This window comes from Phyllobacterium sp. 22229, from assembly GCF_052056495.1.
GTDB classification, from domain to species: Bacteria; Pseudomonadota; Alphaproteobacteria; order Rhizobiales; family Rhizobiaceae; genus Phyllobacterium; species Phyllobacterium myrsinacearum.
Window position 1 is genome coordinate 1 of record NZ_JBQEPA010000015.1, and the last position, 57671, is coordinate 57671.

At 60.5% G+C, this 57671-nt stretch carries 52 protein-coding genes and 1 pseudogene (1 of these 53 running past the window's edge); 26 read left to right on the top strand and 27 right to left on the bottom strand.

The window, feature by feature from the left end; genetic code table 11:
- A pseudogene (locus tag ACTJJ7_RS18175) lies at positions 1-98 on the bottom strand (30S ribosomal protein S6); the annotation flags it as partial.
- Between ACTJJ7_RS18175 and ACTJJ7_RS18180 the strand changes: the two are divergent.
- Positions 88-588 carry a hypothetical protein gene (locus tag ACTJJ7_RS18180; protein WP_440968390.1) on the top strand — a complete coding sequence of 167 codons (501 nt, stop codon included), beginning with the start codon at positions 88-90 and terminating at the stop codon, positions 586-588. The pseudogene ACTJJ7_RS18175 and the gene ACTJJ7_RS18180 overlap by 11 nt on opposite strands.
- 78 nt (positions 589-666) lie before the next feature.
- Here ACTJJ7_RS18180 and dksA read toward each other — a convergent pair whose 3' ends face one another.
- Positions 667-1083 carry an RNA polymerase-binding protein DksA gene (dksA, locus tag ACTJJ7_RS18185; protein ID WP_105732419.1) on the bottom strand — a complete coding sequence of 139 codons (417 nt, stop codon included), beginning with the start codon at positions 1081-1083 and terminating at the stop codon, positions 667-669.
- A gap of 372 nt (positions 1084-1455) precedes the next feature.
- Here dksA and ACTJJ7_RS18190 point away from each other — a divergent pair, with 372 nt between their 5' ends.
- The 4 genes from ACTJJ7_RS18190 to ACTJJ7_RS18205 all read left to right on the top strand — a co-directional run bounded on the left by ACTJJ7_RS18190 (position 1456) and on the right by ACTJJ7_RS18205 (position 5267).
- Positions 1456-1971 (top strand): SixA phosphatase family protein, encoded by a 516-nt coding sequence (locus ACTJJ7_RS18190; protein WP_105732418.1) that lies wholly within the window; start codon positions 1456-1458, stop codon positions 1969-1971.
- A gap of 101 nt (positions 1972-2072) precedes the next feature.
- Positions 2073-3536, top strand: a complete 1464-nt coding sequence (locus ACTJJ7_RS18195; RefSeq protein WP_440968391.1) for a YcjX family protein — start codon at positions 2073-2075, stop codon at positions 3534-3536.
- Positions 3533-4618, top strand: coding sequence for a YcjF family protein (locus ACTJJ7_RS18200; RefSeq protein WP_440968392.1), 1086 nt, complete (start codon positions 3533-3535; stop codon positions 4616-4618). Before ACTJJ7_RS18195 ends, ACTJJ7_RS18200 begins: the two co-directional genes overlap by 4 nt.
- A 106-nt stretch (positions 4619-4724) precedes the next feature.
- The gene (locus tag ACTJJ7_RS18205; protein ID WP_105732415.1) at positions 4725-5267 is read left to right on the top strand and encodes a hypothetical protein; all 543 of its coding nucleotides are present in this window, start codon (positions 4725-4727) and stop codon (positions 5265-5267) included.
- Here the strand turns inward: ACTJJ7_RS18205 and folK are convergent, their stop codons facing one another.
- Together folK and folP are read right to left on the bottom strand one after the other, a co-directional pair.
- Positions 5268-5792, bottom strand: a complete 525-nt coding sequence (gene folK / locus ACTJJ7_RS18210; protein WP_440968393.1) for a 2-amino-4-hydroxy-6-hydroxymethyldihydropteridine diphosphokinase — start codon at positions 5790-5792, stop codon at positions 5268-5270.
- A complete protein-coding gene (gene folP, locus ACTJJ7_RS18215; RefSeq protein WP_440968394.1) occupies positions 5789-6628 on the bottom strand; it encodes a dihydropteroate synthase in 840 nt (279 codons plus the stop codon). The genes folK and folP overlap by 4 nt, the downstream gene beginning before the upstream one ends.
- Positions 6629-6767: 139 nt before the next feature.
- On the opposite strand from folP, the gene ACTJJ7_RS18220 reads away from it, so the two are divergent.
- A complete protein-coding gene (locus tag ACTJJ7_RS18220) occupies positions 6768-7388 on the top strand; it encodes a DUF922 domain-containing Zn-dependent protease (RefSeq protein WP_105732412.1) in 621 nt (206 codons plus the stop codon).
- 39 nt (positions 7389-7427) lie between these two features.
- Here the strand turns inward: ACTJJ7_RS18220 and ACTJJ7_RS18225 are convergent, their stop codons facing one another.
- The 3 genes from ACTJJ7_RS18225 to ACTJJ7_RS18235 all read right to left on the bottom strand — a co-directional run bounded on the left by ACTJJ7_RS18225 (position 7428) and on the right by ACTJJ7_RS18235 (position 9501).
- Positions 7428-8453, bottom strand: coding sequence for an NAD(P)/FAD-dependent oxidoreductase (locus ACTJJ7_RS18225; RefSeq protein WP_440968395.1), 1026 nt, complete (start codon positions 8451-8453; stop codon positions 7428-7430).
- Positions 8454-8553: 100 nt separating this feature from the next.
- Positions 8554-8874, bottom strand: a complete 321-nt coding sequence (locus tag ACTJJ7_RS18230) for a 2Fe-2S iron-sulfur cluster-binding protein (RefSeq protein WP_105733090.1) — start codon at positions 8872-8874, stop codon at positions 8554-8556.
- A gap of 252 nt (positions 8875-9126) precedes the next feature.
- Positions 9127-9501: an Hpt domain-containing protein gene (locus ACTJJ7_RS18235; protein WP_245420961.1), complete on the bottom strand. Its 375-nt coding sequence runs from the start codon at positions 9499-9501 to the stop codon at positions 9127-9129.
- Between the two features lie 301 nt (positions 9502-9802).
- Between ACTJJ7_RS18235 and ACTJJ7_RS18240 the strand changes: the two genes are divergently transcribed.
- Both ACTJJ7_RS18240 and ACTJJ7_RS18245 read left to right on the top strand, forming a co-directional pair.
- Positions 9803-15031: a kinesin gene (locus ACTJJ7_RS18240; RefSeq protein ID WP_440968396.1), complete on the top strand. Its 5229-nt coding sequence runs from the start codon at positions 9803-9805 to the stop codon at positions 15029-15031.
- A gap of 318 nt (positions 15032-15349) precedes the next feature.
- Positions 15350-16882 (top strand): FAD-dependent monooxygenase, encoded by a 1533-nt coding sequence (locus ACTJJ7_RS18245; protein WP_440968397.1) that lies wholly within the window; start codon positions 15350-15352, stop codon positions 16880-16882.
- Positions 16883-16919: 37 nt separating this feature from the next.
- Here ACTJJ7_RS18245 and ftrA read toward each other — a convergent pair whose 3' ends face one another.
- Positions 16920-17921, bottom strand: coding sequence for a transcriptional regulator FtrA (gene ftrA / locus ACTJJ7_RS18250; RefSeq protein ID WP_440968398.1), 1002 nt, complete (start codon positions 17919-17921; stop codon positions 16920-16922).
- 85 nt (positions 17922-18006) lie between these two features.
- On the opposite strand from ftrA, the gene ACTJJ7_RS18255 reads away from it, so the two are divergent.
- Entirely contained in the window at positions 18007-18432 is a 426-nt protein-coding gene (locus tag ACTJJ7_RS18255; RefSeq protein ID WP_440968399.1) for a rhodanese-like domain-containing protein, read from the top strand.
- A 9-nt stretch (positions 18433-18441) separates the two neighbouring features.
- Here the strand turns inward: ACTJJ7_RS18255 and ACTJJ7_RS18260 are convergent, their stop codons facing one another.
- The 3 genes from ACTJJ7_RS18260 to ACTJJ7_RS18270 are packed head-to-tail and all read right to left on the bottom strand — an operon-like array spanning position 18442 to position 20977.
- Positions 18442-19041, bottom strand: a complete 600-nt coding sequence (locus ACTJJ7_RS18260; protein ID WP_440968469.1) for an ABC-type transport auxiliary lipoprotein family protein — start codon at positions 19039-19041, stop codon at positions 18442-18444.
- A 58-nt stretch (positions 19042-19099) separates the two neighbouring features.
- Positions 19100-20092 (bottom strand): MlaD family protein, encoded by a 993-nt coding sequence (locus ACTJJ7_RS18265; RefSeq protein ID WP_440968400.1) that lies wholly within the window; start codon positions 20090-20092, stop codon positions 19100-19102.
- A 12-nt stretch (positions 20093-20104) separates the two neighbouring features.
- Positions 20105-20977, bottom strand: a complete 873-nt coding sequence (locus ACTJJ7_RS18270; RefSeq protein WP_105732405.1) for an ABC transporter ATP-binding protein — start codon at positions 20975-20977, stop codon at positions 20105-20107.
- A gap of 459 nt (positions 20978-21436) precedes the next feature.
- Between ACTJJ7_RS18270 and dgcA the strand changes: the two genes are divergently transcribed.
- Positions 21437-22420 (top strand): N-acetyl-D-Glu racemase DgcA, encoded by a 984-nt coding sequence (dgcA, locus tag ACTJJ7_RS18275; RefSeq protein ID WP_440968401.1) that lies wholly within the window; start codon positions 21437-21439, stop codon positions 22418-22420.
- 2 nt (positions 22421-22422) lie between these two features.
- On the opposite strand, the gene ACTJJ7_RS18280 is transcribed toward dgcA, so the two are convergent.
- From ACTJJ7_RS18280 to ACTJJ7_RS18290, 3 genes are all read right to left on the bottom strand, one after another.
- Entirely contained in the window at positions 22423-23625 is a 1203-nt protein-coding gene (locus tag ACTJJ7_RS18280) for an MFS transporter (RefSeq protein WP_440968402.1), read from the bottom strand.
- A gap of 136 nt (positions 23626-23761) precedes the next feature.
- Positions 23762-24847, bottom strand: a complete 1086-nt coding sequence (locus tag ACTJJ7_RS18285) for a glycosyltransferase family 4 protein (protein ID WP_342588449.1) — start codon at positions 24845-24847, stop codon at positions 23762-23764.
- Positions 24848-25669: a UDP-2,3-diacylglucosamine diphosphatase gene (locus ACTJJ7_RS18290; RefSeq protein WP_105732402.1), complete on the bottom strand. Its 822-nt coding sequence runs from the start codon at positions 25667-25669 to the stop codon at positions 24848-24850.
- Between the two features lie 227 nt (positions 25670-25896).
- Between ACTJJ7_RS18290 and ACTJJ7_RS18295 the strand changes: the two genes are divergently transcribed.
- Together ACTJJ7_RS18295 and ACTJJ7_RS18300 are read left to right on the top strand one after the other, a co-directional pair.
- On the top strand, positions 25897-28194 hold the full coding sequence (locus tag ACTJJ7_RS18295) for an NADP-dependent malic enzyme (protein WP_130270272.1): 2298 nt from the start codon (positions 25897-25899) through the stop codon (positions 28192-28194).
- Positions 28195-28286: 92 nt separating this feature from the next.
- Positions 28287-29342 carry a DUF2865 domain-containing protein gene (locus tag ACTJJ7_RS18300; protein WP_440968403.1) on the top strand — a complete coding sequence of 352 codons (1056 nt, stop codon included), beginning with the start codon at positions 28287-28289 and terminating at the stop codon, positions 29340-29342.
- Here the strand turns inward: ACTJJ7_RS18300 and gltX are convergent.
- The 7 genes from gltX to ACTJJ7_RS18335 all read right to left on the bottom strand — a co-directional run bounded on the left by gltX (position 29260) and on the right by ACTJJ7_RS18335 (position 38333).
- Positions 29260-30633 (bottom strand): glutamate--tRNA ligase, encoded by a 1374-nt coding sequence (gltX, locus tag ACTJJ7_RS18305; protein ID WP_440968404.1) that lies wholly within the window; start codon positions 30631-30633, stop codon positions 29260-29262. The two genes, ACTJJ7_RS18300 and gltX, sit on opposite strands and share 83 nt — an antisense overlap.
- Positions 30634-30699: 66 nt before the next feature.
- Positions 30700-32514 carry an ABC transporter ATP-binding protein gene (locus ACTJJ7_RS18310; protein ID WP_440968405.1) on the bottom strand — a complete coding sequence of 605 codons (1815 nt, stop codon included), beginning with the start codon at positions 32512-32514 and terminating at the stop codon, positions 30700-30702.
- 447 nt (positions 32515-32961) lie between these two features.
- On the bottom strand, positions 32962-34635 hold the full coding sequence (locus tag ACTJJ7_RS18315; protein WP_440968406.1) for an NAD+ synthase: 1674 nt from the start codon (positions 34633-34635) through the stop codon (positions 32962-32964).
- 53 nt (positions 34636-34688) lie between these two features.
- Positions 34689-35039, bottom strand: coding sequence for a diacylglycerol kinase (locus ACTJJ7_RS18320; RefSeq protein ID WP_105732397.1), 351 nt, complete (start codon positions 35037-35039; stop codon positions 34689-34691).
- Positions 35040-35117: 78 nt separating this feature from the next.
- Positions 35118-35537, bottom strand: coding sequence for a GFA family protein (locus ACTJJ7_RS18325; protein WP_130270262.1), 420 nt, complete (start codon positions 35535-35537; stop codon positions 35118-35120).
- Positions 35538-35607: 70 nt separating this feature from the next.
- On the bottom strand, positions 35608-36795 hold the full coding sequence (gene nhaA, locus ACTJJ7_RS18330) for a Na+/H+ antiporter NhaA (RefSeq protein ID WP_440968407.1): 1188 nt from the start codon (positions 36793-36795) through the stop codon (positions 35608-35610).
- Positions 36796-36953: 158 nt separating this feature from the next.
- The gene (locus ACTJJ7_RS18335) at positions 36954-38333 is read right to left on the bottom strand and encodes a class II 3-deoxy-7-phosphoheptulonate synthase (protein WP_105732394.1); all 1380 of its coding nucleotides are present in this window, start codon (positions 38331-38333) and stop codon (positions 36954-36956) included.
- 196 nt (positions 38334-38529) lie between these two features.
- On the opposite strand from ACTJJ7_RS18335, the gene ACTJJ7_RS18340 reads away from it, so the two are divergent.
- Complete coding sequence (locus ACTJJ7_RS18340) at positions 38530-39414, top strand: alpha/beta hydrolase family protein (RefSeq protein ID WP_440968408.1); 885 nt, start codon at positions 38530-38532, stop codon at positions 39412-39414.
- Between the two features lie 18 nt (positions 39415-39432).
- On the opposite strand, the gene ACTJJ7_RS18345 is transcribed toward ACTJJ7_RS18340, so the two are convergent.
- Positions 39433-40071, bottom strand: coding sequence for a TetR/AcrR family transcriptional regulator (locus tag ACTJJ7_RS18345; protein ID WP_440968409.1), 639 nt, complete (start codon positions 40069-40071; stop codon positions 39433-39435).
- Between the two features lie 105 nt (positions 40072-40176).
- Here ACTJJ7_RS18345 and ACTJJ7_RS18350 point away from each other — a divergent pair, with 105 nt between their 5' ends.
- Positions 40177-41676, top strand: a complete 1500-nt coding sequence (locus ACTJJ7_RS18350) for an FAD-dependent monooxygenase (protein ID WP_440968410.1) — start codon at positions 40177-40179, stop codon at positions 41674-41676.
- 34 nt (positions 41677-41710) lie between these two features.
- On the opposite strand, the gene gor is transcribed toward ACTJJ7_RS18350, so the two are convergent.
- The 3 genes from gor to rpiA all read right to left on the bottom strand — a co-directional run bounded on the left by gor (position 41711) and on the right by rpiA (position 44571).
- Entirely contained in the window at positions 41711-43102 is a 1392-nt protein-coding gene (gene gor, locus ACTJJ7_RS18355; RefSeq protein WP_440968411.1) for a glutathione-disulfide reductase, read from the bottom strand.
- Positions 43103-43224: 122 nt separating this feature from the next.
- Complete coding sequence (locus ACTJJ7_RS18360; RefSeq protein WP_105732389.1) at positions 43225-43839, bottom strand: DUF2059 domain-containing protein; 615 nt, start codon at positions 43837-43839, stop codon at positions 43225-43227.
- A gap of 36 nt (positions 43840-43875) precedes the next feature.
- Complete coding sequence (rpiA, locus tag ACTJJ7_RS18365) at positions 43876-44571, bottom strand: ribose-5-phosphate isomerase RpiA (protein WP_105732388.1); 696 nt, start codon at positions 44569-44571, stop codon at positions 43876-43878.
- 244 nt (positions 44572-44815) lie between these two features.
- Here rpiA and ACTJJ7_RS18370 point away from each other — a divergent pair, with 244 nt between their 5' ends.
- The 7 genes from ACTJJ7_RS18370 (at position 44816) to ACTJJ7_RS18400 (ending at position 51030) form a co-directional block, all read left to right on the top strand.
- Entirely contained in the window at positions 44816-45499 is a 684-nt protein-coding gene (locus ACTJJ7_RS18370) for an HAD family hydrolase (protein WP_105732387.1), read from the top strand.
- A 183-nt stretch (positions 45500-45682) separates the two neighbouring features.
- Positions 45683-46189, top strand: a complete 507-nt coding sequence (locus tag ACTJJ7_RS18375) for a BA14K family protein (protein WP_105732386.1) — start codon at positions 45683-45685, stop codon at positions 46187-46189.
- A gap of 225 nt (positions 46190-46414) precedes the next feature.
- Positions 46415-47827, top strand: coding sequence for a circularly permuted type 2 ATP-grasp protein (locus ACTJJ7_RS18380; protein WP_440968412.1), 1413 nt, complete (start codon positions 46415-46417; stop codon positions 47825-47827).
- A gap of 82 nt (positions 47828-47909) precedes the next feature.
- Positions 47910-48851 carry an alpha-E domain-containing protein gene (locus ACTJJ7_RS18385; protein WP_440968413.1) on the top strand — a complete coding sequence of 314 codons (942 nt, stop codon included), beginning with the start codon at positions 47910-47912 and terminating at the stop codon, positions 48849-48851.
- Positions 48852-48856: 5 nt separating this feature from the next.
- Complete coding sequence (locus tag ACTJJ7_RS18390) at positions 48857-49654, top strand: transglutaminase family protein (RefSeq protein WP_440968414.1); 798 nt, start codon at positions 48857-48859, stop codon at positions 49652-49654.
- A 31-nt stretch (positions 49655-49685) separates the two neighbouring features.
- On the top strand, positions 49686-50417 hold the full coding sequence (locus tag ACTJJ7_RS18395) for a proteasome-type protease (protein ID WP_105732382.1): 732 nt from the start codon (positions 49686-49688) through the stop codon (positions 50415-50417).
- Positions 50418-50703: 286 nt separating this feature from the next.
- The gene (locus ACTJJ7_RS18400; RefSeq protein WP_440968415.1) at positions 50704-51030 is read left to right on the top strand and encodes a hypothetical protein; all 327 of its coding nucleotides are present in this window, start codon (positions 50704-50706) and stop codon (positions 51028-51030) included.
- A 1-nt stretch (position 51031) separates the two neighbouring features.
- Here ACTJJ7_RS18400 and ACTJJ7_RS18405 read toward each other — a convergent pair whose 3' ends face one another.
- Together ACTJJ7_RS18405 and ACTJJ7_RS18410 are read right to left on the bottom strand one after the other, a co-directional pair.
- On the bottom strand, positions 51032-52909 hold the full coding sequence (locus ACTJJ7_RS18405; RefSeq protein WP_440968416.1) for a L,D-transpeptidase family protein: 1878 nt from the start codon (positions 52907-52909) through the stop codon (positions 51032-51034).
- A gap of 490 nt (positions 52910-53399) precedes the next feature.
- Positions 53400-53777, bottom strand: a complete 378-nt coding sequence (locus ACTJJ7_RS18410) for a gamma-butyrobetaine hydroxylase-like domain-containing protein (protein WP_105732379.1) — start codon at positions 53775-53777, stop codon at positions 53400-53402.
- Between the two features lie 182 nt (positions 53778-53959).
- Between ACTJJ7_RS18410 and moaA the strand changes: the two genes are divergently transcribed.
- From moaA to ACTJJ7_RS18435, 5 genes are all read left to right on the top strand, one after another.
- Positions 53960-54949: a GTP 3',8-cyclase MoaA gene (gene moaA, locus ACTJJ7_RS18415; RefSeq protein WP_130270729.1), complete on the top strand. Its 990-nt coding sequence runs from the start codon at positions 53960-53962 to the stop codon at positions 54947-54949.
- A 273-nt stretch (positions 54950-55222) separates the two neighbouring features.
- Complete coding sequence (gene mobA, locus ACTJJ7_RS18420) at positions 55223-55870, top strand: molybdenum cofactor guanylyltransferase MobA (RefSeq protein WP_440968417.1); 648 nt, start codon at positions 55223-55225, stop codon at positions 55868-55870.
- Positions 55867-56376 (top strand): molybdopterin-guanine dinucleotide biosynthesis protein B, encoded by a 510-nt coding sequence (mobB, locus tag ACTJJ7_RS18425; RefSeq protein ID WP_440968418.1) that lies wholly within the window; start codon positions 55867-55869, stop codon positions 56374-56376. Before mobA ends, mobB begins: the two co-directional genes overlap by 4 nt.
- Positions 56377-56609: 233 nt before the next feature.
- Complete coding sequence (locus tag ACTJJ7_RS18430) at positions 56610-57398, top strand: ABC transporter substrate-binding protein (protein WP_105732375.1); 789 nt, start codon at positions 56610-56612, stop codon at positions 57396-57398.
- A 135-nt stretch (positions 57399-57533) separates the two neighbouring features.
- On the top strand, positions 57534-57671 hold the start of the coding sequence (locus ACTJJ7_RS18435; protein WP_105732374.1) for an ABC transporter permease. 573 nt of this gene lie beyond the right edge of the window; only the first 138 of its 711 coding nucleotides appear in the window; the start codon lies at positions 57534-57536; its stop codon lies beyond the right edge, outside the window.

Here is a 57671-nt window from a genome sequence, read left to right on the forward strand (position 1 = left end):
CGCAGGCCCCAGCTTTCAATACGCCCGACTTTGCCGCCATTGGCCTCGATGATACCCTTGTACTGTTCTACAAGCGCCATTCCGCCCATGGCACCCATCCCGCCGATTACCAGCACGCCCGATGCCGTTGCCACGCCGCCCGCCGCTGCGCAGCCGCAGGCCGAGGCACCCAATCTCGATGCGCCGCACCGCGACAATGGCTGGCAGCGGACAGCCTCTCCCTCCTTTGGCTCGACCCAGCGCAGTGAACCGCACATAGACGCCCTGCCCCACTTCGAGGACCCGCGCCCTGAAACCAGGGCGCCCGTGGAAACCAGAACCACGACGGCAGCGGCGTTCCCGTTCGCCGTACAGAGTGAAGGCCTAAAACCCGCTCACGAAGAATCCTCTCTGGACATACTCGGGCCAGCCAAGCCAGCCGAAGCGGAGATCAATCTGGCGGATCTTGATTTCGGCGATGCTTTCGAAACCGATCTGGAAGGCGAACTCCACATCACGCCCGATAAGGAAGTGCGCAAGGAGGCCGGCAGCATCGAGGATGAAATGGAGCGCCTGCTCGGCGATCTTTCAAAGCCGGAGAAACGCTGACCCCGCGGTCAATGCACCCTCAAACAAAAAAGCCCGGATTATTGATCCGGGCTTTTTATTGGTTTCATCAAGATCGCATCAATCGTCCTTATAGACTTTCTCGCGGCGCTCGTGACGTTCCTGCGCTTCGATGGAAAGTGTAGCAATCGGCCGTGCGTCCAGACGCTTCAAGCTGATCGGATCACCGGTCTCCTCGCAAAACCCGTATGTTCCGTCATCGATGCGCTGCAAGGCTGCATCGATCTTTGAAATCAGCTTGCGCTGCCGGTCACGCGCACGCAACTCGATCGCACGGTCCGTTTCCGACGATGCACGATCAGCGATATCTGGCAGGTTCGCATTCTCCTGCTGCAGGACTTCAAGCGTTTCACGCGCCTCCCGCAGAATGTCGTTCTTCCAGTTGATTAGTTTTTCACGAAAATAGGATTTCTGCCGATCACTCATGAAAGGCTCGTCATCCGTGGGCTTATAGTCAAGATCGATAAGTTTATTCATCTTTGAATCACCCTGCACCTAAGAGACGCGAGGAGGCCTATATAGGTCGTGTCACAAAGCCGCACAACTGCAAAACGACAGGCCATTCAGGGATTCGAACAAAGCGATTTTGCTTAAATAATCGGCAAACAATCCGTCAAATACCGGCCTGCATTCCACAAAATGCGATATTCCAGCCCAAAAAGCGGCAAAATTTCAGTTTTGGCCGCCCGTCCCCACGGAGGCTGTTTATCCAATGCCTCACAGAAATGCAGGCCGCTCATAAATCGGACAGGCCGGTTTTGCACAATTATTTGAGAATTGCGTCATTTGCTGCAGAGGTTTATCCATTCATTGTGTCCTGAAAGAACCAATACACCGTGGAGTTTAGATATGAGCCAGGTCTATTTACTCCGCCATGCCAAAGCAGTCTGGCCATCTCCGGGGCAGAAAGACTTTGACCGGACATTGGATTCCGCCGGGATTCAATCGGCAACCGTTCTGGGCGAGGAGATGAAGCGGTTCGGGCTGCGGCCGGACATCATCCTCTGTTCGACAGCGGTTCGGGCGCGCCAAACGCTGGAGCATATCGCCCTGCAGCCTCCCTTCATTCAGGAAGATCTGGAAAAACTCTATTCCGGCAGCGCCGACAACTATCTCACGGCCATCCGCATGGCGGGTCTTGAGCATGAAAATGCCCATTCTGTCATGCTGGTCGGCCACAACCCGATGATGGAGGATGTGGCCATTGCCCTCGCCGGGCGCGGCGACCCGCCCGCTCACCCCACCTTTGCAGCCGGTTTTCCCACCGCCGGGCTCGCCGTCATTGATTTTGCCGGCCCTCTGGCGGAAATCCGCCATGGAACCGGGACGCTGAGCACGTTCCTGTCGCCTTCCGAGCATCTCTGAAAAAAGCCAACTTCTTGTCATTAGACGTGTCACCCCTATATCCGGGCCAATATCCGGCTTGATTCAGGCCGTGAACGGGGCGAAAGCGCAGGACGATTGACTTGGGAACACTGACAACACTGACGGACGAAGCAAAGATCGCCCTCGATACCCTGGCGGATCGTACTGCAGGACTGGTCTCGCCCTCGCTCAGGCTCGGGGTGACCGGCCTTTCCCGGGCAGGCAAAACCGTTTTCATCACCGCGCTGGTGCACAACCTCATCCATGGCGGCAGACTGCCGATGTTCGAGGCGCAGAAATCAGGCCGCATCGCCAAGGCCTATCTGGAGGAACAGCCGGACGATGCCGTGCCGCGTTTCCAGTATGAGGATCACCTCAAGGCACTCATCGAGGAACGCATCTGGCCGGATTCCACCCGGGCCATTTCGGAGCTGCGGCTGACCATCGAGTACGAATCCGCGTCCATGTGGAACCGCATGTTTTCCGGCGGCAAGCTTTCCCTCGATATTGTCGACTATCCCGGCGAATGGCTGCTCGACCTGCCGCTCCTCAACAAATCCTATGCCGAATTCTCCAGCGATTCCTTCGAGCTGGCGCGCCTCGAGAGCCGCCGCGAGCTGGCTGGCGAATGGCTTGCCGCGGCCGATGGCATTGATGCCGATGTGCAGGCCGATGAGGTCACGGCGCAGCGGCTCGCCCGGATTTTCACCGGCTATCTCAGGGCCGGCAAGGCGGATGAACGGGCGCTCTCGACCCTGCCGCCGGGCCGTTTTCTCATGCCCGGCGACCTCGACGGCTCGCCCGCCCTCACCTTCGCGCCCCTGCCCAATCTCACATCCGGCAAATTCCGCCCCGGCTCGCTGGCCGCCATGATGGAGCGCCGCTACGAGGCCTACAAGACCCACGTGGTCAAACCGTTTTTCCGCGAGCACATCGCCCGGCTCGACCGGCAGATCGTGCTGGTCGACGCCATGCAGGCGATGAATGCCGGACCGTCCGCCATTGCCGATCTTGAGCGCGCCCTGACGGAAATCCTCTCCTGCTTTCGTCCCGGCAGCACCAATTTCCTCACCGGCCTCGTCCAGCGGCGCATCAGCCGCATCCTGATTGCCGCCACCAAGGCCGATCACCTGCACCATGAAAGTCATGACCGGCTGCAGGCCATCGTCCGCCGCCTGGTGGATCGCGCGGTGAGCCGCGCCGATTTTTCCGGCGCAAACGTGGACGTGCTGGCCATGGCGGCGGTGCGCACCACGCGCGAGGCAACCGTCACCCAGGGCAAGGAAGTCCTGCCCGTGATCGTCGGAACGCCGCTCAAGGGCGAAACGATCGATGGCGAACGCTTCGACGGCAAGACCGAAACAGCCATATTTCCCGGGGACTTGCCGGCAAAACCGGATTCAATTTTTGAAGGCCCGGAATCGGTTTCTGAGGATCCGGCCATTCGCTTCGTCCGCTTCCGCCCGCCCGCACTCGAAAAGACCGCGGAAGGGTTTACACTCTCGCTGCCGCATATCCGGCTTGACCGCGCGCTTCAGTTCCTGATCGGAGACCGCCTCGCATGACCGACAGCAACCCACGCAAACCCGCAGCCTTCCGCATGACCCCGCCCGAGACAGCCGTGCGCGCCGGGGCGGAAACGGCGCGCAAATCTGCCGAATCCCGCAGGCCCACGGCAATCAGGGATGCCGCGGTGATCACACCGGCACCGGTTGATGTGTTCGACCTTGATGCTTCAACGGCAGGCGAACTCGACGCCTTGACCCCGCCGCCCGCTCAACCGCGCAAAAAGCGCTTCTCCTTTGCGTCCGTGCTGACCGGCGCCCTCGGCGTACTGGTGTCGCTCGCCATCGGACTATGGGCCGACAATCTCATCCGCACCCTGTTCGAGCGTGCGCCCTGGCTTGGCTGGGTGGCACTCGCCGTCGGCATCGTTGCCGCTCTCTCGCTTCTGGCCATTATCATACGTGAAACTCTCGCCCTGCGCCGCCTCACATCGGTGCAATCGCTGCGCGATGCAGCGGCCAAGGCAGTGGCCGACAATGATGCGCGGCAGGCCAAGGCGGCCGTGGCGAGGCTCGTCACCATCGCCGAGACCATGCCGGCGACCGCCAAGGGCCGTGCCCTGCTGCATGATCTGCGCGACGACGTGATCGACGGGCGCGATCTCATCCGCCTGACCGAAACCGAATTGCTGCGCCCACTCGACCGGCAGGCGCGCGAGCTCATCCTTGCCGCTGCAAAGCGCGTTTCGGTCGTCACCGCCGTCAGTCCGCGTGCCCTTGTCGATATCGGCTACGTGATTTTCGAGTCGGCCCGGCTGATCCGCCGCCTGTCGGAGCTTTATGGCGGGCGGCCCGGCACATTGGGCTTCCTCAAACTGACCCGCAATGTGATCGCCCATCTCGCCGTCACCGGCACCGTCGCCATGGGCGACAGCATCGTCCAGCAGCTTGTCGGCCATGGGCTCGCGGCAAAACTCTCGGCGCGTCTGGGCGAAGGCGTCATCAACGGCCTGATGACCGCGCGCATCGGTATTTCCGCGATGGATCTGGTTCGCCCATTTCCCTTCAATGCGGAAAAACGGCCGGGCATCAGCGATTTTATTGGGGATCTTGCCCGTATCGGCGGCGGGAAAAAAGAATAATCCTGTGGACAGGGTTGCAATTTCGGCAGGAATGGCAACCATCCGTTAACCATTCCAACCGATGATCGGTCATCGTCATTTCAATGATTTGTGTTGAGTAATCCGAATGAAAACACGCGCAGCTGCCGCTACCATATCTTTGTTCGCCTGCGCGCTCTTCGCGTTTTCCGCACAAGCCAAGGATAAAGACAAGGACGCCGAGTTCTTTCAGACCGTCGAAGGCCAATGGGTTGGTCCCGGCGAGATTGTGGCCGGCAAGTACAAGGGTACGAAGTTCACCTGCACGCTTGACGGCTCAACCCCCGATGAAACCGCAGGGATGACACTGGACGGCAGTTGCCGCGTCGGTATTTTCAACCAGCCGATGAAGGCAACCATTGCCCGCAATGGCGGCACCTATAAGGGCACATTCCTCGACGGTGCTGCTGGCAAGGGTCTTGATATCACTGGCGGCAGCGTTGCCGGCGACCGGGTCGTCCTCAATATCACCCGCAAACAGCTGACCGGCGCAATGCTGGCCAAGTTCACCGGCGACAACACGCTGAACGTCACCATATCGGTGCGGCTGGAAGATACGCTGATTCCGGTTGTCGGCATGACCCTGAAGCGCGTGGACAACACCGCCGTCGGCAGCATCGCCAAGAACTGATCAATCCGGCCGGTTCTCGCGCCACCAGCCCGCCTCCGCGCGGGCTTTTTCTATGCCGGAACGGTCACACAAGGCAGCCCACCCGGCAACGCTTTTTCCGTTCACCAAAAGGTCCGGTGCGATATCGCTGAGCGGCACCAGCACAAAGGCCCGCTCCGTCATGCGCGGATGCGGCAATGTCAGCGTCTGGCTTTCAAACCGCTCCCTGCCCTCATAGGCCAAAAGGTCGATATCGATGATGCGCGGTCCCCAGCGTTCGATGCGCTCGCGTTTCATCTGTCGCTCGATATCCAGCGTGGCCGCCAGCAAAGCTTCCGGTTCGAGCGATGTTTCGACTTGCGCACAGGCATTGTGAAACCACGCCTGATCGGTTTTGCCCCAGGGCGGCGTCCGGTAAACCGGCGAAACGGCAATGACCTGCGTATCATCGCGGCGGCCGAGAGCCTGCAGGGCCTCCGCCATCGACTGCACGGGATCGCCGATATTGCCGCCGAGCCCGAGCCACGCTTTGTGCACGAGGCTCATGCCTTCGCACCCCGGGTTTCGAGCATGGCATCGGCAATGGCCAGCGCATCCCGGTTCATCCCGATGTCGTGCACGCGAAACACGTCCGCGCCGGCCAGCCGCAGGATCGCCGATGTTGCGGCCGTGACCACATCGCGCTGATCCGCATCGCGCCCTGTCACCGCGCCGAGGAACCGCTTGCGCGAGGTGCCCGCCAGGAAAGGATAGCCAAAGGCCTGCAACTCGGCGAACCGGCGCATCAGGGCTAGGTTTTCTTCGGTTTCCTTGGCAAAGCCGAATCCCGGATCGAGCACGATCTGCTCGCGCGCCACGCCCGCCAGCCTGGCGATCTCCAGTGAGCGGTTGAGGAAAGCAAATTGATCGACGATGACATCGGGATCGCGCTCACGCTCGCGGCCCGTGTGCATGATGACAAGCCCGGCCCCGGTCTGCGCCGCAAGATCGGCGATCGCCGGTTCGCGCTGCACACCCCAGACGTCATTGACGATATGCGCACCGGCGGCAACGGCGAGCCGCGCGGTTTCCTCGCGATAGGTATCGACGGAAATGAGCACATCGGTTTGCCCGGCCAGGGCTTCAATCACCGGAAGCACCCGCGCCTGTTCGGTCCTGGCATCGACCCGGGTTGCGCCGGGCCGGGTCGACTCGCCGCCGACATCGATGATGTGAGCCCCCTCGGCGATCATCGCCCGCGCCCCCTCGATTGCCTTGTCCGGCGCCAGATGTACGCCGCCATCGGAAAACGAATCCGGCGTGACGTTGAGGACACCCATGATGATGGCCTCCGGTCCGAGGATCAGGGATCGCCCATGCGCCAGACGCCACTCTCTTTGCATAGGGATGCTCCTTTCAATGCCGGAATGCTGCCGTTGTTTTTGAACAGAACGCTCGCCGCGTCAATTCATCCGCAACGTTTTTGGCGCTAGAGTGTTCGTACTGCAGGCAGGCTTTGGCCGAAATGAAGGATCAGTCCCCATGAAAACGATCGTCAGAACGGCGGCTCTCGCACTCGCATGTCTGCTCGCAACCGAAAGCGCCAATGCGGCCGTGGTCCTGCGCAATTATGAGTATTTCACCCTGAACGGCAGAACGGCCGCCGATCTTGATCGCGAATTGAGCCGGCGCGGGCCGCAGTTGCACAAGACTGGTCCCCGCCATCCCGGCGCAACGCAGATGCGGTTCAACACCAAGGTCAAATACGGGTCCGACGGCAAGAGCTGCCGGGTTGTCGAGGCAAATATCACCATTCACGCCCGGGTCCATCTGCCGCGCTGGAAACAGCGCGCGTCGGCCAAGCCCGATCTCGCCCTGATCTGGGACACGCTGTCGGCCGATATCAAACGTCATGAGGAAAGCCATATCGTCATTGCCCGCACCGCCGCATTCGAGATGGAGCGGGCGATGAAAGCCCTGCCCTGGCGCAGCAATTGCGAGGAAATGAAAGCCGATGCGGCCAAGCTCATGGTCAAGCTGATGAAAGAGCAGGACGCCGCGCAGATTCAGTTTGACCGCGTGGAGGGAAAGAATTTTGAGCGCCGCTTCGAACGGCTGCTCATATTCCGCATCCAGCGCGAGATGGAGAACAAAAAGGGATAGTGTGACCGGCGCGGATGCGCCGGTTCACCCATTCATTGTTCAAGCGACGCCCAGCTTCTTCTGCAGGCTGGTCGATGAGGTCGTATACTGGAACACCACCCGCTCGCCGGGGCTGATGATGCGCTTGGCCGCCTGGGTCATCAGCGCCGCCTCGTGGAAACCGGACAGGATCAGCTTGAGCTTGCCGGGATACCAGTTGATGTCGCCAATGGCGAAAATCCCCGGCTGTGACGTTTCGAAGGTCTCGACATTCACCGGTATGAGGTTTTCATGCAGGTTGAGCCCCCAATCGGCGATCGGGCCGAGTTTCATGGTCAAACCGAAGAATGGCAGCAGGCGGGTAACTGGAATCTCGGTCTCGCCCTCCGCCGCCTTGATCGTGGCGCTGGAAAGCTGCCCGTCCGCGCCCGTCAGGCCGGAAACCTGTCCTAGCTCGAAACGCACGCTGCCGCGCTCGACCAGTTCGAACATCTTCTTGACGCTGTCGGGCGCCGCGCGGAATTCGGCACGGCGGTGCACCACGGTCAAACTGCGGGCGATGGGCTGCAGGTTCAGCGCCCAGTCCAGGGCCGAATCACCACCCCCGACAATCAGCACGTCTTCGTCACGGAATTCTTCCATGCGGCGCACCGAATAAAAGACGCTCTTGCCCTCGAAGGCTTCGATGCCGGGAACCGGCGGACGTTTTGGCTGGAATGAGCCGCCACCGGCGGCAATCACCACCACCTTGGTCTCGAAAACCTCGCCTTCATCGGTTTCCACGTGGAACTGGCCATCGGGCTGGCGTTCCAGCCGGGTGACCATGCGGTTGAAATGAAACTGCGGCGCGAACGGCTTGATCTGCTCCATCAGCTTGTCCGTCAGCCCCTGCCCGCTGATTTCGGGCCAGGCCGGAATGTCATAGATGGGCTTTTCCGGGTAGAGTTCCGCACATTGGCCGCCGGGACGGTCGAGAATATCGATCAGATGGCATTTGAGATCGTAGAGGCCGAGCTCGAACACGGCGAAGAGGCCGACAGGCCCGGCGCCAATGATCACGACGTCCGTTTTGGTTATTTCACTCATCGATAATTCCTCATGACAAACCAATATACTATTTCACACCGGCAAGCGGTCTGGAATGGAGCATTTCTAATCGGTCGGTGAGAAAATATCAGGCTAAATCTTACGCCTGGCGCTCCGGAACATGGACGACAAGGCCGTCCAGCTCATCGGAAACGCGAATCTGGCAGGACAGGCGCGAGCTCGGACGCACGTCATAGGCGAAGTCGAGCATGTCTTCTTCCATGGCTTCCGGCTCGCCAGCCGCGTCCTTCCAGGCATCATCGACATAGACATGGCAGGTTGCGCAGGCACAGGCACCGCCGCATTCCGCGTCGATGCCCGGCACGGCATTGCGGATGGCGCTCTCCATCACGGTCGAGCCGTTCTCGGCTTCCGTATCCATCCGGACGCCATCGAAAGTGACAAACGTGATCTTTGCCATGAAAAAAGCCCCAAGCAGAAAAGTTACCGCTGAGATAGGGATTTGGACAGGGAAGTCAATTGCACTCCCTGACGCAGCCAGCGGGGACTAGTGGTCCGATTCTGACATTTGCATCCCTTTGATACAGGCCGTTCAGGCAAATGTCAGAATCAAGGGACCACTAGCAACGATAAGATTCCAGTGGAACTTTGAATTTGACATTCGCATGTTGCGGGTCATGTCAAATGGGGTGCGAATGTCAAATTCGTTCCACTAGCGCGTGATCGCCGCTATATAGTCACGCACGTCGTCGATTTCGGGATGAAGTTCGCTGAGCAGCTTCGTGTTGCCGGGCGACCGTTCGATCGATTCGGCCAGATCGGCGACGCGGAAGGCACCGACGGCGCGCGCCGAACCCTTGAGCGATTTGGCGAGACGGACCCGTTCATCGGCATTGGCCTGGCTCAGCCGGTTGACGATTCCCGAAATCTGGCGGGAGAACAGGCTGAGGATTTCGGTCTCGAGTGCGCGGTTGCCGAATGTCTCGCGGGTAAGATGCACAAGATCGATCGGCCGTTTGCGCGATGGTTTGGACGTTTCGCCGCCCGGCAGCGCAAAAGCCATTGACGCTTGTTGTGGCAGTGCCATGATACTCTCCTGAACTCAGACTCGAATGAATGCGCAAGTTTAATCAAATGCCGGGCATTCTGGGTTAAAGCATGGCCGCTACCCCCCGAATTGGCCGGATGTGGTGAACGAAGGGTTAATTCAGGCATTCCGGCAAAATTTGGTTCGAGCCAAAAAAATTAACCTTGTGTTTAAACTTTTAAGCATTTCCCGAATCCATTGTTTCTTTCCAATCCATGTGCCAGTACGATAGACTTAAGGCGTAAAGAGTATGGCGCGGTCGACTCCACATGTGGTCACTGCCCAATATTGCGAGGTAAACATGGCCACAGCCCCGAAGAACAAAGTAGCGAAAGCCGAGGACGAACTTGGTGAAGCTCTTGAAAAGGCTCTAGAAATTGATTTCGATGAGTCGACACTCGGCATGGATATGGATCTTTCGCCAGTCGATGACGATCTGATCTCTTTCAACGATCTCGAAGCGCAGATTTCCCAGGCAGCGCAGGAACTGGCGGCAGAAAAGCACAATGCGCCGGTTGTTCCGGAACCCGTAAAGCCCGTGGAAATCAAGGAAAGCCTTGCCGCGGAGAACACGATTCCGCTGCCGGCACCCAAGCCGCAGATTCAGGCTGCCAACCCGATTCCCGCCGCACCGCCCGCGCCGCCAAAGGCGCCCGCCGTGCCGCCGCAGACATTCAAGCCGGCAAATGACGATTTGCTGCAGAACACCAAATCGGCCCGCTCGACGGCTTCCAACCAGGCGCCGCGCTCCTACGGGCTGGTCACCGCCATTGTCAGCGTGCTCTGGGCCGCCGGTGTTCTTGCACTTGGTCAGGCACTCTACGGCTCGTCCCTGTGGTCGATTCGCTCGTTCGCCGATTTTGCCGCTGCGCCCTATGCGATTGCCCTCGCCGTGGCGATCATCGTTCCGGTCATGCTGTTCTGGGCCTTTGCCCTGATGGTACGCCGCGCGCAGGAAATGCAGTATGCCGCCCGCTCCATGGCTGAAGCCGCCATGCGCCTTTCCGAGCCGGAAATGCTGTCGTCCGACCGCGTGGCCTCGCTGGGCCAGGCCGTTCGCCGTGAAGTCGCCGCGATGAGCGAAGGTGTTGAACGCACCCTCGCCCGTGCCGTCGAACTGGAAACGCTTGTTCAGACCGAGGTCAATCAGCTCGAACGCGTCTATACGGACAATGAACACCGCATCCGCACGCTGGTCGACCGCCTCGGCGGCGAACGCGAATCGGTCATCGGCCATGCCGAACGGGTTCGCGCATCGATCTCCAGCGCGCATGAACAGCTGAAGGATGAATTGTCCCTGGCTGGCGATTCGCTGCGTGACAACCTGCTCAGCGCCTCGACCAACTTGACCATGTCAATCAGCCAGTCCGGCGATACACTCATCGATCGCCTGACCCAGAGCGGCCAGACCATCGCCGACTCGATCGGCTCGCGCTCCGACGACATCTCGGCCAAGATCACCACGTCGGGCGAAGCCTTTGCAAATCTTCTGGAAATGCGGATTGCAGCACTCTCGGAACAGACCGATTCGGTGACGATGAAGCTGGCCGATACGCTCGATGGCCGCACCAACAGCATGCTGTCGCTGCTGGGCAACGCCACCCAGACCCTGGTCGGCGAATTCGATACGCGTCTCGCCGGGCTCGACACGACAATCAACGAGCGCGGCCGTTCCCTGCTTGCTGAATTCGAAACCCGCGCCCAGTCGCTGGATGCCAGCACCGAACGCCTGAATTCGGCGCTTGAAGCCCGCGCCCGCCAGATCAATGAACAGTTGATCGAGCGTACCCGCGACATCGCCAAGACCTTCACGGACGGCCGCGCTTCGATTGACGGCATCGTCGACGAGACGAAGGCGAAGATCGGCAACGACCTGTCGAGCCTTTCCGAATCGGTCGGAAGCCTTCTGTCCACCAATACGGCGCTCTTTGCCGACAAGCTGGCCGAAAGCCGCGAAGCCCTCGCTGCAACCCTTTCCGGCGAAACGGAACGGGCCGCCTCGATCATTCGCGATCAGGCCGGACAGCTTGGCGATCATACATCAAACCTGCGCTCCGTTCTTGAAACGAGCACGGCAGCCATTGGCCAGATCATTGACGGTCATGCCGCATCGCTCGATGACCGCACCTCCGGTCTGCGTGTGGCATTGGCTGACAATGATGCCCGCATCGGCGCGACGCTCGATTCCCATGCCAAGGCCATCGAGGACCGTACATCGGGCATGCACGCCGCATTCTCCGATACGGATGAGAAGATCCGCCAGACCCTGGACGAACATGTGCGCAGCATCGATGCCCGCAGTGCCGGCGTCGAGGCGGCTATCCTGGCTGGCGATGCCCGCATCGGCCAGACACTCGAAGCCCATGCCAAGATCATGGATGACCGCACATCCGGTATGCGCGCCGCCTTTGTCGACACGCACGCCAAGATTGCCCAGACTCTGGACCATCATGCCAAGAGCCTCGATGAACGCAATCAGGACATCCAGCTGGCTCTGGCTGGCAGCGATGCCAAGCTTGGCGACACGCTGGCCGCCCACACCCAGGCTATCGACGCCCGCAACGCGGAAATCCAGTCAACGCTGCTCAACAGCGGTGCGCGCATCGACGGCACGCTCAGCGGCTTCATTGAATCCGTTGATGGCCGCACAAGCCGCATTGAAAGTGCCCTGACCAGCAGTGACGAGCGCATCAGCAATGTTCTGGCGTCCCATGCCAGCGCCATTGAGGACCGCACGGCCGGCATCGAACAGGCGCTTTCCAACAGCGATACACGCATCGGCAACACGCTTTCCTCCCATGCCTCGGCATTGGATGAACGCACGGCGGCCATCCAGGCAGCGCTTGAAAACACCCATGCGCAGATCGGCCGGACCCTCGCCGACCATGCAACGGTGATCGACGACCGCACCGCCGGCATCCGCTCCGTTCTCGACAGCAGCAATGCCCAGATCGGCAATGTGCTCACCTCGCATGTGACGGCCATCGACGAACGCGCTGCCGGAATCCGGGCAACGCTCAACGACAGCAACGCCCAGTTCGGCGATACGCTTGCCTCGCACGTCAATGCGATTGACGAACGGGCAGCCGCGATCACGGCGGCGCTTTCGAACAGCAATGCGCATATCGGTGACACACTCGCCTCGCATGCCGGCGCGATTGATGAACGGGCTGCGACGATCACATCGACGCTTGCCAACAGCACAGCCAAGATCGGCAGCACGCTTGCCTCGCATGTCAACACGCTCGACGAGCGCGCCGCAGCCATCCAGGCAACGCTTGCCAACAGCAATGCCGGCATCAGCGATACGCTCGCCGCCCATGTCAGCACCATTGACGAGCGAGCTGCGGCCATCGCAGCCAGCCTCGCCGACAGTGATGCCCGCATTGGCGAAACCCTCAACACCCATGCCAGCGTGCTCGACGACCGCATCAGCGGCATTCGGGCAGCGATGGAACATGGCAATGCAACGCTTGGCCAGACCCTTGACGGTCAGGCAAGTGCCATCAGCGACCGCACCGTCGCCCTGCAGGCCGTTCTGCAGGACAGCGCCGAAGTTCTCGCCAAGGCGTTTGAAACCCATGGCGGTACCATCGACGAACGCACGACCACCATGCAGAGCGCCCTTGCCATGGGTGTCGACAATGTCCGCAAGTCGCTTGAACAGAGCGCCTCGGTCGTTGCCCGCACCCTGCGCGACAAGATCACCGAGGCCGCTTCCACCCTTACCGGTGAAGCGCAGAAGGCCGGTGAAGCGCTCGACGGTCATGGCGAGGCATTCAGCCAGCGCATGAATGAAAGCCTGGCCGAAACCGAAAAGCGTCTTGGTCAGCGGGCAACGGAAGCTGCCGCCAATCTGGAAGCACTGGAAGCCCGCTTCACCGCGGCCACGGATTCCACCGCCTCCAAACTGGCCGAAAGCACCCGCGAACTCAACGAAGTGCTGGCAGCCCGCTCGCAGGAGATCATCAGCATTCTCGACAACACGGCGCAGCCGCTCGTCGAGAGCCTTGCCGATAATGGGCGTACGCTCGCCTCGCAGCTCGTCGAAGCCACCACGGCGGCGACGGAACGCCTGCGCGTTGAAAATGCGGCCCTGATCAATGCCATCGCCAGCCGCACCGCGGAAACCATCACCGCGGTTCAGGAAGCCAAGGCGGGCCTCACCGACGACGTCAGCAACCTGATCGACCGCCTCTCCTCTTCCAATGCGAAGCTGGGCGAGCTGATCGACATGGCCACCAAGAACCTTGGCGACATCGACGGCCGCCTGCTGGATACGACAACCGCCTTTGCCGAAAACGCGACGCGCGCTGCCGAATCCTTCGAGTCCTCCACGCGCCTGATCGACGGCAATATCGGCAAGCTCTCGCAGCTGTCGAACACGACACTTGTCGACATTGCCTCCATCGCCAAGCGTTTTGACGACCATGGCAAGATGCTGGGCGCTGCATCCGAACTGATCAACTCGTCGCAGTCGAACCTTGCTTCGACCTTCGATGAACGTCAGGCGGCCCTGCAGAACCTGGCAACCGGCCTGGTGGAGAAATCCGAAAACATCGAAAAGACCATGCGGTCGTTCGAGTCCCTCGTCTCCTCCGCCTTTGACCGGGCCGAAGGCCGTGCCACGCAGACAACCGAACAGATCCGCAATTCCATCGCGGAAGTTGTCGAACAGGCATCGCAGAAGTTCGCCAATGCGACGGACGAAATCCGCCGCTCCTCGGCTGCCATCCGCGCGGAACTCGAAGAGACCCGTTCGGAACTGCAGCGCGGCGTCATGGACATGCCGGAAGAAGCCAAGCAGTCGACTGCGCAGATGCGCAAGGCTGTCTCCGAGCAGATCAATGCGCTGAAGGAACTGTCTGAGATCGTGCAGAAATCCGGACGCCTGACCGACGTCGGCGAAGCCCGGGCAGCCCGCGCCCCTGCTCCTGCCCGTACGGCAGCAGCCGTTGCACAGGCCCCGCAGCCGCAGCGCAGCGAACCGGTTGCAGCACCACGCGCCGTTGCTGCGGCACCCGCTGCTCCGGCTCCGGCCATGCGCGGCAGCCTCGACGTGCGCGGCAACCCGGAACAGCCCAAGCAGGGCAATGGCTGGGTTTCCGACCTGCTCCGTCGTGCATCCAGCGACGAGACTCCAGCCGCCCCCAAGGCCAAGGCGCCGGAGGCCCGCTCGCCCGGTCAGGTGGTTGAATCGCTGAACTCGCTTTCGGTCGATATCACCCGTGCCATCGACCACGAGGCTTCGGTTGAACTGTGGCAGCGCTACCGCGCCGGCGAACGCAATGTGTTCACCCGCCGTCTCTACACGCTGAAGGGTCAGCAGACATTTGACGAGATCAAGCGCAAGTATCAGGCAGACAGCGAATTCCGCCGTGCCGTCGACCGCTACATGGACGACTTCGAACGCCTGCTGGAAGACGTTGCCCGCAATGATCGCGACAATGTCCTGACCCAGAATTACCTGACGTCGGATACCGGCAAGGTCTACACCATGCTGGCCCATGCGAGTAACCGCCTGCGCTAAGCTGGTGCCTTGTCAGAACTGAAAAACGCGGCCTCGGGCCGCGTTTTTTGTTGACGGTGCATCAGCGCCGGAGACAGGCCTGCAGCAAATGGAACATCGCCCGTTGCAGGCCGGTTGATCCAGCGCTATATATGCCGCGTCGGAAAAGGCAGACTTGGTTTGGTAAGCCCAAGTCCTTTCGGAAACGGAAGCTCTGTCCCTGCCTCGTGCATGTGTTCCCCTCGACGAACAGCCAACGCTGTCCAAGCGTTTATGTTCGTCCGTGTGGTTCGCAAAACGATGAACCGCTCCGGTCGAACGACCACAAAGGAGTAGTTCATGCCCCCCAGGATTTATGATGTTGTGATTGCCGGTGCAGGCCCTGTCGGCCTGTTTCTCGCCTGCGAGCTGCGCCTCGCCGGTCTCTCCGTGCTGGTGCTGGAGCAAGCCGAAAACCCGCACTCCCCCTTGAAGGGGCTGCCGTTCGGCATGCGCGGCCTTTCCGCCCCCACCGTCGACGCCTTCTATCGTCGCGGACTGCTGGATGATGTCTCGGTCCCGCGAAAAGAACCATCGGATGGCAACAGGACACCGGCTGCAGCGCATTGGATGCAACAGCCCCGCCGGCCGGGCGGCCATTTCGCCGGCATCCAGTTTTTCCAGGACGCTATCGATACCTCAAAATGGCCCTATCGCCTGCCCGGCCCAGCCGCCACCAATTTGGCCACCACCATGCAGCAGGTGGAATCCGTCCTTGCCGCCCGTGCTGACGCGATGGGCGTCGAGATCAGGCGCGGCCTCGGCGTGGAGCGTTTCGAGCAGTCGGATGATAGCGTGACCGTTCATGCCGGCGGTGCCGCCTTTCACGGACGCTGGCTCGTCGGCTGCGATGGCGGGCGCAGCACCGTGCGCAAGGCTGGAGGTTTTACATTTACCGGCACCGATCCGGAATTCACCGGCTATTCCGTTGAGGTCGAGCTGACCGATCCGGACATGCTCAGCCCCGGCCGGCACTATACGCCGGCGGGCATGTACACCTACCAGAAGCCCGGAACCATCGCGATGGTCGATTTCGACGGCGGCGCCTGCCACCGGACCCGGCCGATCACGCTCGACCATGTGCAGGCGGTGCTGCGCCGCGTCTCCGGCACCAGCGTCACATTGACGGCACTCACGCTTGCCACCACGTGGACGGACCGCGCCTGTCAGGCCACCGCCTACCGCAATGGACGGGTACTGCTCGCCGGTGACGCCGCGCACATCCATTCCCCCCTCGGCGGACAGGGGCTGAATCTCGGGCTTGGCGATGCGATGAACCTGGGATGGAAGCTCGCATCAACAATCCGTGGTACCGCGCCATCCGGCCTGCTCGACACTTATGAGAGCGAACGGCACCCGGTCGGAGCGCAGGTGCTTGACTGGTCGCGCGCCCAGGTCGCGCTCATGCGGCCGAGCCGCAGTTCCCGTGCGCTCGAAGCCATCATGCGCGATCTCATCGACACGCGCGATGGTGCAACCTACTTCGCCGAACGCGTCTGGGGCGTGTCGCTCCGCTACGATCTTGGTGGCAGCCACCCGCTGGCCGGCCGCAGCGCACCCGACTTCGAGCTGGCCGACGGGACGTTCCTCGGCGGGCATCTTGGAAGCGGGAAAGGCCTCCTCCTGGACTTTGACGCCACTGTACCGCTTCAGGCGCTGGCACGCCGCTGGGGCGGCCGGATCGGCTATCTCGCACATGATGCCAGAAACAGGCTTGGCTTGCGCTCCGTGCTTGTCCGTCCGGATGGCATCGTCGCCTGGGCCGGTGAGACCGCTTCTGATTTGGAGGAACTTGCGCAGGCAGCGGCGCGATGGTTCGGCGAGCCTGAATAGGTACGTGAACCACGCACGATGTTCCGTGCAATGGTCCTCACGCCGTCCGCAACGTCTTCTCCCTGCCGAACATCTCGCGGTAGGCGGTGGGCGTCGTTGCCAGCTGCTGGCGAAAATGATGCCGCAGCGTGGCAGCCGTACCGAACCCGGTGGTCTCGGCGATGGTCTCGACCGAAAGCACCGACTGCTCAAGCAGTTCCCGTGCCTTGGCCAGCCGTTCCGACAGCAGCCATTTGGCAGGCGTCGTGCCGGTTGCGGCCTCGAAGCGGCGCAGAAACGTGCGCGAGCTCATGCCCGCCGCCTTGGCCAGCGTTGCAATGGAAAAATCATGCCTGAGCTCGGTGCGCATCCGCTCGAGCAGCGGCGACAGCCTTATCCCCTCATGTGGCGGCGGCACGGCCCGTTCGACGAACTGCGCCTGCCCGCCCTCGCGGTGCGGCGCCACCACCAGCCGGCGCGCCACCTTGTTGGCGGCCTCGGTACCAAAATCCCGGCGGATCAGATGCAGGCAGAGATCAATGCCCGCCGCGCTCCCGGCAGAGGTCAGCACACTGCCCTCATCCACGTAAAGCACGTTGGGCTCAACCGCGATATCCGGATAGCGCTCCGCCAGGAGATCGGCATAGCGCCAGTGCGTCGTCGCCCTGCGCCCGGCCAGGAGACCGGCGGCGGCCAGAACGAACACGCCGGAGCAGATAGAGAGAATCCGTGCGCCATTGGCATGCGCCCGCCGAAGGGCCTGTGCCAAAGCATCCGGCACCGCATGCTCGACGCCGCGCCAGCCCGGCATGATGATGGTTCCCGCCTGTTCGAACAGGTCAAGCCCGCCATCGGCCAGAATGCGCACGCCGCCGGTGGCGCGCAGCTCGCCGACTTCAATGCTGGCCACGGCAAACCTGTACCAGTCATCGCCCATTTCCGGGCGCGGCAGCCCGAACATTTCGACGACCAGGCCGAACTCGAACGTGCAGAGCCCGTCATAGGCAACGGCGACAACCAGCGGATTATCAAGGCGGGGGGCAAGGGATACGTTTGACATGATATCGACGATATATGGCAATCTTGCCAACTACCAGTGCCTTGTCGCGTGTCTTACGAATTGCGCGTCAACACAGGAGAGCCCCATGAGCTATGTTACCGAAACCCCGGCTGCAGCACCACAGACTGTCATCGAGCATTTTTCCCGGCGTCTCGCGCTTGAGACCGATTGTGCCGACGTCGCCGCATCGCTGAAGGCGGGCGAACAGGACTTTGTGCTCCTGCACGTGGTGGGAACACCGGCGGCCTATGAACGCCGTCACGTGCCGGGAGCCATACATCTGCCGCATCGCGAGATCACCGCCGAGCGCATGGCCGCATGGCCCAACGATACGCTGTTCGTCGCCTATTGCGCCGGCCCCCACTGCAATGGCGCCGATCAGGCCGCGCTGAAACTTGCAAGGCTGGGACGTCCGGTGAAAATCATGATCGGCGGCATCACCGGCTGGGCCGACGAGGAACTCCCCTTCGCCACCGGTCCGGCAGCGGGCGAACTCAGAAGGGTCGCCTGAGTTTCCGGTTTAGATAACCGACAGCGTCCAGGTGACGATATCGCCTGCGGCGCTGTCAAACGCATGGTTCAGGGCGGTGACATAGGCCGCATTGCCCTGGCCGCTGACCGGCGATGTCGAGCGGAAGACGCGGGTCGCGCGCACCGTGCCGTTCTTGTCATTGAGGATCTTGATGGCGATTTCGACGACGGCCGTTTCCTTGCCCGAGGCATCGATATCGAACGTGCGGATATTGCTGATCACCTGATAATCGATGGCAAGGCCTTCGCCGGGACGGCCGACGCCGCCGAAGCGGCCCGAACTCTCAAATGCCTGCACCAGCCGCGTCTGCACGATGTTCGGCAGGCGGTCGGACCACTGCGCGCCCTTCAGGAACGAAATGGCATTCGGTCCGGAGCGGACCACGACGTTTTCGCCATCAAGCGCTTTGAGGGCCGATGGCGCGGCGATCAGTATCTGGCGGCTGCCATGTTTTCTGGATGACGTCTCGGACAGGGACGGGCCGGAAAGATCGAATGTATCAAGCTTCTTGGTTCCGGCGCAGGCGGAAACGGACAAAGCCATCAGCAGAGCGGCAATTGTCGTTCTTGAATTCACCAATGCTCTCATCCCTGTCACGCAAAGCTTCACGATTCATTAACCTTCATGCGATGCAGCATCGCCAAAGTCAACGGCGCGTGCGGCCGTCATACTCCGGCACATTGCCGCTGCCGCCGAAAATCACCCGCTGCGGATTCTTCTCAAGATCGCTGATCGCCCGCTCGATGCGCTGCACCGACTGGCGGCTCTCGGTGACGAGCGCCTGCACATCGCGCAGGCCCTGCCCGGAAAAGCGGTTGAGGTTGTCCGTGATCGGGCCAAGCTTGGTGTTGAGATTGTCTGCAACCGCGCGATAGGATTTGAGCGTGTTGCGCGCTTCGGCCACAACGCTGCCATCGCCATCGGACACCAGATTGTCGACCTTGGCCAGAACGCCGTCGACCCGGGCCGAAGCGACATTCAGCCGCGTCATCATTTCACGCGCCTCGCGCACCACCGACTGCACGTCCTCGGCGCTCTGGCTGAACTTGTCGATCACATCGGAGTTCTTGGCCAGCGCATCGGTGAACTTCTTGGTGTTGTTGACCGTATCGACCAGCGGCCCCTTCACCTCGGTGATGAAACTTTCGATCGAGCTCATCGCCGTGTTGACGCGTTCGAGAATGTCCTGCGCCTTCTGCAGAAGGTTGTTGACCACCGACGGATCGGCGTCGATACGCGCAACTGCGCCATCCTTGTCGGCTTCTTCAAGCAGATTGGGTTCATAGACCTTGCCGCCCTTAAGCTCCACGAAAGCCAGACCGGTCAAGCCGGTAAAGCCGAGGGTTGCCTGGGTCGAGCGGGTGATCGGTGTCGTGCTGTCGATTTCCGCGGTGGCGATCACCGCGTCGGGATTGGTCTTGTCGATATTCAGGCGCCGCACGGTGCCCACCTTGATGCCGTTGAAGAGCACCTGGCTGCCCTCGGCCAGGCCGGTAACCGAACCGGCAATGCGGATTTCCAGCGTCGTCATTTCCTGCCTGTCGCCATAGCGGGCGATCCAGTACACGAAGACGAACGCCGCGACGCAAACCGCAAGCGTGAAAATCCCGACCAGAACGTAGTTGGCTTTGGTCTCCATCGATTATTCCACCTAACCCTGTTCCTTCAGCAACGGCCCGGATTGCCGGGCGCTTTGCATGCGATCAGACTTTCGCCTGCTGCTGCCGTTCGGTACGATCTGGCGCGCGCGCTTGCCATGAAAATATTCCTGAACCCACGGGTCATCAAACGTCAGCATGTCGTCGATGGTTCCTTCCACGAGAACCCTTTTCTTACCCAATACCGCGATTCGGTCGCAAACGGCGAACAGGCTATCGAGATCGTGCGTGACCATATAGACGGTCAAACCCATCGTATCGCGCAGATTTGCGATGAGTTCATCGAAATCGGCGGCGCCGATGGGATCGAGCCCCGATGTCGGCTCATCGAGAAAGACGATGTCCGGGTCGAGCGACAAGGCACGGGCCAGCGCTGCACGCTTGATCATGCCGCCGGACAGTTCCGACGGAAATTTTTCGGCCGTATCCGGTTTCAATCCAACGAGATCGATCTTGAGGCGCGCCAGTTCGTCCATCAGGCTGTGCGGAATGTCGAGATATTCGCGCATCGGCACCTGGATGTTTTCGAGAACCGTCAGCGACGAGAACAAGGCGCCGTGCTGGAACAGGACACCCATGCGCATGTCGACGCTGAGTTTTTCCTGTTCCGTCGCACGGTCGATGTCATGGCCGAAAATGCTGATATTGCCGTGCTGTTTCTGATTGAGACCGAGGATCGTCCGCATGAGGACAGATTTGCCTGTCCCCGACGCGCCGACAAATCCCAATATCTCGCCGCGATAGACGTCGAGATTCAGGTGCTCCAGCACCGATGAACGGCCGAAGGACACGCTGACATCCTTGACCGAAAGGATGATATCGCCGGGCTCCTGCTCTCTGCTCTTGCCGTTGTCTGTCGAATTCATTCGCCTCGGGCGTCCCTGGATCTGAAAATCAGTACATAAGGCTTCTTAACCGCTGGCACCATCCACGCGTGCTCCGCATGACGTCCCGTAGCCTTAGAAGCACTTGAATTGTTTGCTCTATCAGTCAACATCCCCACACATATCGAGTCTCTGACTTGATGTCACTGTAGCAATTAGAGCCTTTCCTGCTTAAATAGAACCAGTTCTGTTTCCCGGATGGCGAGACAATCCACGCGGAAGGCAGCGAGGCCGATGTTTACCCATCGGACGACGCTGCCTGACAAAGTGGGTGTCCGCCAGCCGGAAACCCGGAGGGCCGGGTGAATTTGGCCCAATCCCATCGGGCTTCGGCTTCGCCCGATGGAAAGGCATCGGTCTCGCCAAACCCCTCGACCTTGAACCAAATTCCCTCCGGCAGAACGATTCTATTTAAGCAGGAAAGGCTCTAAGGCGCACATAATGACTGTTAATATGGAGATTACCGTTGAACGCTGGCCCATTGCCGGAACGTTCACCATCTCGCGGGGTTCAAAGACGGAAGCAGCCGTGGTGGTTTGTACCCTGCGCGACGGACCATATGCCGGGCGCGGCGAATGCGTTCCCTATGCCCGCTATGGCGAAAGTCTCGATTCCGTCTGTGCCGAAATTGAAAAACTGCGCAGTGCACTTGCCGCCGGTGCAACGCGCGCTGACATTGCCGGCCTGATTGGCGCTGGTGCTGCCCGCAATGCCGTCGATTGCGCCCTCTGGGATCTCGAAGCCAGACGGGCCGGACGGCGCGTTGCCGATCTCGTCGGTTTGCCGCCGCTCAAAGCCCTGACCACGGCCGTGACCGTTTCCTTCGGCGATGCGCAAACCATGGCCGCAGCCGCCCGTGCCCTGTCCGGCCGTCCGGTCATCAAGGTCAAGGTCGGCGGCGAGGATGACGAGGAACGCATATGGGCCGTGGCGCAAGCCGCGCCCGACAGCCGCATCATTCTCGACGCCAATGAGGGCTGGACCGACGAAAATATCGTCCGGCACATGCTGGCCGCCGCAAAGGCCGGGGTCGTGCTCATCGAACAGCCGCTTCCGGCTGGCAAGGACGGCATTCTCTCGGCAATCCCGCACCCCGTCCCCCTGTGTGCCGATGAGAGCGCCCACGGTACGGACGATCTGCACACCCTTCTCGGCCGCTATGACAGCATCAACATCAAGCTCGACAAGACAGGCGGGCTGACCGAAGCCCTGCGCATGCAGAAACGGGCGCGCGAACTCGGGTTCGGCATCATGGTCGGCTGCATGGTGGGCACGTCCCTGGCCATGGCGCCGGCTGTGCTCGTCGCGCAGGACGCCGACTTCGTCGATCTCGACGGCCCGCTGATCCTGAAGGAGGACCGCCAGCCCGGCCTCGTCTTTGAAGGCAGCCACGTGTCGCCGCCGCAATCGGAGCTTTGGGGTTAGCGCTAGCGCTCGCGCTGCTCCAGCTTCAGCGAAACATTAGCCAGAACAAGCCCGACCGCCGCCAGCACCACCATGGCATAGAAGCCATAGATGCCGGTGGCGCTGTAGAGCGGTCCGGACACCATGGTGATGATGGCCAGCGACGTGCCGATGAAGAAGGTGGATATGCCCTGTGCCGTTCCACCCTTCTCCTCGGGAATGGTCATGGCGATCATTTTCTGCATGCCGAGGAAAGACAGGGCGAACGAGAAAGCATGCAGGCTCTGCACGACGAAAAAGCCGGCGACGCCGAGACCTGCCGGCACGATCAGCGGAAAGACTGTCCAGCGGAATATGGCGACGGCTGAGCCGATCATCAGCACGCGTGCCGGATGCAGGCGTCCGAATACCCGGCGAAAGCAGGTGAACATGATCACCTCGGCCACCACGGCGATGGACCACAGCGCCCCGATCACCGTCTCCTCAATGCCGATGGACTTCCAGTAGATGGCCGAAAAACTGTAACCATAGGCGTGACTTGCCTGGGTGATCCCCGTGGCGATCAGAAAGGTGACGAAGGCCGGACGGCGCAGCGCCCTGCCCGCATCGGCCATGTCGATATCCGACAGCGGCGACAGGCGGCGCGGCTTGCCGATGCGCGGCACCACGAAACTCATGCCGCATGCGGCAACCAGCGCGCCCAGCAGCACCGTCGGGATGATCCACTCGCCCGTATGCTGGATCAGCACGCCGCCGGCAAAGGAAGCCAGCAGGAACGCGATGGACCCCCAGACGCGCATCCTGGCGAAATCCGCGCCGTAGCGGCGCACACCCGAAAGCGCAATCGTATCGGCCAGCGGAACCTGCGATGTCCACGGTGCAGCCAGCAACAGCGACACGACCAGAATGCCGAAGAAATTGAACGGCAGAAAATAGAACGCCGCAACGATCACCGCCAGAATGGTGGCCATGGTCAGGATATGTGCACGGTCGCTGGACTGGTCAGCCAGAATGGACACCAGCGGTGCGGCGATGACGCGCACGAACAGCGGCATGGACAGGACGATCGATATTTCCGTCGGCGACAGCGAACGGAATTCCAGCCACAGCGGAAAGTAAGGCAGATGCAGGCCGCTTGAGATGAAAATCGCAAAATAAGCCAGAGCCAGCCGAAACTCGAACCGAGACGGCTTATCGTGAAAACTGTCCGCAGTGGCGGCTGTCATGGAGGGACTTTCGGAGGATCGAGGAGCGGCGCACGAATATCAACTAACCATATTCCGAAATATCACGATTTGCCGCAACTGCCTAGAAACACTGGAAGTTTTCCAACTCAATTATCATAAACGCAGAAAATATAGATTAGCCGGCAGACGCAATCCGCGCCGCCTTCGCTTCGTGGCCGAGCTGCGGCTTGGCACCGGCAATCGCCGTGAGAATGTCCTCGAATATATCGGCGCAGGCTTCCCAGCTGAATCCCTGCAGGGTGGTGTCGGGATCGACGCTCCCCATGGCCAGGGCGCCCAGCGCCGCCTCGTGCAGATCGGCCGACAGAACGCCCGCGCCCGTCGCGCCGATGACATCCTTCGGCCCCGCCACCGGATAGGCGGCGACCGGCAGCCCGCAGGCAATCGCTTCCAGCAGCACCAGGCCGAACGTGTCGGTGCGGCTGGGGAAAACAAAGACATCGGCGCCCGCATAGTGGCGGGCAAGCTCCTCGCCCTCCTTCTTGCCGGCGAACACCGCGTCAGGGAATTTGCGCTTCAGCTCATCCATATCCGGCCCGTCGCCGACGACAAGTTTGGTACCCGGCAGATCGAGCGCCAGAAAGGCTTCAAGGTTTTTTTCCGGCGCAACACGGCCGACGCACAGGAAAACGGGATGCGCAAGGCCAAGATCGACATCCGCCTGCGGCCGGAACAGGTCGCGGTCGACACCGCGCGTCCACACGCGCAGCGTGTCGAAGCCGCGCTCGGTCAGTTCCTCATAGATGGACTGCGTCGGGACAAGGCAGGTTTCGGCGGCATTGTGGAACCGGCGCAGAAAGCCATAGGTCCAGGCCAGCGGAATGGGCAGGCGCTCGCGCAGATATTCGGGAAAGCGCGTATGAAAGCTGGTGGTGAAGCGCCACTTGTTCTTCAGGCAGGCGCGGCGCGCCATGATGCCGAGCGGGCCTTCCGTGGCGATATGCACGAAGGCAGGCTGCAATGCCTCGATCCGGGCTTTCACCGCCGCAGGATAGGTCAGTGCCAGCCGGATTTCCGGATAGGTGGGGCATGGAGCCGAGGGATAGTCCGCGGGCGAGATGATCGTCACCTCGACACCCCGCGCCTCCATCTGCTCGCGCAATTGGGTCAGGGTGCGCACCACGCCATTGACCTGCGGATGCCAGGCATCGGAGACAATGACCAGCCTGTTCATCGGATCGATCCCTGCAGGAGAAGCCATTCAGGCCGCATTCGCCGCCTTGGGACGCTTGTCCTCGAGTTTGACGACAGGCGCAAAGCCGGCCTTTTCCCCGATCAGATGCGTCCAGGAGATGAGTTCCATCTTGCCGTCGTGATGTTCGGCAATGGCGGTGCAGCTTTCAACCCAGTCGCCGGTGTTGATATATTCGATGCCATCGATTTGTTCGATGGTGGCGTGGTGGATGTGGCCGCAGATGACGCCATCGGCGCCGATGCGCCGGGCCTCGTCGGAAACGACGGTCTGGAAGGAACCGATGAAGTTGACGGCCTTCTTCACCCGGAATTTCGCCCAGGCAGAGAACGACCAGTAGCGCAGCCCAAGCATGCGCCGCACCTTGTTCATGATGGTGTTGATGGCCAGCGCCGCGTCATAGGCCCAGTCGCCGAGATAGGCGATGTGGCGGGCATTGCGCACGACGACGTCGAACTGGTCGCCATGGATCACGAGAAATTTACGGCCGTCAGCGGTTTCGTGCATCGTGCGGTCCATGACCTCAATGCCGCCGAAATGCGTGCCCTGGAAATCGCGCAGGAATTCGTCGTGGTTGCCGGCGATGTAGAGGATGCGGGCGCCCTTGCGGCTCTTGCGCAGCAGCTTCTGCACGATGTCGTTGTGCTCCTGCGGCCAGTGCCAGCTGCGGCGCAGACGCCAGCCATCGACGATATCGCCGACCAGATAGATCGTATCCGCATCGTGATATTTCAGGAAGTCCAGGAGGAAGGTCGCCTTGGCGCCTTTGGAACCAAGATGCACATCGGACAAAAAGAGCGTGCGAAACTTACGTGTCTCTGGCTCAACCATGAGGCTGATCTCCGTTCAGCGCCGGTACGCATCGGTACCTCTGGCCTGACAGAAACCTGATTCATGTCACAGTCTTATGACGCCGCTAAAAAGTCTATGGTTTCCTGCGATAAACACTTGTAACAAAATGGACTTCATTTATGGCTCTTCATGTCATTTATGCATGCTAAAAAGATTGAATCGCAAATCCCAAGTTGCGACCAGCCAATTTCCGGAGGATCTTATCCATGGCCAAGGACAATTCGCCCAACCAGTCCGACCTCGAAGAAAGCGCCCTGTTTTACCACCGCTTTCCGCAGCCGGGGAAACTGGAGATCCAGGCGACGAAGCCGCTTGGAAATCAGCGCGATCTTGCCCTTGCCTATTCTCCCGGTGTCGCCGCTCCCTGCCTGGCCATTCATGAAAACCCCGCCACGGCAGCCGATTATACCAGCCGCGCCAATCTCGTCGCCGTCATCTCCAACGGCACCGCCGTCCTTGGCCTTGGCAATATCGGGCCCCTCGCCTCCAAGCCGGTGATGGAAGGCAAGGCGGTTCTGTTCAAGAAATTCGCCGACATCGACGTCTTCGACATCGAGATCGACGCGCAGGAGATCAACAAGATCGTCGATGTCGTTGCCGCGCTCGAACCGACCTTTGGCGGCATCAACCTTGAGGACATCAAGGCGCCGGAATGTTTTGACGTGGAGGAGATCCTGCGCGCCAAGATGAACATTCCGGTGTTCCACGACGACCAGCACGGCACGGCGATCATCGTCGCCGCGGCCATCCTCAACGGCATGGAGCTGGCCGGCAAGGATCTGTCGAAGGTCAAGATCGTCGCGTCCGGCGCCGGTGCGGCGGCGCTCGCCTGCCTCAACCTGCTGGTCAAGCTCGGCGCCGACCGCAAGAACATCTGGGTCTGCGATCTCGACGGCGTCGTCTATGACGGCCGCAACACCCTGATGGACCGCTGGAAGTCGGTTTACGCCCAAAAGACAGATGCGCGCGTGCTGGCCGATGTCATCGGCGGTGCCGATGTGTTCCTCGGCCTGTCCGCCGCAGGTGTTCTGAAGCCGGACCTTTTGAAGCAGATGGCGCCGAACCCGCTGATCATGGCGCTGGCCAATCCCAATCCGGAAATCATGCCGGAGGAAGCACGCGCCGCACGCCCCGACGCCATGATCTGCACCGGACGCTCCGATTTCCCCAACCAGGTCAACAACGTCCTCTGCTTCCCCTATATCTTCCGCGGCGCTCTGGATTGCGGTGCGCGGGCGATCAATGAGGAAATGAAGATGGCGGCGGTCAAGGCCATCGCGGCGCTCGCCCGCGAGGAGCCATCGGACGTGGCGGCGCGCGCCTACTCCGGCGAAACACCGACCTTCGGCCCCAATTATCTCATTCCCTCGCCGTTCGATCCGCGCCTGATCCTGCGCATCGCGCCTGCGGTGGCCAAGGCCGCCATGGAAACCGGTGTGGCCGACCGCCCCATCGAGGATTTCGAGACCTATCTCGACAAGCTGAACCGCTTTGTCTTCCGCTCCGGCCTGATCATGAAGCCGATCTTCACCGCCGCACGGACTGCCGAGAAGAAACGGGTGATCTATTCCGATGGCGAAGACGAGCGCGTTCTGCGCGCAGCCCAGGTCGTGCTTGAGGAAGGCACGGCCATCCCGACGCTGATCGGCCGCCCGCAGGTCATCGAGACACGTCTCAAGCGCTATGGCCTGAAGATCAAGCTCGGCACCGATTTCGACATCATCAACCCGGAAGACGATCCGCGCTACCGCGACTATGTCGACCTCTTGGTGAACCTTACCGGCCGGCGCGGCACCACGCCGGAAGTGGCACGCACCATGGTCCGCGCCAGCGGCACGGTGATTGCAGCCCTGGCCATCATGCGCGGTGAAGCCGACGCGATGATCTGTGGTCTCGAAGGCCGTTTCGAGCGCCATCTGCGCAATGTCGACCAGATCATCGGCAAGCTTGAAGGCATCCGCAATTTCTCCGCGCTCAGCCTTTTGATTTCGCAGCGCGGCGTGCTGTTCCTGACCGATACCTATGTCAGCATCGATCCGACAGCCGAAGAGATCGCGGAAAAGACGGTTCTGGCCGCCAATGAAATCCGCCGCTTCGGCATCGAGCCCAAGGCAGCCCTGCTCTCGCATTCCAATTTCGGTTCGCGCGATTCCGAAAGTGCCGCCAAGATGCGCGCCGCTTCGGAAATCCTGCGCTCCAAGGCACCGGATCTGGAGCAGGATGGCGAAATGCATGGCGACTCCGCCCTGTCGGAAATCCTGCGCGAACGTGTCCTGCCGCATTCCCGCCTGAGCGGCGAAGCCAACCTCCTGGTCTTCCCCAATCTCGATGCGGCCAACATCACGCTCAACGTCGTCAAGACGGTCACCGATGCACTGCATGTCGGGCCCATTCTGCTCGGCGCCGCCAAGCCGGTGCATATTCTGACGCCGTCGGTGACATCGCGCGGTATCGTCAACATGACGGCTCTGGCCGTGGTCGAGGCTTCGCAGCGCGTGGAATAGCGCGCTGCCGTCTTATTGCTGCCGCACGTTCATGGATGGTTCAGGCGCAGTCAGCCAGTTTGGCTGCGCATGATCTTGCAGGACTAGACGCTATGAAACGGTTCATACACTTCGCGGCACTCGCAATGGGCACGCTGCTGTTGTCAACGCAGCTGGCGGCGGCCAAATCGGACGTTTGCAGCCGCATGGAACAGCGTCTGCGCGAACTCGACAATGATTTCGTCACCGACGAGTATGAGCTGAACCTGCGCCGCGACCGGGTGGAAGCTGCCATGGACGCCAACAATTGCTCGGCATCCTACGAACCCGACCGCGAAGTCCTGCCGCGTGAAGTCCTGCCGCGCGATGCGGAGCCCCGGCGCCGTCCCTATGAGGTCCTCGGAGGTCAGCGGCCGGTTGAAGACGAACCGCTGGAGAGCACCGCGCCGGTCTATGGCGGGCAATACCAGACGCTCTGCGTGCGCACCTGCGACGGCTATTACTTCCCCATTTCCTATGCAACCGGCGCGGAAAATTTCGGCCGCGACGAGGCACAGTGCCAGGCGCAATGCCCGGGCGCCAAACTGTTCTATCATTCGACCACCGGCGAAACCGTCGATCAGATGATTTCCCTGCGCGGTCAGGCCTATACGGATATGCCCAATGCGTTCAAATTCAGGAAAGCCGGCGCCAACGGTACACCGCAATGCTCCTGCCAGCGCACGGCAGGCAATTACACCACGCTTGGAAATCCCAAGGAAATAGCCAAGCAACCCGCACCTGCGGCCCCCGCGAGCAAACCGGCGCCTGTACAAACACAGCCCGCACTCAAACCAGCGGAACCGATCAAGCCGGTCGAACCCGTCAAGGCCGAACCGTTACCCCCTGCGGAGCCAGCCAAAAACCCCGAACCGGTCAAGCCGGCGGCACCGGCCGAGGCAAAGGCCGAACCGGCGGCGCCTGTGGTAGAGCCGGAGAAAAAACCGTCATCGATTATTCAGCTGGGCACACCCGCCGTGCCGAAAGTCGAAGCGGAACAGCCGAAGCCGCTGTCGCCGGACAGACCGATCGATCCCAACCGCAAGGTCAGGGTCGTCGGGCCAACGTTCCTTCCCGACCAAGAAGGGGCAGTAAATCTGCGAGCTCCGGGCCAGAAGCCAGCCCAGTAAGGGCAATGCGCAGGGGCATGAACAACGGCTTGCCCTTGCGTCCGCTCTGGGTCTTCACTGCCTCCGTCCACTGCTTCCAGGTCTCGCGGTTCCATGGCTCCTGCGGCAGAACATCGAAAGCGGCCGCAACGAAGTCATGATCTTCTGCAGCCAATGGCTCGTCACTGACGGGACCGTCCTGAATGACCGTCCACCACAGCGCCGCATCGGCAACGCGCGTGAGATTGCCGCGCACCGCCAGCCAGAAGGCTTCGGCCTTGTCACCGGCAATGCCCATCTCCCGCAAACGCTCCGCGGCCACATCAAACGGCATGGCATGGACCAGCGTGCGGTTCAGCGTGTCGAGTTCCGCCGGATCGAATTTCGACGATGATTTCGATGTCGCCTTCGGATCGAAGACTGCGGCGAGCGATGCCATGTCGGGCATGGCAACCACATTCTCCGACGTTCCCGTCAGCACGGCGAGACTGACCACGGCCATCGGCTCATAGCCGTCGCGGCGCAGGCTGCCGACGGACAGGGCGCCGGTGCGCTTGGACAAGCCCTCGCCCGACACTGTCGTCAGCAGGTTATGATGGCCCAGCGCCGGCGCCTTCGCCCCAAGCGCTTCGAAAATGGAGATTTGCACACCGCTGTTGGTGACGTGATCATCACCGCGGATGATGTGCGTAATGCCCATGTCGATATCGTCGACCACGGAGGTCAGCGTATAGAGATAGGTACCGTCTTCGCGCACCAGCACCGGATCGGAAAGCGAAGCAAGATCGACGGTTTCCTCGCCGCGTACGATGTCGTCCCAATGCACAATCGTGCGCGCGGGCGCGAACGGATCGTCCTTGAAATTCGGAAGCAGGAAACGCCAGTGCGGGCGATGCCCCTCCGCCTCCAGCTTGGCGCGATCCTCCGCCGTCAGTTTCAGCGCGTCGCGGCCATAGACCGGCGGCAGGCGGCGCGCAAGGCGCAGCTTGCGCTTGCGTTCCAGCTCTTCCGGGGTTTCGTAGCAGGGATAAAGCACGCCGGCAGCTTTCAGCTTTTCAACGGCGGCATCATAAAAGGCAAAGCGTTTCGACTGGTACTCCACCCGCACCGGCTTGATGCCTAGCCAATCAATGTCAGCGGCGGTCGCTTCGGCATATTCGGCCTTCGAACGCTCCACGTCGGTATCGTCGAAACGCAGGATCAATTGGCCATTGTGCTTCAGCGCGAACAGCCAGTTGAACAGGGCTGTGCGCGTGTTGCCGATGTGGATGTAGCCGGTCGGAGATGGTGCAAAACGGACGGTGATGGTCATGCGTCGGGCATATCGGAACGGCGCGTGAAGATCAATATGGGCCGCGCTTTCGCGCGGCCCACAGGATCAGTCGTCGGCCAGAACCAGGCCCTTGGTCAGTTCCAGCGCCTGCCGTTCGAACAGGCTGCGGTAGATACCGCCGTTCAGGCGGATCAGGGCTTCGTGATTGCCCTCTTCCACGATCTTGCCATGATCGAACACCAGCAGCCGGTCGAGCGCCCGCACCGTGGACAGCCGGTGCGCGATCACCAGGGTCGTCCGGCCCAGCATCAGCCGTTCCATGGCCTGCTGGATCAGCACCTCCGATTCCGAATCGAGGCTCGACGTTGCCTCATCCAGGATCAGAACCGGCGCATCCGCGAGGAAAGCCCGGGCAATGGCCACGCGCTGACGCTCACCGCCGGACAGCTTCACACCGCGTTCACCCACCAGCGTGCCATAGCCCTTCGGCAGGGCCATGATGAAGTCATGCGCGCTGGCCTGCCGGGCCGCTTCCTCGATCTCGCTTTGCGTGGCTGTCGGCCGCGCATAGGCGATGTTCTCGGCCAGCGTCCGGTGGAACAGGATCGGCTCCTGCTGCACGATGGCAATCTGCTGGCGCAGCGATGCCTGGGTGACATCAGAAATATCCTGACCGTCGATCAGGATGTGTCCCGCCTTCACATCGTGCAGGCGCTGGATCAGCTTGACGAACGTCGTCTTGCCCGAGCCGGAATGGCCGACAAGGCCGACGCGCTCACCCGCCCGGATCGTCACCGAGAACCGGTCATAGAGCGGTGCCCGGTGCGCCCCGTAGTGGAACGTCACATTGTCGAACACGATCTTGCCATTGGTGATCTGGATCGGCTTGGCGCCGGGCCGGTCATCAATGCCGAGCGGCTGACTCTGGATGTCAACAAGCTCTTCCATATCGTTGATCGAACGCTGCAAATTGCGGATGTGCATGCCGACTTCCCGCAGGTAGCCCTGCAGGATGAAGAACGACGTCAGCACGAAGGTGATGTCACCGGCACTTGCCTGCCCCCTGGACCACAGCCACAGGGCGAAGCCGATGACCGATGCCCGCAGGATGAGCAGCAGCGAGCCCTGCGTCGTGCCGTTGCGGGTGCCGCGGATCCACGTGCGCCGCGTCCGGTCCTGCCACTTGGCAAGAACTTTTAGCAGCCGTGCGTCCTCGCGCTTTTCCGCGCCGAAACCCTTCACCACCATGTTGCAGCTGACCGCATCCGCCAGCGAACCGCCGAGCTTGGTATCCCACCGATTGGCAAGGCTCGCCATCGGCGCGACATAGCCGAGCGACATCGCCACCGTCACGCCGACAAACACCAGCGACCCCATACCGATGATGACGCCCATCATGGGCCAGTACCAGGCCATCAGCACGGTCGAGCCGACAAGCATGACAACCGACGGAAACAGGGCCACCAGCAGCGTATCGTTGAGCAGGTCGAGCGCCCACATGCCGCGCGTGATCTTGCGCACCGTCGAGCCGGCAAAGCTGTTGGCATGCCAGTCCGTCGAGAAGCGCTGGACACGGAAGAAGGCGCCGGAAGCAATCTCCGACATCATTTTCAGCGTCAGCTTGACGATCGTCATAAAGGTGACGTGCCGCAGGATGATGGCGCCGAGCGACAGGGCCATCAGGGTCCAGAACGCAGCCATCGCCGCATCCCAGGCGATGGCATCCGTTGCCGCGCCATTGACCACCGCGTCGACCAGCCGCCCCGAATAGAGCGGTGTCAGCACGTCGGCCAGTGTCGAGAGCAGCACTGCACCAAGAATGATAGCCAGACGCACCGGCTGCTTTTGCCAGTGAACCCAGGTGAATCCGAGAACGCTGCGGAAGGCTCCGCCGCGCAAGGCGTTACGTAAAAATGCCATGACGATCGTCCGGTGCCAAAACGCACCGGCCTCAAATATGAATTTCAGATGAGAATGCCGCGCAACAGAACGATAAAATCAATGCGGCATAATTGGCTTGGCGACTCGCCTGAATACAGGAAAGGCCAATATCGGCGATGAGTGTTCTTGACCGGTGAAGTCAATTGAAAAGCCCTTGGGGCTTTTCATCATCACGTGTCAGGAACGGACGCCGCCCCGAGGGGACATTGAGAAAGCTGCCATTCTAAACCTCCCGGGCTTGATTGCCGGAGAGATGGCTTATAGGTGAATCGCCATCGGCCGCCAAGCGCCTATTTTTTGTGCAGCCGCTTTTCAAAATAGAGTGAGGCGCGATTGCAACACTAGACATAAGTCGTAGTCAAAAACGATGGTTGCAGGACGACCCGTGCGTGGTTCGAACCACGCACCCGGCACATGCAATCGGCCCTACCCCCGATCGCGGAACTTGTTGGTGATGGGATAGCGCCGGTCGCGGCCGAAGTTCTTGCGCGTCACCTTCACACCCGGCGCCGACTGCCGGCGCTTGTATTCGGCGAGATAGAGCAGGTGTTCGATCCGCTCGACCGTCTTGCGCTCATGGCCGCGCTCGACAATCTCGTCCACGCCCATCTCGTTCTCGACGAGGCATTCGAGAATATCGTCGAGCACCGGATAGGGCGGCAGCGAGTCCTGGTCCGTCTGGTTTTCCCGCAGCTCGGCGGACGGTGCCTTGCTGATGATATTTTCTGGGATGACGATACCCGATGGACCGAGGCCGCCTGCGGGCACATTCCTGTTGCGCCATTCCGACATGGCGTAGACCTGCATCTTGTAGATGTCCTTGATCGGGTTGTAGCCGCCGTTCATGTCGCCATAGAGCGTGGCATAGCCGACCGACATCTCCGATTTGTTGCCCGTCGTCACCACCATCGACCCGAACTTGTTGGAGATCGCCATCAGGATCGTGCCACGGGCCCGGCTTTGCAGATTTTCTTCGGTGATGCCTTCATTGGTGCCCTCGAACATCGAGCCCAGCGCTTTCAGAAAGCCTTCCACTGGTTCGAAGATCGGCACGATGTCATAGCGGCAGCCCAGCGCCTTGGCGCAGTCCTCGGCGTCCTTCAGCGAATCCTTCGACGTATAGGTATAGGGCATCATCACGGCGCGCAGACGCTCCTCGCCCAGCGCATCGACGGCCAGGGCCGCGCAGATCGCCGAGTCGATGCCGCCGGAAAGGCCGAGCACCACATCGTTGAAGCCGTTCTTGTTGACGTAGTCCCGCAGCCCCAGCATGCAGGCGCGGTACTGCGCCTCCTCACCCTCGGGGATTTTCGACATGGGGCCTTCCGAACAGGACCATCCGCCCTCGCCGCGCCGCCATGTCGTGACGATCAGTTGCTGTTCGAACTGCGACATCTGGAAAGCGATGGTCTTGTCCGGATTGAACGCAAATGACGCGCCGTCAAAAATCAGATCGTCCTGACCGCCGAGCTGGTTGGCGAAAATCAGCGGCAAACCGGTCTCGATCACCTGGCGCAGCACCACCTGATGGCGCACATCCACCTTGCCATTGTAGTAGGGCGAGCCATTGGGCACGCACAATATCTCCGCGCCACTCTCGGCCAGCGTTTCACACACACCAAGGTCGCCCCAGATATCCTCGCAGATCGGAATGCCGATGCGGATACCGCGGAAATTCACCGGTCCGGGCATCGGCCCCTGCTGGAACACCCGCTTCTCGTCGAACTCGCCATAGTTGGGCAGGTCCACCTTGAAACGCTCGGCGACAACCTTGCCGCCGTCCAGCACCATGACCGAATTGTGCAGGCCGCTGTCGCGCCGCAGCGGCGTGCCGATAATCACGCCTGGCCCGCCATCCGATGTATCAGCCGCAAACGCCCGTACCGCCTTTTCACAGGCTTCGATGAAGGCTGCTTTCAACACCAGATCTTCCGGTGGATAACCGGAAATGAACAGCTCCGTGAACAGGATGAGATCGGCGCCCTGCCGCGCCGCATCCGCGCGCGCTTCGCGCGCTTTTGCCAGATTACCCTTGATGTCACCCAGGACAGGATTGAGCTGGGCGATGGCGATACGGAGGATGTCAGGATTTTTGCTCATATTGAACATATATCATTTCGCTGGAGATTGAACAATGCGACTCACACGCGGTTTCAGGAAAAAAATACGTGCCAGAGCGTATAGAACCAGACGATGGCGACGAGAACAACCGAGATCAGCACAGCCAGAGATCCACAATCCTTGGCGATCTGGATGTCGCGCTGGAAATCCCGCGACACGGCGTTGCACGCCGCTTCAATGCCGGTGTTCAACACCTCGATCATGATCAGGATAAGCACCGAGCCGGTCAGAATCAGGAAAACCAGCACGGACGGCGCGATGGCAGCTGCGATGGGGATCGACAGGATGAAAAGGATGAGTTCCTGCTGAACCGCCTTTTCATGCACCGCCAGATGTCTCAGTGCCCGCATGGAATTGACGAATGCCAGTATTAGCCGCTGCATGGTGTGCTCCCGTCCGTCCGTAACGGCAGCTATAAAGCCAGATCGGGCGGCGTCAATCCTTCACGCGTTCCCGGCCCCTCAGTCGCCTGCAACCACGATGCCGCCGCCGCTCGCCACATATTTCGGCAGATCGTCGCCGATTTCGTAATAGTCGCCCTTGTCGCCGACGAAAATATGCACTTCTCCCTTGAGACTGGTCGGCTTGTCGAACGAACCGGCCATCACCGAGATGTAATCGAGATCATGGTGTTTCCAGAACATCACCGATCCGCAATTGCGGCAGAAGCCGCGCGCCGCATATTCGCTGGCGGCATACCATTTGATGTTTTCCTCACCCGTGATGGTGATGGCATCTTTCTGGACGTTCGTCGCCGCGTAGAAATGGCCGGATTGCTTGCGGCACTGCGAACAGTGGCAATAGACAATCCCGCGCAGCTCGCCATGCGTCTTGAAGCGGATGCCTCCGCACAGACACGATCCACTATGCAATTCCGGCATCAGAACAGCCTCCCGCTCAACACAGAAAAAGATCAGCTTTAGGCCTGGCGCCGGACGGTGCCTTGCGCAATCACGCCTTCGGCGCCCGCACCAGCGACACGCGCAGAAGCGCCGCGCCAATCACCGCCGACAGGAGCGATCCGAGTAGCACGCCCAGCTTTGTTTCATCCTGCAGCAAGGGCGAATTTGCGTAGGCGAGAAGGCCAATGAACAGGCTCATGGTGAAGCCGATACCGCACAACATCGAAACCCCATAGATCTGGAACCAGCTTGCACCCGCCGGGCGCTCCGCCAGCCGCAACTTGATGGCAAGAACCGCGAAGGCAAAGACGCCGATCTGCTTGCCGGCGAACAGGCCCGCCGCCACCCCAAGGGGGACGGGATCGGCAAGATTGGACAGCGAGACGCCGCTGAAGGACACGCCAGCATTGGCGAAACCGAAGATCGGAACGATGGCGAAGCCCACCCAGGGCTGGATGGCATGTTCCAGTTTGAGCAGCGGCGATTCGGCCGAAGCCTGCCCATTCTTGGCCCCGCGCATCGGAATTGTCAGCGCCAGGAGGACACCGGCCACCGTGGCGTGAACGCCCGATTTGAACACCAGAATCCACAGGATGACGCCGAGGACGAGATAGGCCCAGAGCCGCACCATGCCGAGACGGTTCATGGCCATCAGGATGATGAAGACACCGGCGGCACCGGCAACGGCGGGAATATTCAGCCCTTCCGAATAGAAGAGCGCAATGATGAGAACCGCACCCAGATCGTCAATAATGGCAAGCGCCGTCAGGAAAACCTTCAGGGACAAAGGCACGCGCGAGCCAAGCAGGGACAACACGCCGAGCGAGAAGGCGATATCCGTTGCCGATGGAATGGCCCAGCCCCGCGCCGTTTCAGTACCGGCGTTGAAGGCAAGGAAGATGGCGGCGGGCACCACCATGCCGCCGACCGCAGCGAACCCCGGCAATGCGCGCCGCGACCAGCTCGACAACTGGCCACTGATCATTTCACGTTTGATTTCCAGCCCGACCAGCAGGAAGAAGATCGCCATCAGCGCATCATTCACCCAGTGAAGAATACTCAGGCCGCCGACATAGGTCTTCAGAAGGCCGAAATAACCGTCACTGAGCGGTGAATTGGCAATGACCAGCGCTAGCGCGGCCACCACCATCAGGATGATGCCACCGGAGGCTTCGCTCTCGATGAAGGAACGGAAAGACGCTGTCAGACGGATTCGGCGCGAAGGTTTTGTTGTCATGGAACCTTGATAGAATCCAAAGACATAAATTTCCAGCCAAAACGGCCCGGCGTTCTGACAGATGCGTGATCAGGCTGCCGCGGTCGCCCCATCGCCCAAAACGAAGGGCGGCCTTGGAAAGACCGCCCCTCACACTTCATGACTGCTGTTCAGACGGATCAGCCGTTAACGGCGATCTTCTGCGGATGCGCATTGCGCTCCTTCTTGAGAAGCTCGGCAACGAGGAACGCCAGTTCCAGCGCCTGGTCGGCGTTGAGGCGCGGATCGCAATGGGTGTGGTAGCGGTCGGACAGATCTTCCGCCGAAATCGCCCGTGCACCACCGGTGCATTCCGTCACGTTCTTGCCGGTCATCTCGATGTGGATGCCACCCGGATAGGTGCCTTCCGCATGATGAACGGCGAAGAAGCCCTCGACTTCCTTCAGGATACGGTCGAAGGGCCGTGTCTTGTAGCCATTGGCCGTGATCGTGTTGCCATGCATCGGATCGCAGGACCAGACCACGTCGCGGCCTTCCTTCTGCACGGCACGGATCAGCTTGGGCAGATGGTCGCCCACCTTGTCATGGCCGAAACGGGCAATGAGGGTCAGACGGCCGGGCTCATTCTCCGGATTGAGCAGATCGATCAGCCTGATCAGGCCATCGGGCTCCAGCGAAGGGCCGCACTTCAGGCCAAGCGGGTTCTTGATGCCACGGCAGTATTCCACATGGGCATGGTCCGGCTGGCGCGTACGGTCGCCGATCCAGATCATATGGCCTGACGTGCCATACCAGTCGCCGGACGTGGAATCCACGCGGGTCAAGGCCTCTTCATAGCCAAGCAGCAAGGCTTCGTGGCTGGTGTAGAAATCCGTCTCGCGCAGCGTGTGGTTGGTTTCAGAGGTGATGCCGACGGCGCGCATGAAGTCCATCGTATCGGAGATGGTGCGGGCGAGTGACTCATAGCGCTCACCCTGCGGGCTGTCCGAAACGAAGCCGAGCATCCACTGGTGCACGTTCTCCAGGTTGGCATAGCCGCCCTGGGCGAAAGCGCGCAGAAGGTTCAGCGTTGCAGCCGACTGGCGATAGACCATTTCCTGGCGGTTCGGATCAGGAATGCGGGCAGCCTCGGTGAACTCCATGCCATTGATGATGTCACCGCGGTAGACCGGCAGCTCGATGCCATTCTTGGTTTCCGTATCGGCCGAGCGCGGCTTGGCGAACTGACCGGCAATGCGGCCGATCTTCACGACAGGCTGCGATGCGCCGAAGGTCAGGACAACCGCCATCTGCAGGAACACGCGGAAAAAGTCGCGGATATTGTCCGCGCCATGCTCGGCAAAGCTCTCGGCGCAGTCGCCGCCCTGCAACAGAAAACCCTGCCCTTTGGACACGGCTGCGAGCTGGCGCTTCAGCTTGCGCGCCTCACCTGCAAAAACCAGCGGCGGATAGGTACGAAGACGGCCCTCGACATCGCTCACAGCCTGAGCGTCCGGATAGAAAGGAGCCTGCTTGATTGGCTTGCCTCTCCAGGAAGTCGGTGTCCAGTTCTTCGTCATTATTGCACCTGTTTTCTATTGTCCGCACTGGGTAGCGGTGGTTTGCGTTTTCCGGTTGCTCCGGAAGGCGCTCATATAGTGGAAATATCCCCAATATACCAGTCCCGTTAAGGTTTGTGGCGCAAACACGAAATCGAGATTGTCGCTGGCGGCTTTTTGATTTACGTTAACGTCAAAGTCAAAATTGGAGCGGCCGATGCGCGACGTTGCCTTTCAAGCCTCTGATGGCTTTCCCCTGCATGGCAGCATGTTTGACGGAAATGGCGACGGGCCCGCCGTCCTGATCTCGTCCGCCGCTGCTGTTCCCAACTCGTTTTACCGGCACTTTGCCCATCAATTGCTCGATTGCGGCGCGTCCAGGGTGCTGACCTATGATTATCGCGGCGTCGCGAAATCCAGAACGCCGAAGGGATGGACCCGGCGCCTCGGCATGAAAGACTGGGGCGTGCTCGATTTTCCCGCGGCGGTCGATAGTCTCAGGCGCGCGGCCGGCGACCGGCCGCTGGTGGGCATCGGCCATTCCTATGGCGGCCTTGCGCTTGGCCTCAGCAACCGGTCATCCGATTTTGCCCGCTATACGTCGCTTGCGTCGCTCTCCGGCTATTACCGCTATACGGCCGAACCGTATTCCGTCTTTGCCAAGATGAACTTCCTTGCCCTGCCCCTGGCGCTCTCGCTCGGGCGCGTGCCCAAATGGAGCGGCATCGGCGAGGAACTGCCCGGCAGCGTCTTCCAGGACTGGGCCCGCTGGTGCCGCAATCCCAACTTCCTTTTCGGCGATGCAAGAACACCGGAATCGAAGCATTTTCACGCGGTGCGCACGCCCCTTCTTGCCGTCGGACTGACCGACGATCCCTGGGGAACGCCGAAGGCAATCGATCACCTTTTGACCCATTACAGCAATGCGCCGACAAACCAGCTGTGGCTATCCCCCGAACAATCGACCGGCGGTGCAATCGGTCACCTCGGCTTCTTCCGCAAACACCATGCCGCGACCCTGTGGCCGCCCGTCATCGACTGGCTGCTTCACGGGAAGGTGCCGCACGGCGCAACGCACCGCGCTGAACAACGCGTTGCCTAAAAGAACGGCTGTGCTTGTTCAGGCGTAGGGCGTGCCTGCCATCGCGGCTTTCAGGCCGAGGGTTCCCTGATCGACAAGCCCGAGGAAGACGGCTGTCGCTTCCCGCGCATCCTGTTTCAACTGAAAGGAGCGGTGCGCCTGGACGAAAGCCGTGGTCCAAGTCGCCAGAAGCAGCCCGGCGGCCAGATCGGCATCGCGGTCGGCTGGTTCCCGCCCCGCGCTCTCGGACAGGGCCAGACTGATGGTCTGCGCAAGCTCGTCGCGGATCGCCCTTGCCCGGGCCTTCAGGGTTTCGCTGCCCTCGATCGTCGCCATGAAGGCCTGGCTCCTGACCGAAAACCTTAGATAAGGAACGTCCTCCGCAGCCAGCCGGTGTGCCAGCAGGCGCAATGTCTCGACCGGAGTGACGTCCGGCTCGCGCCGCTGCAAAGCATTGCGCAGCATCTCGCGCCCCTCTTCCTCGCGGTCGAAGAACATATCCTCCTTGCGGGGAAAGTGATTGAACACGGTCATCCGCCCGACGTCGGCAGCAGACGCAATCTCGTCCACCGTCACATGATCGAAGCCACGCTGCATGAAAAGCCGGGTGGCGGCGATGGAAATGCTTTGGCGGGTGGCGAGGCGCTTACGGGATCGGCGGTCGGATGGCACTGTCATGGCTGTGCTGATAGCACGATTTGTATACTGAGTACAATTTTGTATTGACACAAAGCGCCGGCTGATCCCATATAAATGTACTGAGTACATATTAGGATCAAGTATATGAAACATGCCATTGATGTTGTGGTCGTGGGCGCCGGACCCGTCGGGCTCCTCACCGCCATCGAACTGACTTTGGGCGGTGCGCGCGTTCTGGTGCTGGAGCGCCTGCCCAAGCCGAGCCTGGAAATGAAGGCCGGCGGGCTCGGACCATTGGGGCTTGAGGCGTTGCAGCGGCGTGGCATGACGGCCGCCATCGCCGCTGCGGAGGCGAACAGTTTCGCCGCGATGGCGCAGTCCGGACTGGACCCGCGGGCCAAGGGATCGAAGTATAGCGGCCATTTCGCCGGCCTCTCGCTGATCCGCAAGGACGCGCAGACAGAGCCGGAACGCCGCGCCCGCCCCGTGGACCAGCAGGCCCTTGAAGCCATGCTGGCCGACCGCGCATGTGCGCTTGGAATCGATGTCCGCCGCAGCTGCGATGTCACCCGCTTCATCGCGCAGACCGACGGCATTGACGTGGAATGGACATCTCCGGCAGGCGTGGACCGCATTCGCTGCGCCTATCTCGCCGGTTGCGACGGGGGACGCAGTTCGATCCGCAAGATGGCCGGTTTCGATTTCCCCGGCACGCCGCCCTCATCCACCTTCTACCAGGCTGTTGCCGATATCGATGATCCCGACCGCCTGGCCCCGATGGGCTGGCGGCGCGCACCGGGCGGCATCTTCTCCTACGGGCCGTTCCCCGGCCGGCTGGTGATGATCGAATTCGCAGGTCCGCCGCAGGACCGGCAGGCGCCGGTCACGCGGGAGGAGATCGAAGCGGTTCTGCGCCGTGTCAGCGGTGCCGATGTCCGCGTCAAGGCACTCGAAAGCGGGAGCCGGTGGACTGACAACACGCGGCTTGTCGACACCTACCGCAAGGACCGGGTGCTGCTGGCTGGCGATGCCGCGCATATCCATACGCCATTCGGCGGTCAGGGCTTGAGCCTCGGGCTGGTGGATGCCGCCAATCTCGGCTGGAAGCTCGCCGCGGTCATTCGCGGCGAAATGCCAGAAAGCCTGCTTGATACCTATACGGACGAGCGACGCCCCGTCGCCGAAGCCGTTCTGGCGAACACGCTTGCCCAGATGGCCATCATGCGGCCCGATCCGCAGGCGGGCGCGATGCGGGACATCATCGTCAAGCTCTTGCAATTCGACGACGTCAACCGCTTCATCGGCGCGATGATGAGCGGCCTTTCCGTCCGTTACGATCTCGGATCGGAACGGGACGAGGTAGGCCGGCTGACCGGCGACCGGCCGGTCAGCCACGGCAACGCCGGTATCGCGCTTTACGATCTGATGCAGGATGGGATGGGCGTTTTTCTCGATGCATCCGCCGGCGGCAAGGCTTCCAGCCTCGTTGCCGCCCGCGCAGGAAGGGTGCGGTGCATCGCCGCCGATGCGGGGCCTTCCCTGCTGATCCGTCCGGATGCCTGCATTGCCTGGGCAGGTGATGGCGACAGCACGGATGGGTTGGAGCAGGCACTCCAGCGCTGGTTCGTGCCGCCGCAAGCGTGACCCCGTGAGCCTTGACCGGCGCAAGGGCTCGATATCAGCCGGCACGCACTCCGTCGACGATCCGGTATGTCGGCTTGTACATCGTCACCAGTTCCTCGGCGGCCGTCGGGTGCACCGCCATGGTGCGGTCAAAATCGTCCTTGGTGCATCCGGCTTTCATGGGAATGGCCAGAAGCTGTGCCATTTCGCCCGCATCGGGCCCAAGAATGTGCGCGCCGACCACTTTGCGGCTTGCCGCGTCGACAATCAGTTTCGTCAGCATCTTCTCCGTGCTGCCGGACAGTGTGTTGCGCATCGGACGGAACACGGCCCGGTAGACTTCGATCTCCTTGAACTGTCGTGCCGCATCCTGCTCGGTCAAGCCGACCGTTCCGATTTCCGGCTGCGAAAACACCGCCGTTGCAATCAGCGCGTGATCCGGCTGCGTCGGGTTGTTCTTGAAGGCGGTCTCGAGAAAGCACATGGCTTCATGAATGGCGACCGGCGTCAACTGCACCCGGTTGGTGACATCGCCAACCGCCCAGATGTTTTGCCTGCTCGTGCGTGAGTAGCCGTCCACCTTGATTGCACCCGTCTCGTCAACGGCAACACCGGCAGCCTCGAGGCCGAGTGATGCCGTGTTCGGCACGCGGCCGATGGCCAGCATCACCTGATCGGCAACAAGGGCATCCCCGCCCGACAGATGCACCAGTTTGCGTCCGTCGTCCTGGCGTTCGACCTTGGTGATGATTTCCGTGCAACGGATATGAATGCCCTTCTCCGCCATGGCCGCATGCAGCATCTGGCGCAGATCCTGATCGAAGCGCGACAATATCTCCCTGCCGCGGTAGACAAGCGTCGTATCGACGCCAAGGCCATGGAAAATATTGGCGAATTCCACCGCGATGTAGCCGCCGCCTTCGATCACAATGGCCTTCGGCAGCCTATCCAGATGAAACGCTTCATTCGAGCTGATGCAGAATTCATTGCCTGGCAGCGAGGGGTGCGGGCTGGGGTGGCCGCCGACGGCGATCAGAATCTGGTCAGCGGTCACCCGCTTGCCGGTCTTGAGGATTTCAATCGTGTGATCGTCGATCAGCACAGCGCGGCTTTCGAAAATCTCCACGTCGGAGTTTTCCAGCCCCTTGCGGTAAAGCCCCTCCAGACGGGCGATCTCGCGATCCTTGTTGGCGATCAGCGTCGGCCAGTCGAAGGTGCTCTTGCCGACGGTCCAGCCATAACCGGCCGCCGCATCGAAATGCTCCTGGAATTGCGAGGCATAGACGAAGAGCTTCTTGGGCACGCAACCGCGAATAACGCATGTACCGCCCATGCGGTATTCCTCCGCCAGCCCGACCCGCTTGCCCATGGCTCCCGCCAGGCGTCCCGCGCGGACACCGCCGGACCCGCCGCCGATGACAAAGAGGTCATAGTCATAGGTCGCCATTTACACGCACTCCGAATCTGTTCTGCTGCCGGTCACTTTACATGGGTTTTATCCCGTCGCTTTAAAAGAACAAAGCCCGGCTTTGACACCGGGCTTTGCAAACAGTCAGGAAGACAAAAGGATCAGGGCTTCGGCTTGGCAGGGGCTGCCGGCTTGGCCGGTGCCTTTGCCGGGGCTTTGGCAGGCGCTTCCGGCGCTGCCGGTGTTTCTGGCGCTGGCGTTACCGGTGCGGTCGCTGCGGCGGCAGCGACAACTTTCTCGGCGACGGCCTGCGCAAGATCGCGGGCAATGCCATTGCGCCAGATGGTGGCAGCCTTCATGACTTCGCGCGTCGCGATCGGGCCTTCGGACAGAAGCTTCTTGCCGGCCGGCGAATTGTAGAAACCGGTGATGGCATTCAGCTCTTCCTCGGAAAAGGAAACGGCGTAGGCACGGGCGGCTTCATTTTCGAGATCGACACGGCGGGCGGCCAGGGCCAGAGCCTGCTCGTCAACGGTGGAACTGATGATGGACTCAAGATTGGGGTCCTTGTCGATCAATTGCGCTTTCAGGTTCTGCGCCGCGTCCGGCAGAATCGAGTCGAACGCATCGGTTGCCTTGATCGCTGCGATAGCGGCACGGGCAGCGGAGAGATGCGATGCGGTGATTTCCTGCGCCTGTGCAGTATAAAGACTGCCCAGCATGATCGCGACAGACAGAGGTGCAATCAAACGGCGAAAGCCAGTTGCTCGGTTCATGGATTTATTGCTCCGTTTTTCTCAAGACTTTGCCTGTTAAGGCTGTGTTCGTGTTCGTATGCCGTCAGCACCGGCCAGAATAGCCACGCGCGCCAGCCCCAGAAATAGTCCATGCTCCACAACGCCCGGTATGGCGTGCAGAGCGTTTGACAACGCTCTTGTATCCGGAATGCGGCCAAAAGATGCATCCAGGATCAAATGCCCGCCGTCTGTAACAAATGCTTCGCCTCCCGTCATCCTCAATGTAAGGGAACCGGACAGATCAAGCGCGGCAGCCGCCTTTTCGATGGCGATTTTCGTTGCCGCAAGACCAAAACGGTTCACTTCGATCGGCAGCGGGAACTTGCCGAGCACCTCGACATTCTTCGACTCGTCCGCAATCACAACCATTTGCGCCGACGCGGCAGCCACGATCTTTTCGCGCAGCAGCGCGCCGCCGCCGCCCTTGATCAAGGCAAGCTCAGGGCCGATCTCGTCGGCGCCATCGATCGTCAGATCCAGAACCGGCGTTTCCTCCAGCGTGGTCAGCCTGACGCCAAGCTCCTGGCACAGCGCCGCCGTGCGTTCCGATGTCGGCACGCCGATGACATCAAGGCCAGCGGCGACCTTTTCCGCCAGAAGGCGAACAAACTCTTCAGCGGTGGAGCCGGTGCCGATACCCAGGCGCATGCCATTTTTCACATAGGTCAGCGCTTCGGCAGCCGCCTTGATCTTCAGTGTCCTGGCATCCATCCTCGGCGCCCTCTCCCTGCTTTGACTTGACACCAGTGGTCCGATTCTGACATTCGCATATGGTGCGTGATGTCAAAATGGGATGTGAATGTCACATTCGTTCCATTTGGCTCCCTAACACGTCAGACAGACGGGTCAAGGCTCGATACATGATTTCGCCCCAGACATTAGCGGATCGTACCACGCCTGAAATGCATAAATCGCTGATATCCTCATTCGAACCTCAAATTTGCAGGTGCACTTAATGTCCAAACCTATTGTTGTTTTCGATCTCGATGGCACCCTGGTCGATACCGCCCCGGACCTGCTCGACAGTCTCAACCACTGTCTTGAAGCGGCCGGCATGCATAAAGTCGATCCGGTTGCCCTGCGCCGCTACGTCGGCCAAGGCGGACGCGTGATGATCGAGCGGGCATTCGAGGCACAGCAGAAAATCCTCAGCCCGGAACAGCTCGACTGGCTGGTCGGTCTCTTCCTCGAGCACTACGGCAAACACATGCCCGGTCATTCCGCGCTCTACGAGGGCGTGGAGGACGTGATGAACAATCTTGCCAAGGCCGGTTATCTGCTTGCCGTGTGCACGAACAAGTTCGAGGGCCTTTCCGTCAGCCTTTTGACGGCGCTCGGGCAGACGCAGCGCTTTGCCGCCATCTGCGGATCGGACACGTTCGCGTTCCGCAAACCCGATCCCCGCCACCTTTTCGAGACCATTGCCAAGGCGGGCGGCGACCGCGACCGCGCCCTGATGATCGGCGACAGCCGGACGGACATCGACACCGCCAAAGCAGCCGGCATTCCCGTGGTTGCCGTGGATTTCGGCTATTCGGACCTGCATGTGTCGAGCTACGGGCCAAGCAAGGTCATTTCACACTATCGTGAATTGAATGTTGACCTCGCCGAACGTCTGATCAATGCGGTCAACGCCTGATTTTGCTTGAATCGGAAAGACTTAGCTTTCTCGCCGGCACATTGTCCGAAGATTGGGAATGGAACAAAGTCTGCAATCATGCGTTGCATACTTTGATCGATACTACGCCAATAGGTGTATTATCGGAGTTTCCACGCATTCATGAAAACGAGGGTACGCATCTTCGGGATTTCAGGAGGAAATATGAGAAAGCTTGTTTCGTTGTTCACTGCCGCCGTCATGTCGGTTGGCATGGTTTCCGCAAGCTCCGTGGCCAGTTATTCCGCCCCTATGGTGCCCCTATCCATCGAAGGCTCGAATCCGGTCAAGGAAGTGCGCGATGGCGGCAATTGGCGGATGCGCCATGGCTGGCGCGGCGGTGGCGGCCATTGGCGCGGTGACCGCGGCTGGCGCGGCAATCGCGGCTGGCACGGTAACAGGGGATGGCGCGGCGACCGCTACTGGTACCGGGGGCATCGCGGATATCGCGACTACCGGCCCGGCTATCGCTATTATAATGGCGCCTGGTTCCCGCTCGCGGCGTTCGCAGGCGGCCTGATCATCGGCAACGCCATCAACAATGACCGCGTTGTCAGCCGCGGCTCGAGCTATCACACACGCTGGTGCTACAACCGCTACCGGTCGTACCGGGCCTATGACAATACATACCAGCCCAATAACGGCCCGCGCCGCCAGTGCGTTTCACGATAAGGCGAAACGGAACAGCTTGATTCACGAACCCGGCCGCATCAGCGGCCGGGTTCACTTTGGTGTGTTGCCGCCTATGCTTTAGACGAAAGCAGCGGCCCATTTGCCTCAAATCCGCAACCATTGCCCATTTTTTGGGCGATAATCGCCGTTGCAGCGTAAATAGCGGAATGTGCTTGCATTTTTTTCCCAACGCGCTTGAATGATCGTGCGTGAAGGGGATTATGAGTGAAGCCATTTGATGAAATGATCAAAACCGGCGGTCAGGTACGCCCGCCATATGAACAACTGCAATGCTGGCTTGATACCCAGAACCCGGAACGGTTTGCGCAGAAAGCGCGCGATGCAGAAAATGTCTTCCGCAAAACCGGGATCACCTTCGCCGTCTACGGCGATGAAGAAGCCGCAGAACGCCTGATCCCGTTCGATATCATCCCGCGCATCATCACCGGCAATGAATGGCGCCGCCTGTCGCAGGGCATCGAACAGCGCGTGATGGCGCTCAATGCCTTTCTCGACGACATCTATCACCGCCAGGAAATCATCCGCGCCGGCCGCATTCCCCGCGAATTGTTCACCCACAACGATGCCTACCTGCCGGAGATGGTCGGCTTCCGCCCGCCGGGGAATGTTTACACCCACATTATCGGCGTCGACATCGTGCGTACCGAAGAAAACCAGTTCTACGTTCTCGAAGACAATGCCCGCACGCCGTCAGGCGTGTCCTACATGCTGGAAAACCGCGAAACCATGATGCAGCTGTTTCCCGAGCTGTTCCAGCAGATCAAGGTGCGGCCGGTCGAGACCTATCCCAAACAGCTGCGCCAATCCCTGGCCGCCGTCGCGCCGCCCGGCTGCAGCGGCACACCGACCATTGCCGTCCTGACCCCCGGCATCTACAATTCAGCCTATTTCGAACACGCCTTCCTGGCCGACCAGATGGGTGTCGAGCTTGTCGAGGGCAGCGATCTCAAGATCGAAAATGGCAAGGTGGTGATGCGGACCACGGAAGGCAACCGCGCCATCGACGTGCTGTACCGGCGCGTCGACGACTCCTTCCTCGATCCCCTCACCTTCCGCCGCGATTCAGCGCTTGGCGTTGCCGGCATCATGGATGTCTACCGCTCCGGCAACATCACCATCGCCAATGCTCCCGGCACCGGCATCGCCGACGACAAGGCGCTCTATTCCTATATGCCGGAGATCGTCGAGTTCTATACTGGCCGCAAGGCAATCCTCGAGAATGTGCCGACCCACCGCTGCTCCGAACCGGACACGCTGAAATACGTGCTGGAAAACCTCGCCGACCTTGTCGTCAAGGAGGTTCATGGCTCGGGCGGCTACGGCATGCTGGTCGGGCCGGCGGCCACCAAGCAGGAACGCGAGGATTTCGCGCTGAAACTCAAGGCCAATCCAAAAAACTACATCGCCCAGCCGACACTCGCCCTGTCGACGACGCCGATCATGACGGAAAAGGGCCTGGCCCCGCGCCATGTCGATCTGCGCCCCTTCGTCCTCGTGTCCGACCGCATCCGCATCACGCCGGGCGGCCTGACCCGCGTGGCGCTGAAGGAAGGCTCGCTCGTGGTCAATTCCAGCCAGGGAGGCGGGACAAAAGACACCTGGGTTCTCGACGACTGAGCATTTTGAATGGGACCTGAATGGGGAATGAGGGCTGCCACAGACGGCCCCATCAAGACATAAAAGAGGGATCAACCAAAACATGCTTCTTGGCCGCACCGCGAATGGTCTCTACTGGATGTTCCGCTATATCGAGCGGGCAGAGAATATGGCACGCCTGATCGATGCCGGTTTGCGGATGGCTTTGACGAAAACCTCCGATGCGCCGGAGGAATGGTCCTCCGTGCTGATGAGCGCGGGGGTGAAAATCGGCTATGACGCCAAATATGGCGAATACAATGCCAGCCTGGTCTCGGATTTTCTGCTGCGCGACCTTGGCAATCCGTCGAGCGTGATGTCCTGCATCGAAACGGCCCGGTCCAATGCCCGCATGGTGCGCACGGCCCTGACGCGCGAAGCCTGGGAAAGCGTCAACGAAACCTGGATGATCCTCAAATCGACGCTTGCCGCGGCGGTTCCCGAAACGGATCTTCCGCGCGTCCTCGACCAGATCAAGCGCGAAACCGCCATCATCCGCGGTGCCTTTCACGGCACGATGCTGCGCAACGAGATTTTTAATTTCGCCCGCATCGGCACGTTCATCGAACGGGCCGACAACACGGCGCGCATTCTCGACGTGAAATATTACGTGCTGCTGCCGTCGATTTCCTATGTCGGCACGACACTCGACAATTTTCAATGGGAGTCGATCCTGCGCTCGGTCTCGGCCCACCGCTCCTATCGCTGGGTCTATGATGTCGAATACAATCCGGTGAACATCGCCGACTATTTGATCCTCAACTCACGCATGCCGCGGTCGCTGAACTTCTGCTACTCGAATATCGTCGACAATCTCAAATTTCTCGCCAATGATTACGGCACGCGGCACGCATGCCACGACATGGCGGAAAGCATCATGACACGGCTCGAAAACAACGACATCCGCACCATCTTCGACAATGGCCTGCATGAGTTTCTCAGCGACCTGATCTATCAGACATACGGCCTGGGCAGCAAAATTGCCGAAGCCTACAATTTCGATTGAACGCCATGCTCCTGACCATCAAACACACCTCGCGCTATCAGTATGATTTCCCGGTGCAATATGCTGTCCAGCGTTTGCGCCTGCATCCCTCGAGCGCGCCCGGCCAGAAGGTCATCGACTGGACCGTGACGGTTCACGGGGCCGAGCAGGAGGCGAATTACCGCGATGGTTACGGCAACCGGACACAGCTCGTGCGGCTTAACCGCGACGCCACGGAACTGGTCATCGAGGCAACAGGCCAGGTGGAGACGGAAGACCGCTCCGGCGTGCTCGGCAAGGTCTATAATTTCATGCCGACCTGGCTCTATGAGCGCGAAACGGCACTGACAAGACCGGGCGACGCCGTCCGCCAGCTTGCCGCCAGCCTGAACGTCAAGGGCGACAAGCTGGCGCTCATGCATGAGCTGATGGACACGCTGCACAGTGCCGTCGCCTATACGCCGGGCACCACCAACATCGCCACGACAGCCGAGGAAGCGCTGACGTTGGGAACGGGGGTGTGCCAGGACCACACCCATGTTTTCCTCGCCGTTGCCCGCGTCCTGAAAATTCCGGCCCGCTATGTCTCGGGCTATCTCATGATGCTCGACAGCATCGAACAGACCGCCACCCATGCCTGGGCGGAAGCCCATATTGACGGGCTCGGCTGGGTCGGTTTCGACGCGGCCAACAATATCTGCCCGAACGAACATTATGTGCGCATCGCCTGCGGTTTGGACTACAATGAAGCATCGCCCATTTCCGGCATGCGCTTCGGTCCGGGCATGGAATCACTTGCCGTGGACCTCAATGTAGAGCAGTAATCGCCGGGATTTTTTAAATTCGGGATTCGCGATGACCTATTGCGTCGGGCTTAAACTGGACCGTGGCCTTGTGTTCATGTCGGACACCAGAACGAATGCCGGTGTCGACAACATCTCCACGTTCAAGAAGATGTACACATGGGCAAAGCCCGGTGACCGCGTCATCACGCTTCTGTCCGCCGGCAATCTGGCCACCACGCAGACCGTGATCAGCATTCTCAACGAGCGTACCAAAATCCCGTCCGAACGCGCGCCATCGATCTTCGACATGCCCTCGATGTTCCAGACGGCCAAGCTGGTGGGCGATACGATCAAGAATGTGATCCACGACGTGGATTCCAACGGCCAGCGCGCCGATTCCTTCGGCGCCTCGATCATTCTTGGCGGGCAGATCAAGGGCGGCGAGCCCCGCCTGTTCCTGATCTATCCCGAGGGCAACTTCATTGAATCGTCGCCCGATACGCCGTTCTTCCAGATCGGCGAACACAAATACGGCAAGCCGATCATCGTGCGTTCCTACGATCCGGCCATGACATTCGAGGAAGCGACCAAACTGCTGCTGGTGTCCTTCGATTCCACCCTGAAATCCAACCTGTCGGTCGGCCTGCCCCTGGACATGCAGTTTTACGCGGCCGACAGCCTCAAACTGGGCTTTGAAAAACGCATCGAGCGCAACGATCCCTATTACGAGGCCATTTCCGACGGCTGGTCGCAGGCCCTGAAACTGGCATTCCAGAGCCTGCCTTCCTTCGAGATCGATTAGCTGCAAACTGGTGCCGTAACCCCTTCCGCCCGCTTCACTTTCCCATTATGGTCCGCGATGAGGCCGGTCGAAACGGATCGGTCTTGGGGCTTCATAACCCCTCCAACAGCGGTCGGTGTCGACCGCAAAGGCACCTCCTCAGCCCTATGGCCGGGGGGGCCTCGGCGTATGTCCAGAGCTTCGGCTTAAAGGCCGTGGCGGTCGTCTGTTGGCGGCTTATGAACCTCCCGGTCACCAGAGGATAACCCTCGGGTGACCACTTTCCTCGTGTGAAAAGGGAGTGAACATGGACAATTACAATTTCTGGTCAAATTTGCTCGACACGTTCCAATCCTCGCCCGATTGGATCAAGGCGCTCTGGCTGATCGTCCCGCCTACCTTCATGCTGGCGCTCGTCGCCTTAACGCTGCGCTTCCGCATCGAGAGCAGGAAGGTGGAAAGGCGTTTTGACGGTGAACTGGTCTATTCCATCCACCGCGATGCACAAAGCCGGTTGCATGTTGTCAGCCACCTCAAGCCGGCTGGACACAACCCGTCGCTGCTTTTTCTCGATCAGGGCGACGGCGATATTTTTGAACACCCGCAGGTCGAACCGCCGTCCGAAAACCGGTAGCCTAGAGCTTTGCGGTCGTCTGCGGACCATCCGCCTGGCGCACCGCCGTCGTCTTGACGATGGCCTTCTCCATGTAGAGATCGCGCTGATAAACATCGTCGAAATACTGGACGGCACCCGTCCTGGCATCCGGCCACGCGGTGAAGTAGGAGACGTAGACCGGCAGCGGGTCCTTGACCCGGACGCTGCGCTCGTTCTTGCCAAAGTACTGGGTCAGTTCCTCAACCGGCACGCCGAGCACGGCCGCAGCCATGTCGCGCGGACGTTCCAGGCGGATACAGCCGTGGCTGAGCGCCCGCATGTCCCGCTTGAAGTAGGACTTTGCCGGCGTGTCATGCATGTAGATGTCATGGCTGTTGGGGAACAGAATTTTCAGCTCGCCCAGCGCATTGTCGAGGCTCGGCTTCTGGCGGATGCCGACACCGCCACCGCTCGAAGCCACCTGCGCCCAATCCACCGCGCTGGATGGAATGACACGGCCGGACTTGTCATAGACCTCGTAACCGCTGTTTTCGAGATAGGAGGGGTTATTGAGAATTTTCGGCATCATCTCATTGAGAATGATCGACCGCGGCACACCCCAGGAGGGGTTGAACACAACGGTCTGGATCGTGTTGTCGAAAAAATAGGTCTGGTTGGTCGGCGAACCGACCACGATGTTCATCGCCAGCTTTTCCGTATTGTCGTCAAAATACTGGGCGCGGTAGGCCGGCTGGTTGATGAAGACGTAGCGCTTGCCGAAATCGTGCGGCAGCCAGCGCAGGCGCTCCATGGAATAGAGAATGCGGTCGCGCTTGGAACTGTTGGTCTCGCCCTGCAGCGCACTGATGGTGCCGCGCCCGATCACGCCATCGGGCTTCTTGCCCTGGCTGGTCTGGAAATCCTTGATCGCCTCGACCAGGCTCGGGTCGTAAACCGTCGCATTTTCATGCTCCTGCAGCACCGCCTCGTGCTTGGCGAGGAAATCCTTCGGCGCCTTCGCCTTGATCAAGGCGACCACGTTGCGGATTTCCGGGTTTTCTTCGCCCGGACGGATCATCGTGCCGGCGGCAACGCGCACCGTCGGCTCGGCGCTTGCCCCGCCGAGTTCATGCAGATTCTGCTTCAGTTCCGCATACCATTTGTTCTGCGGCTCAAAGCTTTTGAGCAGCGCAGCGGCATCACTGGCCGACGCAAGCTGCTCGATCACCGCACGCGGCTTGACCCGGTCAACGGCGAAATCGTGGAACCCGCTGAGCCGGTTCGGATTGATGCGCCCGTCGCCCTGGTCCATGGCATAGCGCAGTGCCCGTGCCGACATGGTCAGTTCGAAATCCGCCAGCTCCTTCAAGCGCGCCGGGATGTTGGCCCGGTCATAGTCGTCGCTCGGCAGCTTGACCGCATAATCCTTCGGATCAAGCCCGGCCTCGCCCGCCGCATTGAACAGCGCCGCAACTGCCTTGGCCTTGGCCGAGACATCATAGGATGAGGTCCAGATGGGCTGCTGTTTCAGGCCATAATAGGCAACGATGGCGTCCGCTATGTCCTTTTCCGCCAGGATATGGGCTTGCCTGATCTGCTCGAACTTCAGGCCGAACTGTTCCAGCGGTATCTGCGGCGCGGAATCGCGGCTCTGGTTGGCCGATGCCGTCAACTGCAGGTCGATCTTGGAAAAGTCCACCCGCACCAGCGCATCCGGTTTGTAATCGTAATTCTTCGGTGCGGTCACCGTCACGCGCTTGACCGGCGCGGCCCGGGCAACGGGCTGCTGCTGCCTCGGCAGATCGGGTTTCGGCGGATAGACCCGCTGCGCCTCGACGCGGCGGCTGCCGAACAGGAACTCCATCAAATTGTCGGCGGCCAGTGCCGGAGACATGGAAATGGCTGTGGCCGACAACATGGCAGCTACAAAAATCGCATGCTTTTTCGAATAGGAATTCATAATGCTCGCCCAGATGGTACAGTCACGCCCGCAACGGATGCAGGCCACGAATGGTGATTCACAGCCAGTTTCGCCGCATCCTATTTACAATCTTTTAACAATAACCCGCCCCCTCGATTTATATTCGCGTGCATCGATCGAACGCCGTCATGTCGGCTTTTGGCTCATTTAACGCGATTCACCGCAGCTTTCACAACGATTCGCACATCACGCCCCGAACACAATCAATTCTTTTGCAGAACATGCAATAATGTCACATCTCAAGTGACGCGAAACATTGACCGGGCGGCGGCATCGTAGAAATATGTCGAAGTAACTTTACTGTTATTTACTATAGCATCTATAAGTACTTTGAGCACACCTGCCAAAGCATATGATAGTCTTCTGGAGAAAATATTTCTACGGGAAAGCCTGAGCGGATAGCGATGCTATTGTCCAGCGGCAGCGATCAATGGCGATGACGGGCCACGGGCTCGCGGCTCAGGCCCTTGGCCGCCAGCTCATCGAGATAGGCCTGCCAGCGCTCGTCGCGGTTGCGGCCGAGGTCGATCAGGTAGTCCCAGCTGAAAAGGCCGGTATCGTGCATGTCGTCGAATGTGATGCGCACGGCATAATTGCCGACGGGGTCCATCTTGGCAATTTCGACATTCATCTTGCCCGGAACGGTGACGCGCTGTTCGGGCGAATGCCCCTGCACTTCCGCCGATGGCGAGGCCACACGCAGCAGTTCCGCACTCAAAGTGTAGCTTTCGCCGGTATCGAATGCGATCGTCAGGGAACGGCGATCCTTGCTTACCCGCAATTCCTTGGGCCAGGCATTGGTCATGGCAGATACTCCTTCATGTGCGCTTCTCTCTATGCGCCCCGGCATTTGGTCGCAAGTGGGCAATCCCCGCTCGCCATAACCCTATAGTGACTGGACAAGCCGCGGCCGCCACCCTATCTCTTCTCAAGGAGGTTGACTTGGACCACATCGCATTGCTTGAGAAACCGGCTGTACAAACACCGATGGTTGATCCTTTCGGCAGAACGATCAGCTATTTGCGCGTGTCAGTCACCGACCGCTGCGATTTCCGCTGCACCTATTGCATGTCCGAGCACATGACCTTCCTGCCCAAGAAAGACCTTCTCACACTGGAAGAACTGGACCGCCTTTGCACCGCCTTCATTGAAAAGGGCGTCAAAAAGCTGCGGCTGACCGGCGGCGAACCGCTGGTGCGCAAGAACATCATGCACCTGATCGGTGAGCTGTCGCGCCATCTGCGCAGCGGTGCTCTCGAAGAATTGACCTTGACCACCAATGGCTCGCAGCTGGCCCGTCATGCGGCTGAGCTGGCCGGTCACGGCGTCAAACGCATCAACGTATCGCTCGATACGCTCGATCCGGCAAAATTCCACGCCATCACCCGCTGGGGCGATCTGAACAGGGTCCTGGAAGGCATTGATGCCGCGCAGGCTGCCGGCATCCGGGTCAAGCTGAATGCCGTGGCCCTCAAAGGGTTCAACGATCTGGAAATACCCGAGATGATCCGCTGGGCCCATGGCCGCGACATGGACCTGACGCTGATCGAAACCATGCCGATGGGCGAGATCGATCTGGACCGGACCGATCAGTATCTACCGCTGTCCATGGTCAGGGCCGACCTTGCCCGGCAATTCACGCTGGATGACATTCCCTACAAGACCGGCGGCCCGGCGCGCTATGCCCAAATCCGCGAAACCGGCGGGCGCATCGGCTTCATCACGCCGATGACGCACAATTTCTGTGAAAGCTGCAACCGCGTTCGCCTCACCTGTACCGGCACGCTCTATATGTGCCTGGGCCAGGAAGACGCCGCCGACCTGCGCGCGCCGCTGCGCGCCTCGGAAGGCAATGACCTTTTGAACGACGCCATTGACGAAGCCATCGGCCGCAAGCCGAAGGGACATGATTTCATCATCGACCGCCGCCACAACCGCCCGGCAGTGTCGCGCCACATGAGCGTCACCGGCGGTTAGAGCATTTTCCGGCCGTATTGATCTATTCTGACGGAGGCATGTTGTGCCAAGATCAAGCAAAGACAGGAAGACCCGCACTCTGCGTGCGGGCGAGTGGCTTTGCACCGAAATTGGCGCAACAGGCCCCGTCCCTTCGGGTTTCCGTCTGGCGGACACCCGCTTTGTCAGGCGGCTTCGTCCGATGAACCACATCGGCCTCGCCACCTTCCGCGCGGATTGTCTCGCCAGACGAGAAACAGAATACGGTCAATACGGCCGGAAAATGCTCTAGCCGTGCGCATTGCGGGAATCATTTTGGCCGGTGGCCGGTCGAGCCGCATGGACGGCCAGGACAAGGCGCTTCTGCCGTTCGGCACAGCGCGGCTGATTGATTTCATCGCCGGGCGCCTGTCGCCCCAGCTCGAAGCCGTGGCCATCAACAGCAATGGCGATCCCTCGCAGTTTTCCGGCCTGCGCCTTCCCGTCGTCGCCGATAGCGTTGCCGGATTTGCCGGCCCTCTCGCGGGTATCGCTGCGGGTATGGAATGGGCGGCAGGCAGCCCTCTTGCCTTCACCCATATCCTGACCGTTGCCACCGATACGCCATTCTTCCCCCGTGATCTCGCCGCCAGGCTTGGCGGCGCCATCGCCGGCGCTCCGGATCACATCGCCGTCGCGGTCTCCGATGGGACATGGCACCCGGTCTTCGGGCTCTGGCCGGTAGCGATGAAGGAGGACCTGAAGCAATGGCTGCGCGATCCGCACAACCGGCGGGTGCGGACCTGGATTGAAAACCACGCGCACCGCACGGTGGATTTTCCGCTGATGACGGCGCAATCAGGCGATTCATTCGATCCCTTCTTCAATATCAATCGTCCCGGCGATCTCGATCAGGCGCGAATGATGATTGCTGAACAGCAGAACGGGGAACCAGGCCCATGACCCACCGCATCTTCGGCATCACCGGCTGGAAGAACTCAGGCAAAACAACGCTGACGGTGAAGCTCGTCACGGAACTGACGCGGCGCGGCTGGAAGATTGCAACCGTCAAACACGCCCATCATGATTTCGACATCGATCAGGAAGGCACCGATTCCTTCCGCCACCGCAAGGCGGGCGCCGGCGAGGTTGCCATTGTTTCCGGCCGCCGCTGGGCGCTCATGCACGAACTGGCAGATGAGACAGAGCCGACACTTCAGGAGATTGTCGCGCGGTTTGCCCCCTGCGATCTTGTTCTGGTCGAGGGCTACAAGCGCGAAAGCCACAAGAAGATCGAGACACGGCGGCGCGAAGGACGGTCCGGCGAGAACCTGGCGCAGAATGATCCCAGCGTGGTCGCCATCGCCAGCGATTTCCCGGTCGCAGGTGAGCGGATTCCCGTTTTCGACCTCGATAACACGACAGAATTGGCCGACTTTATCGAGCGCGAGATGGGACTTGCACGTTAAACGCGCCATGAAATGACGTTTCGCGCGGAAGCTGCGCAAGAAAAATATAATGCACAAACAATTATGTGGTTTTGCCGCCCTGAATCGCCTGCTGGTAAAAGATTCCCGGTTGCTTTTATCAGAAAACTAGTGGGAATATCGCCGGTCAGGAGCAGCGAAAAAACTGCGACCTTGCCCGGAAGGCTGTCCAAAAGAACAGGGGAACAGCCGGGCCACAAAAGAGAGGTTGAATAATGCGTATCACCAAGCGTCTCGCACTCGGCGTTGCCGCCGTTGCCTTTGCATTGTCCATGGGAGCGGCCCATGCGGAGGACGCCCTGAAGCTGACCATCGCTTCAGAGGGAGCCTACCCGCCCTTCAACAACCTGACGCCGGACGGCAAGCTGGAAGGCTTTGACATCGACATCGGCAAGGCGCTTTGCGAAGAGATGAAGGCGCAGTGCACCTTCGTTACCCAGGATTGGGATGGCATGATTCCCGCCCTGCAGGCCGGCAAGTTCGATGCCATCATCGCATCCATGTCCATCACGGATGAGCGCCTGAAGAAGGTCGATTTCTCCAAGAAGTACTACAACACGCCTCCCGGCATTGCCGTACCGAAGGATTCCAAGCTGAAGGACGTCACGCCGGAATCCCTGAAGGGCAAGACGCTGGGCGTGCAGGCATCGACCAGCCACTCCAACTTTGCCGAAGCCAAGTACAGCGGCGCCGACATCAAGATGTATCCGACCGCCGACGAATATAAGCTCGACCTGGCCAATGGCCGCATCGACGCTGCCATGGACGACTCCGTCGTGCTCGGCCAGTGGCTCGACAGCGATGCCGGCAAGTGCTGCAAGCTCCTCGGCACGATCACACCGGATCCGGTCATCCATGGTCCGGGCGCCGGTGTAACCGTCAAGAAGGGCAACACGGCCCTGGCTGACAAATTCTCCGATGCCATCGCCGCGATCCGCAAGAACGGCAAGTACAAGCAGATCAACGACAAGTACTTCAAGCTTGACGTTTATGGCGCCGAGTAACTAAGGCTTCTTTTCAGAAGCGGCACTGGAGATGGCGGATTTCCGCCATCTCCGTCGATCTCTAAGTTCAAAATGACGGGCCGGCCCGAAAAATCGGGCACTGGGGAATGGTCCGCAAAAGAATGAAAGAAGCCTATGGGCTCAATTGCGTTGTTGGGATTTGGTGAAGGCGGCTGGGGCCTGAGCATAGCAAGCGGCATTCTGGTGACCGTCACTCTTGCGCTTGCGACATTGCCGGTCGGTCTGCTCATCGGATTTTTCGTAGCTCTCGGC

Coding starts and splice junctions, on each gene's coding strand:
- ACTJJ7_RS18180 (WP_440968390.1), top strand. CDS start 88: ATGGCACCCATCCCGCCGATTACCAGCACGCCCGATGCCGTTGCCACG.
- dksA (WP_105732419.1), bottom strand. CDS start 1,083: ATGAATAAACTTATCGATCTTGACTATAAGCCCACGGATGACGAGCCT.
- ACTJJ7_RS18190 (WP_105732418.1), top strand. CDS start 1,456: ATGAGCCAGGTCTATTTACTCCGCCATGCCAAAGCAGTCTGGCCATCT.
- ACTJJ7_RS18200 (WP_440968392.1), top strand. CDS start 3,533: ATGACCGACAGCAACCCACGCAAACCCGCAGCCTTCCGCATGACCCCG.
- ACTJJ7_RS18205 (WP_105732415.1), top strand. CDS start 4,725: ATGAAAACACGCGCAGCTGCCGCTACCATATCTTTGTTCGCCTGCGCG.
- folK (WP_440968393.1), bottom strand. CDS start 5,792: ATGAGCCTCGTGCACAAAGCGTGGCTCGGGCTCGGCGGCAATATCGGC.
- folP (WP_440968394.1), bottom strand. CDS start 6,628: ATGCAAAGAGAGTGGCGTCTGGCGCATGGGCGATCCCTGATCCTCGGA.
- ACTJJ7_RS18220 (WP_105732412.1), top strand. CDS start 6,768: ATGAAAACGATCGTCAGAACGGCGGCTCTCGCACTCGCATGTCTGCTC.
- ACTJJ7_RS18225 (WP_440968395.1), bottom strand. CDS start 8,453: ATGAGTGAAATAACCAAAACGGACGTCGTGATCATTGGCGCCGGGCCT.
- ACTJJ7_RS18230 (WP_105733090.1), bottom strand. CDS start 8,874: ATGGCAAAGATCACGTTTGTCACTTTCGATGGCGTCCGGATGGATACG.
- ACTJJ7_RS18235 (WP_245420961.1), bottom strand. CDS start 9,501: ATGGCACTGCCACAACAAGCGTCAATGGCTTTTGCGCTGCCGGGCGGC.
- ACTJJ7_RS18240 (WP_440968396.1), top strand. CDS start 9,803: ATGGCCACAGCCCCGAAGAACAAAGTAGCGAAAGCCGAGGACGAACTT.
- ACTJJ7_RS18245 (WP_440968397.1), top strand. CDS start 15,350: ATGCCCCCCAGGATTTATGATGTTGTGATTGCCGGTGCAGGCCCTGTC.
- ftrA (WP_440968398.1), bottom strand. CDS start 17,921: ATGTCAAACGTATCCCTTGCCCCCCGCCTTGATAATCCGCTGGTTGTC.
- ACTJJ7_RS18255 (WP_440968399.1), top strand. CDS start 18,007: ATGAGCTATGTTACCGAAACCCCGGCTGCAGCACCACAGACTGTCATC.
- ACTJJ7_RS18260 (WP_440968469.1), bottom strand. CDS start 19,041: ATGAGAGCATTGGTGAATTCAAGAACGACAATTGCCGCTCTGCTGATG.
- ACTJJ7_RS18265 (WP_440968400.1), bottom strand. CDS start 20,092: ATGGAGACCAAAGCCAACTACGTTCTGGTCGGGATTTTCACGCTTGCG.
- ACTJJ7_RS18270 (WP_105732405.1), bottom strand. CDS start 20,977: ATGAATTCGACAGACAACGGCAAGAGCAGAGAGCAGGAGCCCGGCGAT.
- dgcA (WP_440968401.1), top strand. CDS start 21,437: ATGACTGTTAATATGGAGATTACCGTTGAACGCTGGCCCATTGCCGGA.
- ACTJJ7_RS18280 (WP_440968402.1), bottom strand. CDS start 23,625: ATGACAGCCGCCACTGCGGACAGTTTTCACGATAAGCCGTCTCGGTTC.
- ACTJJ7_RS18285 (WP_342588449.1), bottom strand. CDS start 24,847: ATGGCTTCTCCTGCAGGGATCGATCCGATGAACAGGCTGGTCATTGTC.
- ACTJJ7_RS18290 (WP_105732402.1), bottom strand. CDS start 25,669: ATGGTTGAGCCAGAGACACGTAAGTTTCGCACGCTCTTTTTGTCCGAT.
- ACTJJ7_RS18295 (WP_130270272.1), top strand. CDS start 25,897: ATGGCCAAGGACAATTCGCCCAACCAGTCCGACCTCGAAGAAAGCGCC.
- ACTJJ7_RS18300 (WP_440968403.1), top strand. CDS start 28,287: ATGAAACGGTTCATACACTTCGCGGCACTCGCAATGGGCACGCTGCTG.
- gltX (WP_440968404.1), bottom strand. CDS start 30,633: ATGACCATCACCGTCCGTTTTGCACCATCTCCGACCGGCTACATCCAC.
- ACTJJ7_RS18310 (WP_440968405.1), bottom strand. CDS start 32,514: ATGGCATTTTTACGTAACGCCTTGCGCGGCGGAGCCTTCCGCAGCGTT.
- ACTJJ7_RS18315 (WP_440968406.1), bottom strand. CDS start 34,635: ATGAGCAAAAATCCTGACATCCTCCGTATCGCCATCGCCCAGCTCAAT.
- ACTJJ7_RS18320 (WP_105732397.1), bottom strand. CDS start 35,039: ATGCAGCGGCTAATACTGGCATTCGTCAATTCCATGCGGGCACTGAGA.
- ACTJJ7_RS18325 (WP_130270262.1), bottom strand. CDS start 35,537: ATGCCGGAATTGCATAGTGGATCGTGTCTGTGCGGAGGCATCCGCTTC.
- nhaA (WP_440968407.1), bottom strand. CDS start 36,795: ATGACAACAAAACCTTCGCGCCGAATCCGTCTGACAGCGTCTTTCCGT.
- ACTJJ7_RS18335 (WP_105732394.1), bottom strand. CDS start 38,333: ATGACGAAGAACTGGACACCGACTTCCTGGAGAGGCAAGCCAATCAAG.
- ACTJJ7_RS18340 (WP_440968408.1), top strand. CDS start 38,530: ATGCGCGACGTTGCCTTTCAAGCCTCTGATGGCTTTCCCCTGCATGGC.
- ACTJJ7_RS18345 (WP_440968409.1), bottom strand. CDS start 40,071: ATGACAGTGCCATCCGACCGCCGATCCCGTAAGCGCCTCGCCACCCGC.
- ACTJJ7_RS18350 (WP_440968410.1), top strand. CDS start 40,177: ATGAAACATGCCATTGATGTTGTGGTCGTGGGCGCCGGACCCGTCGGG.
- gor (WP_440968411.1), bottom strand. CDS start 43,102: ATGGCGACCTATGACTATGACCTCTTTGTCATCGGCGGCGGGTCCGGC.
- ACTJJ7_RS18360 (WP_105732389.1), bottom strand. CDS start 43,839: ATGAACCGAGCAACTGGCTTTCGCCGTTTGATTGCACCTCTGTCTGTC.
- rpiA (WP_105732388.1), bottom strand. CDS start 44,571: ATGGATGCCAGGACACTGAAGATCAAGGCGGCTGCCGAAGCGCTGACC.
- ACTJJ7_RS18370 (WP_105732387.1), top strand. CDS start 44,816: ATGTCCAAACCTATTGTTGTTTTCGATCTCGATGGCACCCTGGTCGAT.
- ACTJJ7_RS18375 (WP_105732386.1), top strand. CDS start 45,683: ATGAGAAAGCTTGTTTCGTTGTTCACTGCCGCCGTCATGTCGGTTGGC.
- ACTJJ7_RS18385 (WP_440968413.1), top strand. CDS start 47,910: ATGCTTCTTGGCCGCACCGCGAATGGTCTCTACTGGATGTTCCGCTAT.
- ACTJJ7_RS18390 (WP_440968414.1), top strand. CDS start 48,857: ATGCTCCTGACCATCAAACACACCTCGCGCTATCAGTATGATTTCCCG.
- ACTJJ7_RS18395 (WP_105732382.1), top strand. CDS start 49,686: ATGACCTATTGCGTCGGGCTTAAACTGGACCGTGGCCTTGTGTTCATG.
- ACTJJ7_RS18400 (WP_440968415.1), top strand. CDS start 50,704: ATGGACAATTACAATTTCTGGTCAAATTTGCTCGACACGTTCCAATCC.
- ACTJJ7_RS18405 (WP_440968416.1), bottom strand. CDS start 52,909: ATGTTGTCGGCCACAGCCATTTCCATGTCTCCGGCACTGGCCGCCGAC.
- ACTJJ7_RS18410 (WP_105732379.1), bottom strand. CDS start 53,777: ATGACCAATGCCTGGCCCAAGGAATTGCGGGTAAGCAAGGATCGCCGT.
- moaA (WP_130270729.1), top strand. CDS start 53,960: ATGGTTGATCCTTTCGGCAGAACGATCAGCTATTTGCGCGTGTCAGTC.
- mobB (WP_440968418.1), top strand. CDS start 55,867: ATGACCCACCGCATCTTCGGCATCACCGGCTGGAAGAACTCAGGCAAA.
- ACTJJ7_RS18430 (WP_105732375.1), top strand. CDS start 56,610: ATGCGTATCACCAAGCGTCTCGCACTCGGCGTTGCCGCCGTTGCCTTT.